At 38.7% G+C, this 57,671-nt stretch carries 60 protein-coding genes, 2 pseudogenes and 1 riboswitch (1 of these 63 running past the window's edge); of the genes and pseudogenes, 12 read left to right on the forward strand and 50 right to left on the reverse strand.

Annotated elements, in window-relative coordinates; all coding sequences use genetic code 11:
* Nucleotides 1–568: 568 nt before the first annotated feature.
* The gene (locus ABES03_RS22060; RefSeq protein WP_430120733.1) at nt 569–1,399 is read right to left on the reverse strand and encodes a hypothetical protein; all 831 of its coding nucleotides are present in this window, start codon (nt 1,397–1,399) and stop codon (nt 569–571) included.
* 308 nt (nt 1,400–1,707) lie between these two features.
* Entirely contained in the window at nt 1,708–1,908 is a 201-nt protein-coding gene (locus ABES03_RS22065) for a cold-shock protein (protein ID WP_430120735.1), read from the reverse strand.
* A 333-nt stretch (nt 1,909–2,241) separates the two neighbouring features.
* Here ABES03_RS22065 and ABES03_RS22070 point away from each other — a divergent pair, with 333 nt between their 5' ends.
* Nucleotides 2,242–3,459, forward strand: a complete 1,218-nt coding sequence (locus ABES03_RS22070) for an MFS transporter (protein WP_430120737.1) — start codon at nt 2,242–2,244, stop codon at nt 3,457–3,459.
* Between the two features lie 128 nt (nt 3,460–3,587).
* Entirely contained in the window at nt 3,588–4,316 is a 729-nt protein-coding gene (locus ABES03_RS22075) for a protein-glutamine gamma-glutamyltransferase (RefSeq protein ID WP_430120739.1), read from the forward strand.
* A 121-nt stretch (nt 4,317–4,437) separates the two neighbouring features.
* Here the strand turns inward: ABES03_RS22075 and ABES03_RS22080 are convergent, their stop codons facing one another.
* From ABES03_RS22080 to ABES03_RS22130, 11 genes are all read right to left on the reverse strand, one after another.
* The gene (locus ABES03_RS22080) at nt 4,438–5,454 is read right to left on the reverse strand and encodes a DUF3231 family protein (RefSeq protein WP_430120741.1); all 1,017 of its coding nucleotides are present in this window, start codon (nt 5,452–5,454) and stop codon (nt 4,438–4,440) included.
* 151 nt (nt 5,455–5,605) lie between these two features.
* Entirely contained in the window at nt 5,606–6,613 is a 1,008-nt protein-coding gene (locus ABES03_RS22085; protein ID WP_430120743.1) for an ABC transporter substrate-binding protein, read from the reverse strand.
* Nucleotides 6,614–6,627: 14 nt separating this feature from the next.
* A complete protein-coding gene (locus ABES03_RS22090) occupies nt 6,628–7,398 on the reverse strand; it encodes an ABC transporter permease (RefSeq protein ID WP_430120745.1) in 771 nt (256 codons plus the stop codon).
* The gene (locus ABES03_RS22095; RefSeq protein ID WP_430120747.1) at nt 7,388–8,125 is read right to left on the reverse strand and encodes an ABC transporter ATP-binding protein; all 738 of its coding nucleotides are present in this window, start codon (nt 8,123–8,125) and stop codon (nt 7,388–7,390) included. The genes ABES03_RS22090 and ABES03_RS22095 overlap by 11 nt, the downstream gene beginning before the upstream one ends.
* A 7-nt stretch (nt 8,126–8,132) precedes the next feature.
* Nucleotides 8,133–8,804 (reverse strand): thiaminase II, encoded by a 672-nt coding sequence (gene tenA / locus ABES03_RS22100; RefSeq protein ID WP_430120749.1) that lies wholly within the window; start codon nt 8,802–8,804, stop codon nt 8,133–8,135.
* Nucleotides 8,791–10,089, reverse strand: a complete 1,299-nt coding sequence (locus ABES03_RS22105; RefSeq protein WP_430120751.1) for an acetylornithine deacetylase — start codon at nt 10,087–10,089, stop codon at nt 8,791–8,793. Before ABES03_RS22105 ends, tenA begins: the two co-directional genes overlap by 14 nt.
* A 13-nt stretch (nt 10,090–10,102) precedes the next feature.
* Entirely contained in the window at nt 10,103–10,609 is a 507-nt protein-coding gene (gene thiW, locus ABES03_RS22110; RefSeq protein WP_430120753.1) for an energy coupling factor transporter S component ThiW, read from the reverse strand.
* Between the two features lie 7 nt (nt 10,610–10,616).
* On the reverse strand, nt 10,617–11,270 hold the full coding sequence (gene thiE / locus ABES03_RS22115) for a thiamine phosphate synthase (protein ID WP_430120755.1): 654 nt from the start codon (nt 11,268–11,270) through the stop codon (nt 10,617–10,619).
* Nucleotides 11,267–12,085: a bifunctional hydroxymethylpyrimidine kinase/phosphomethylpyrimidine kinase gene (thiD, locus tag ABES03_RS22120; RefSeq protein ID WP_430120757.1), complete on the reverse strand. Its 819-nt coding sequence runs from the start codon at nt 12,083–12,085 to the stop codon at nt 11,267–11,269. Before thiD ends, thiE begins: the two co-directional genes overlap by 4 nt.
* Nucleotides 12,086–12,100: 15 nt before the next feature.
* On the reverse strand, nt 12,101–12,913 hold the full coding sequence (thiM, locus tag ABES03_RS22125) for a hydroxyethylthiazole kinase (protein ID WP_430120759.1): 813 nt from the start codon (nt 12,911–12,913) through the stop codon (nt 12,101–12,103).
* Between the two features lie 78 nt (nt 12,914–12,991).
* Nucleotides 12,992–13,101, reverse strand: a riboswitch (TPP riboswitch).
* Nucleotides 13,102–13,151: 50 nt separating this feature from the next.
* Nucleotides 13,152–13,400 carry a glutaredoxin family protein gene (locus ABES03_RS22130; protein ID WP_430120761.1) on the reverse strand — a complete coding sequence of 83 codons (249 nt, stop codon included), beginning with the start codon at nt 13,398–13,400 and terminating at the stop codon, nt 13,152–13,154.
* Nucleotides 13,401–13,770: 370 nt separating this feature from the next.
* Between ABES03_RS22130 and ABES03_RS22135 the strand changes: the two genes are divergently transcribed.
* Nucleotides 13,771–14,220, forward strand: coding sequence for a hypothetical protein (locus ABES03_RS22135; protein ID WP_430120763.1), 450 nt, complete (start codon nt 13,771–13,773; stop codon nt 14,218–14,220).
* 453 nt (nt 14,221–14,673) lie between these two features.
* Here the strand turns inward: ABES03_RS22135 and ABES03_RS22140 are convergent.
* From ABES03_RS22140 to ABES03_RS22215, 16 genes and pseudogenes are all read right to left on the reverse strand, one after another.
* A pseudogene (locus ABES03_RS22140) lies at nt 14,674–14,961 on the reverse strand (gas vesicle protein); the annotation flags it as partial.
* Nucleotides 14,962–14,983: 22 nt separating this feature from the next.
* Nucleotides 14,984–15,247, reverse strand: a complete 264-nt coding sequence (locus ABES03_RS22145) for a gas vesicle protein K (protein WP_430120765.1) — start codon at nt 15,245–15,247, stop codon at nt 14,984–14,986.
* Nucleotides 15,219–15,455 carry a gas vesicle protein gene (locus ABES03_RS22150; protein ID WP_430120767.1) on the reverse strand — a complete coding sequence of 79 codons (237 nt, stop codon included), beginning with the start codon at nt 15,453–15,455 and terminating at the stop codon, nt 15,219–15,221. The genes ABES03_RS22145 and ABES03_RS22150 overlap by 29 nt, the downstream gene beginning before the upstream one ends.
* On the reverse strand, nt 15,455–16,285 hold the full coding sequence (locus ABES03_RS22155) for a GvpL/GvpF family gas vesicle protein (protein WP_430120769.1): 831 nt from the start codon (nt 16,283–16,285) through the stop codon (nt 15,455–15,457). Before ABES03_RS22155 ends, ABES03_RS22150 begins: the two co-directional genes overlap by 1 nt.
* Nucleotides 16,286–16,321: 36 nt before the next feature.
* Complete coding sequence (locus tag ABES03_RS22160) at nt 16,322–16,555, reverse strand: gas vesicle protein GvpG (protein WP_430120771.1); 234 nt, start codon at nt 16,553–16,555, stop codon at nt 16,322–16,324.
* Nucleotides 16,552–17,310: a GvpL/GvpF family gas vesicle protein gene (locus ABES03_RS22165; RefSeq protein WP_430120773.1), complete on the reverse strand. Its 759-nt coding sequence runs from the start codon at nt 17,308–17,310 to the stop codon at nt 16,552–16,554. The genes ABES03_RS22160 and ABES03_RS22165 overlap by 4 nt, the downstream gene beginning before the upstream one ends.
* Entirely contained in the window at nt 17,307–18,206 is a 900-nt protein-coding gene (gene gvpN / locus ABES03_RS22170; RefSeq protein ID WP_430120775.1) for a gas vesicle protein GvpN, read from the reverse strand. The genes ABES03_RS22165 and gvpN overlap by 4 nt, the downstream gene beginning before the upstream one ends.
* A gap of 82 nt (nt 18,207–18,288) precedes the next feature.
* A complete protein-coding gene (gene gvpA / locus ABES03_RS22175; RefSeq protein ID WP_430120777.1) occupies nt 18,289–18,555 on the reverse strand; it encodes a gas vesicle structural protein GvpA in 267 nt (88 codons plus the stop codon).
* A 184-nt stretch (nt 18,556–18,739) separates the two neighbouring features.
* Nucleotides 18,740–19,513 (reverse strand): HipA family kinase, encoded by a 774-nt coding sequence (locus ABES03_RS22180; protein WP_430120779.1) that lies wholly within the window; start codon nt 19,511–19,513, stop codon nt 18,740–18,742.
* Nucleotides 19,510–20,625, reverse strand: coding sequence for a glycosyltransferase family 4 protein (locus tag ABES03_RS22185; protein WP_430120781.1), 1,116 nt, complete (start codon nt 20,623–20,625; stop codon nt 19,510–19,512). Before ABES03_RS22185 ends, ABES03_RS22180 begins: the two co-directional genes overlap by 4 nt.
* Before the next feature lie 94 nt (nt 20,626–20,719).
* Nucleotides 20,720–21,727, reverse strand: coding sequence for a hypothetical protein (locus tag ABES03_RS22190; protein ID WP_430120783.1), 1,008 nt, complete (start codon nt 21,725–21,727; stop codon nt 20,720–20,722).
* A 413-nt stretch (nt 21,728–22,140) separates the two neighbouring features.
* On the reverse strand, nt 22,141–23,478 hold the full coding sequence (locus ABES03_RS22195) for a YjiH family protein (RefSeq protein WP_430120785.1): 1,338 nt from the start codon (nt 23,476–23,478) through the stop codon (nt 22,141–22,143).
* A gap of 79 nt (nt 23,479–23,557) precedes the next feature.
* Nucleotides 23,558–24,553 (reverse strand): agmatinase family protein, encoded by a 996-nt coding sequence (locus ABES03_RS22200; protein WP_430120787.1) that lies wholly within the window; start codon nt 24,551–24,553, stop codon nt 23,558–23,560.
* Complete coding sequence (hutI, locus tag ABES03_RS22205) at nt 24,531–25,823, reverse strand: imidazolonepropionase (protein WP_430120789.1); 1,293 nt, start codon at nt 25,821–25,823, stop codon at nt 24,531–24,533. The genes ABES03_RS22200 and hutI overlap by 23 nt, the downstream gene beginning before the upstream one ends.
* Nucleotides 25,824–25,848: 25 nt before the next feature.
* Nucleotides 25,849–27,522, reverse strand: a complete 1,674-nt coding sequence (gene hutU, locus ABES03_RS22210) for a urocanate hydratase (protein ID WP_430120791.1) — start codon at nt 27,520–27,522, stop codon at nt 25,849–25,851.
* 1,025 nt (nt 27,523–28,547) lie between these two features.
* A complete protein-coding gene (locus tag ABES03_RS22215; protein ID WP_430120793.1) occupies nt 28,548–30,032 on the reverse strand; it encodes a helix-turn-helix domain-containing protein in 1,485 nt (494 codons plus the stop codon).
* A gap of 140 nt (nt 30,033–30,172) precedes the next feature.
* Here ABES03_RS22215 and ABES03_RS22220 point away from each other — a divergent pair, with 140 nt between their 5' ends.
* Nucleotides 30,173–31,240, forward strand: a complete 1,068-nt coding sequence (locus tag ABES03_RS22220; RefSeq protein WP_430120795.1) for a putative glycoside hydrolase — start codon at nt 30,173–30,175, stop codon at nt 31,238–31,240.
* A gap of 44 nt (nt 31,241–31,284) precedes the next feature.
* Here the strand turns inward: ABES03_RS22220 and ABES03_RS22225 are convergent, their stop codons facing one another.
* The gene (locus ABES03_RS22225; RefSeq protein ID WP_430120797.1) at nt 31,285–31,680 is read right to left on the reverse strand and encodes a hypothetical protein; all 396 of its coding nucleotides are present in this window, start codon (nt 31,678–31,680) and stop codon (nt 31,285–31,287) included.
* A gap of 162 nt (nt 31,681–31,842) precedes the next feature.
* On the opposite strand from ABES03_RS22225, the gene ABES03_RS22230 reads away from it, so the two are divergent.
* Nucleotides 31,843–32,217 (forward strand): nucleotide excision repair endonuclease, encoded by a 375-nt coding sequence (locus ABES03_RS22230; RefSeq protein ID WP_413300215.1) that lies wholly within the window; start codon nt 31,843–31,845, stop codon nt 32,215–32,217.
* A 183-nt stretch (nt 32,218–32,400) separates the two neighbouring features.
* Here the strand turns inward: ABES03_RS22230 and lepB are convergent, their stop codons facing one another.
* The 4 genes from lepB to ABES03_RS22250 form a co-directional block, all read right to left on the reverse strand.
* On the reverse strand, nt 32,401–32,946 hold the full coding sequence (gene lepB / locus ABES03_RS22235; protein WP_430120799.1) for a signal peptidase I: 546 nt from the start codon (nt 32,944–32,946) through the stop codon (nt 32,401–32,403).
* Between the two features lie 196 nt (nt 32,947–33,142).
* Nucleotides 33,143–33,265: a hypothetical protein gene (locus tag ABES03_RS22240; RefSeq protein WP_430120801.1), complete on the reverse strand. Its 123-nt coding sequence runs from the start codon at nt 33,263–33,265 to the stop codon at nt 33,143–33,145.
* Nucleotides 33,266–33,642: 377 nt separating this feature from the next.
* Nucleotides 33,643–34,680, reverse strand: coding sequence for an ATP-grasp domain-containing protein (locus ABES03_RS22245; RefSeq protein WP_430120803.1), 1,038 nt, complete (start codon nt 34,678–34,680; stop codon nt 33,643–33,645).
* A 94-nt stretch (nt 34,681–34,774) separates the two neighbouring features.
* Nucleotides 34,775–35,272, reverse strand: a complete 498-nt coding sequence (locus tag ABES03_RS22250; RefSeq protein ID WP_430120805.1) for a flavodoxin domain-containing protein — start codon at nt 35,270–35,272, stop codon at nt 34,775–34,777.
* Between the two features lie 221 nt (nt 35,273–35,493).
* Between ABES03_RS22250 and ABES03_RS22255 the strand changes: the two genes are divergently transcribed.
* The gene (locus ABES03_RS22255; protein WP_430120807.1) at nt 35,494–37,578 is read left to right on the forward strand and encodes a hypothetical protein; all 2,085 of its coding nucleotides are present in this window, start codon (nt 35,494–35,496) and stop codon (nt 37,576–37,578) included.
* Nucleotides 37,579–37,607: 29 nt separating this feature from the next.
* Here ABES03_RS22255 and ABES03_RS22260 read toward each other — a convergent pair whose 3' ends face one another.
* The gene (locus tag ABES03_RS22260; RefSeq protein WP_430120809.1) at nt 37,608–37,895 is read right to left on the reverse strand and encodes an HNH endonuclease; all 288 of its coding nucleotides are present in this window, start codon (nt 37,893–37,895) and stop codon (nt 37,608–37,610) included.
* A 55-nt stretch (nt 37,896–37,950) separates the two neighbouring features.
* On the reverse strand, nt 37,951–38,871 hold the full coding sequence (locus ABES03_RS22265; RefSeq protein ID WP_430120811.1) for an alpha/beta hydrolase: 921 nt from the start codon (nt 38,869–38,871) through the stop codon (nt 37,951–37,953).
* 188 nt (nt 38,872–39,059) lie between these two features.
* Here ABES03_RS22265 and ABES03_RS22270 point away from each other — a divergent pair, with 188 nt between their 5' ends.
* Together ABES03_RS22270 and ABES03_RS22275 are read left to right on the forward strand one after the other, a co-directional pair.
* Entirely contained in the window at nt 39,060–40,370 is a 1,311-nt protein-coding gene (locus tag ABES03_RS22270) for an alkaline phosphatase family protein (RefSeq protein ID WP_430120845.1), read from the forward strand.
* Nucleotides 40,371–40,383: 13 nt separating this feature from the next.
* Nucleotides 40,384–41,658 carry an MFS transporter gene (locus ABES03_RS22275; protein WP_430120813.1) on the forward strand — a complete coding sequence of 425 codons (1,275 nt, stop codon included), beginning with the start codon at nt 40,384–40,386 and terminating at the stop codon, nt 41,656–41,658.
* A 141-nt stretch (nt 41,659–41,799) separates the two neighbouring features.
* Here the strand turns inward: ABES03_RS22275 and ABES03_RS22280 are convergent, their stop codons facing one another.
* The 8 genes from ABES03_RS22280 to ABES03_RS22315 all read right to left on the reverse strand — a co-directional run bounded on the left by ABES03_RS22280 (nt 41,800) and on the right by ABES03_RS22315 (nt 49,976).
* Nucleotides 41,800–42,570 (reverse strand): TatD family hydrolase, encoded by a 771-nt coding sequence (locus ABES03_RS22280; RefSeq protein WP_430120815.1) that lies wholly within the window; start codon nt 42,568–42,570, stop codon nt 41,800–41,802.
* Between the two features lie 87 nt (nt 42,571–42,657).
* Entirely contained in the window at nt 42,658–42,864 is a 207-nt protein-coding gene (gene copZ / locus ABES03_RS22285) for a copper chaperone CopZ (protein WP_430120817.1), read from the reverse strand.
* A gap of 11 nt (nt 42,865–42,875) precedes the next feature.
* Nucleotides 42,876–43,220 carry a metal-sensitive transcriptional regulator gene (locus ABES03_RS22290; RefSeq protein ID WP_430120819.1) on the reverse strand — a complete coding sequence of 115 codons (345 nt, stop codon included), beginning with the start codon at nt 43,218–43,220 and terminating at the stop codon, nt 42,876–42,878.
* Nucleotides 43,221–43,328: 108 nt separating this feature from the next.
* Nucleotides 43,329–44,138 carry a hypothetical protein gene (locus tag ABES03_RS22295; protein WP_430120821.1) on the reverse strand — a complete coding sequence of 270 codons (810 nt, stop codon included), beginning with the start codon at nt 44,136–44,138 and terminating at the stop codon, nt 43,329–43,331.
* Nucleotides 44,139–44,153: 15 nt separating this feature from the next.
* Nucleotides 44,154–46,541 (reverse strand): heavy metal translocating P-type ATPase, encoded by a 2,388-nt coding sequence (locus ABES03_RS22300; protein ID WP_430120847.1) that lies wholly within the window; start codon nt 46,539–46,541, stop codon nt 44,154–44,156.
* Between the two features lie 220 nt (nt 46,542–46,761).
* Nucleotides 46,762–48,027, reverse strand: a complete 1,266-nt coding sequence (locus ABES03_RS22305) for an SH3 domain-containing protein (protein ID WP_430120823.1) — start codon at nt 48,025–48,027, stop codon at nt 46,762–46,764.
* 175 nt (nt 48,028–48,202) lie between these two features.
* Entirely contained in the window at nt 48,203–49,075 is an 873-nt protein-coding gene (locus ABES03_RS22310) for a LysR family transcriptional regulator (protein ID WP_430120825.1), read from the reverse strand.
* A 136-nt stretch (nt 49,076–49,211) separates the two neighbouring features.
* A complete protein-coding gene (locus ABES03_RS22315) occupies nt 49,212–49,976 on the reverse strand; it encodes an MBL fold metallo-hydrolase (RefSeq protein ID WP_430120827.1) in 765 nt (254 codons plus the stop codon).
* A gap of 214 nt (nt 49,977–50,190) precedes the next feature.
* On the opposite strand from ABES03_RS22315, the gene ABES03_RS22320 reads away from it, so the two are divergent.
* Complete coding sequence (locus ABES03_RS22320) at nt 50,191–50,661, forward strand: DinB family protein (RefSeq protein WP_430120829.1); 471 nt, start codon at nt 50,191–50,193, stop codon at nt 50,659–50,661.
* A 127-nt stretch (nt 50,662–50,788) separates the two neighbouring features.
* Nucleotides 50,789–51,292: a DinB family protein gene (locus tag ABES03_RS22325; protein WP_430120831.1), complete on the forward strand. Its 504-nt coding sequence runs from the start codon at nt 50,789–50,791 to the stop codon at nt 51,290–51,292.
* A gap of 40 nt (nt 51,293–51,332) precedes the next feature.
* Here ABES03_RS22325 and ABES03_RS22330 read toward each other — a convergent pair whose 3' ends face one another.
* On the reverse strand, nt 51,333–52,094 hold the full coding sequence (locus tag ABES03_RS22330; RefSeq protein WP_430120833.1) for an MBL fold metallo-hydrolase: 762 nt from the start codon (nt 52,092–52,094) through the stop codon (nt 51,333–51,335).
* A gap of 200 nt (nt 52,095–52,294) precedes the next feature.
* On the opposite strand from ABES03_RS22330, the gene ABES03_RS22335 reads away from it, so the two are divergent.
* The gene (locus ABES03_RS22335; RefSeq protein ID WP_430120835.1) at nt 52,295–53,434 is read left to right on the forward strand and encodes a metallophosphoesterase; all 1,140 of its coding nucleotides are present in this window, start codon (nt 52,295–52,297) and stop codon (nt 53,432–53,434) included.
* 55 nt (nt 53,435–53,489) lie between these two features.
* Here the strand turns inward: ABES03_RS22335 and ABES03_RS22340 are convergent, their stop codons facing one another.
* From ABES03_RS22340 to ABES03_RS22350, 3 genes and pseudogenes are all read right to left on the reverse strand, one after another.
* Nucleotides 53,490–53,957 carry a CBS domain-containing protein gene (locus ABES03_RS22340; RefSeq protein WP_430120837.1) on the reverse strand — a complete coding sequence of 156 codons (468 nt, stop codon included), beginning with the start codon at nt 53,955–53,957 and terminating at the stop codon, nt 53,490–53,492.
* Between the two features lie 175 nt (nt 53,958–54,132).
* A pseudogene (locus ABES03_RS22345) lies at nt 54,133–54,447 on the reverse strand (GTP pyrophosphokinase); the annotation flags it as partial.
* 102 nt (nt 54,448–54,549) lie between these two features.
* On the reverse strand, nt 54,550–55,200 hold the full coding sequence (locus ABES03_RS22350) for a TetR/AcrR family transcriptional regulator (protein WP_430120839.1): 651 nt from the start codon (nt 55,198–55,200) through the stop codon (nt 54,550–54,552).
* Between the two features lie 303 nt (nt 55,201–55,503).
* On the opposite strand from ABES03_RS22350, the gene ABES03_RS22355 reads away from it, so the two are divergent.
* Nucleotides 55,504–55,665: a hypothetical protein gene (locus ABES03_RS22355; RefSeq protein ID WP_307288219.1), complete on the forward strand. Its 162-nt coding sequence runs from the start codon at nt 55,504–55,506 to the stop codon at nt 55,663–55,665.
* A gap of 74 nt (nt 55,666–55,739) precedes the next feature.
* On the opposite strand, the gene ABES03_RS22360 is transcribed toward ABES03_RS22355, so the two are convergent.
* Together ABES03_RS22360 and ABES03_RS22365 are read right to left on the reverse strand one after the other, a co-directional pair.
* Nucleotides 55,740–56,315, reverse strand: a complete 576-nt coding sequence (locus tag ABES03_RS22360; protein WP_430120849.1) for a DNA-3-methyladenine glycosylase I — start codon at nt 56,313–56,315, stop codon at nt 55,740–55,742.
* Between the two features lie 117 nt (nt 56,316–56,432).
* Nucleotides 56,433–57,671, reverse strand: the 3' portion of a protein-coding gene (locus ABES03_RS22365) for an alkaline phosphatase PhoX (protein WP_430120841.1). The gene runs 1,125 nt beyond the window's last position; only the last 1,239 of its 2,364 coding nucleotides appear in the window; its start codon lies beyond the right edge, outside the window — the gene reads right to left on this strand; it ends in the stop codon at nt 56,433–56,435.

The following is a 57,671-nucleotide window of genomic DNA, read 5'->3' on the forward strand; positions in this document are numbered from 1 at the left end:
CAGAATTCTGAGCAATAAGACCCGTTTGTGTACTGAATGCGTCTTTTTTACGGGCACGTAGACACCTTCTACGTTACCCATGCCCCTTTCCGCCAACCATTTCGGGCACGTAGACACCTTCTACGTTACCCTTTCCCCTTTCCGCCAACCACTTCGGGCACGTAGATAGCTTCTACGTTACACATTCCTCTTTCATTCAGCCATTTCGGTAACGTAGAACACTTCTACGTTACCCTTTCCCCTTTACAGCAACCACTTCGGGCACGTAGACACCTTCTACGTTACCCATTTCCCTTTCCAGAAGCCACTTCGGGAACGTAGACACCTTCTACGTTACCCATTCCTCTTTCCTTCAGCCACTTCGGGCACGTAGACTTGATACTTCGCTTTTGCCATAGGACTTTGAATATCATGAGCGCCCACGAAGGAAAGGCGATACCATGTTGGAGGAGCTCGCAACTTCCGCTCAAATCAACATAGAGGAAAATTCTGCAAACAGCTTTAAAAAGCCTAAAAAAATAGACGTGCATCCATTTGCACGTCTATTTCTTGTAAACTAGTGTCCCACCTAGTTCTTAACAATTTTTGAAGGATTATTCACTTTGTAAAGCACCGGCACATCAACTAAAAATTCTTCCTCTACATCTTTTCCCTTCGCTAACTTCTTAGCCGCTACTTTGCCGTCGAATTCAAGTTGATCTCCAACGGCCAGTTCAAACTTTTTAAGGGTTTTGCTGTGACTGCACCATGCATAACCAATTTCCAGTGGATTGTCCTGAATGACTTTTACATTCTCTAAGACAACCACTTCATCGTTTTCTTCATTGAACGGATTGTAAGTCAAGGCAAACTGTTTAACAGTTGCAGTAAAGTGTACTTTATCAGCCGGCAACTCGAGCTTGGGAGCCTTCTCTTTCTTCGGCTTTGTTTCTTTCACTTTTGCTTGCTTCGGCTTTGGCTCGTCCTCTTTTTTCGGAAGTTCTTTGCTAGTAGGCGAACGATCTTCTGCCTTGTTACTTTCTACTTTGCCTCCACTATCTACTGTCGGTATGTCATTATCCTCAAGATTCAATAAGCTTTCTTTACCAAAGCTTGATTGCTGCATTTCCTTCAAATAGGCTGGGTGGATACAGCTCAACTGGCCATCGTTAAATTCAATGACAACCGTATTTAGTTCAGCAGCACTCCCGTAGGTTTCATAACCTTTAATGGATACCAGACGCTGGTAGTTCCGGTCTTTGTACCAAAATTCCCTTTTTGCTTCCTTGGCTGAGGAAAGCCCCCATTCCTTAAGCTTTTCCTTATAATGGTCCTCATCCCGAAAAGTATCGAACTCACCCTTTGGCGGAATATATTGTGTTAGATCAGATAATTCTATTAGCGGCTGCTCGATCACCACTCCACACTTCCTTCCATTATGTATATGTGTAGATTATATCATTTCATATGAAAAACATTAATCGCGATGCCAAATATGGGCATCATTTAAGATGCTTTGGACGAATTTTTAATTTTTTACAGAAAAAGTAGGTCTTTTCTATTTTCTATGTTATACTGATTTTACCATTTGCTTTATTGATTCATGACCTCTGTTCTTTCGATGAGAACGGGGGTTTTTGTTTGTCTTCCTTTATTTCTAATACTTTCATATGTATACAAAAAAAAGACTCTACAAGAGAGTCTTTTTTCATTTATATAAAGCTTTTATTATGCTTTACGTACGTTAACCGCTTGTGGTCCACGTTGACCATTTTCAATTTCAAACGTAACCTCTTGACCTTCATCCAATGATTTGTATCCTTCGCCTTGAATTGCAGAGAAGTGTACGAATACATCGTCTCCACCTTCGCGCTCGATGAATCCAAAACCTTTTTCTGCATTAAACCATTTTACTTTACCTTGTTCCATTTGTGTATCCTCCTGCTGTGTGCTGTGCACACATTTTGGTACTATCCTTGCTCAAATCTTCAAGACAGAAAGCATATTCACTTAACACTCTTGCCGATCCACAAAAATAATTCTTCTTAACTATAACAGAAACAATTGGATAAAGCAAACGAATAAAAACTTTTTAAATATAGTGCCTTGAGAGTAGATAAAAAAAGCTTACAAACATTGTCTTTTGCGGTTTCCAACGTTCTTAAATAAAATTATTTTAAAATATTAAATTATTTTTCATCAAAATAACCCTGATCGATTGTATAATAACAAAGATAATTAAATATGAAACGGTGAAGACACATGCGCACATATAATGAAAAAATTAGTATTTATCATGGAATGGTGTCAACCATAGCTGTGAATCTTGCAGGTAATTTTTTTCCTATTTTTGCAATTTCTATTCTTGGTGCTACTAATTATCAGGTTGGGCTTATTAGTTCACTCCCCCCGCTAGTTGCCCTATTAACCACGATTCCTGCTGCGATTGTATTAAATCGACTAGAGCAGCAAAAAAGAACGGTAGCGATGTCCGTTTTTTGGGCTAGAATCATGTTTTTATTATTGATTGGAGTGGCTTTCGTTACTTCTGACTATCAAGCCTGGGCATTTTTAATTATTGTTGCTTTAATGAATGTTCCAGGAACCATTTCTAACATTGGTTGGCAAACACTAATAAGTGGAATGATCAGCGAAGAACGAAGAGGTTCATTTTTTAGTGACAGAAATCGGCTTTTAACCATTGTAGGGATGGTTACCACCCTGATTATCGGTATCGTCATGAAAAAACAAACAGACAATGCACTCGCTTATCAATTTTTATTCTTTATTGCTTTTGTTTTTGGACTGTTAGAAGTGTTCTTCTTATTGAAGCATAAAGAAAAGGCGGAGCCGAAGAGAAACAAGGAACAAAATTCATTGATGGATTGGTCTATTTTTAAGGATAACGGGTACAAATGGTTTCTAATATCTGCACTTTGCTTTAATTTTACTTGGCAGTTGGTATGGGGATTATTTAATATTTATAACGTAAAATATGCACACGCTACGATTCTTTGGATCAGTATCTTTTCTGTCGCTAACCAGTTAGTGCAAATCTTTTCGTTTCCCTTATGGAAAAAATGGGCCGAACAAAAATCAAATACACTTATGCTCGTCTGGGTAGCAGTTGGTATGGCAACTGCTCCGATTTTAAATGTACTGTCAACGAACCTTTACTATTTAACATTTGTTGCCATGACATCTGGATTTTTTGTTTCGGGCACGATGCTCCTGTTGTTCAATCTTTTGTTGGAGCAGTCACCAAAGGAAAAAAGGACATATTGTATTACTACCTATAATGTTCTCCTATCATTCGTTGCCTTTATCGCCCCTCAAATTGGCATATGGCTATTAGAAACAACAGGCATGCAGAAATCAATGGAAATCAGTACCGTGCTTCGGCTAATCAGTGCATTCGTATTTTTACTCATGTACATCAAATTCATGAAAAACCAAAAGCATGCACTACTAAAAAGCTAATTAAAGGATATGGGTTGGATAAAATCCAACCCTTTTTTGTTGTGCCATTTAATGCTGTCATTTGTTGTGGCAAAGTTTCATATTTTTAAAAGGAAGTGATTTGGCGGAAACAGAAACAGGAGGTAAATATGATTATTATTAATCACCAGCGTGTGAAACCAGCGGATTTATTTCCACACATTTCCAACAAAGAACAAAGAACGATTATTGAATATATGGAGAAATATAGTGGAAATTATGAGTATGCCACACTAGATCAACTAAAATTTGAATTGACGTTCCGTACGAACACAATGACTGCTGCCCGTCAACAAGATAAAAGCGGTGCCAAGTTTACTACTTTTCAATATGCCTTTTGCAATAAACAGTATTGGAATCGTCTAAATAATGGAGGCTTTCTCATAAAACCCAACATCAGACCCTCAGTAGCTATTTTAGATATCATAAAAAATGGGTCTCTTTATGCCTTCGAATGTTCCACGGCAGTTGCCATTGTTTTATATATTGCCACACTTTACTCTATAGGTAGCTCAAGGTTTGACATTCTCTTTAGCAATCTTTATTTAATGGATTGGCAATTTGATGAGGATATGAAAATGTATCAAAAAGTTGGGGACGACTATTTACCCGGTGACATTCTCCATTTCAACAATCCAGATTTTAACCCTCAAGAACCACATTGGCGTGCCGAAAATGTCATTTATTTTGGAGATGACCTTTACCAAGGACATGGAATCGGAATCAGAAACGCAAGCACCATCATAAACTTCCTTAACAAAAAAAGAAAGCCGAATTCCCAACATTCGGCTTACCTAATGACACTTATCACTCGGCTCTATTATCAATCATTTCGTTAAGATGCTGTCAGGACCCATTTTTAATCATGTCCTCCGTCATCAATATTCTTGAAGCCTACCCTTCACTCACATGTAAAGCCCTTTCTGCTAAATGCATAAGGACTGTACATGTGAGTTACAATTAATTCTTTTTTCTTACTAATTCATCTCTATCGGATGCCATTGGAGGCTGTTCCAACCATCGATTTTTAATCATGATATTAGCTCCATCTTCAGCATACATCTGTACTTCTAACGAAAGCCTGTTATACATTGTACTAAGATCTCCTCTAGGACTTTGACTGACAGCTGTACCGTAATAGCCAACGCTCAAAGCAATTAAACCACTTGTGTAGAACATCATCAGTTTATCTGAGAAAGTATGGGCTGTACTATTTGTTATTTCTGAATCCCAACCCATCGGTGAAGGAAGTTTACTTTCCTCAAGCTTACCTCTAAATAAATTAATATGTTTATTACCTACTTCTAAACCCTTTAAAAAAAATTGTTTTACATCCTTATCCTTGGCAACCTGACTAAATCCAGTAAGAGCAGCGACTCCCAAGGCATTTCTTTTCAGATTCGCAAATAAATTTTCAACTTCCGCAGCAACTAATGGTCTTTTTTCTCCAAACACATCTAACATAAACCATTGCTTTTTTACATATTCAACCTTCTCTATATTAGGCAGGCTCGGAGACCTGAAAAACAATCCTTTCGACAATAATAATTCAGTTGACCTATTATATAATTGCATGGTTTCTGTTAGGCAATCCATGTAATAGGATCTAATATCACTTCTTACAGAGGTTCCAACACTACCAGCATATGTTGTAAGTCCAACCATTGACATCTGGTTAATAAAATTTAGGACAAAACTGTCTGAATACAGTCTAGGCGCAGTTAAATCAACATCCTCTTCAATATTAAAACCATATGGAACAACATTTTTTTCCTCTGTTAGTATGGCTGTAATCTTTTGAATATGTGACTTTGATAATTCTAAAGCAAATTCAATTATAGGCTTAATTTCAAAATCCTCAGCCTTTTCTAAAAAATAAGTAAGAACACAGATGCTAGAGCTGTCATTTAAATATTGAAGCCATAGTTGACTAATCTCACCCGATGTGAGCCTAATCTGTTTTCCTTTTTCCTCCATAATAACCTCCAAAAATGACATACTAAACAATACCTTCCCCATAAATTACCTATAATATGTATTTATTACCTTTTGTACATAATTTTTAAAAAAATGCTGTGGATATCGAATCCAACAGCATTTTTTCTTCTACATTTTTCTACCTATTACCTTATAAATTTTTAAACGCTTCCTCGGCGTTTACCTCGTTTTTAATCACTTTATTATCCTTTAGCCATTCCGCAACCTTGTTCCAAGTTTCAGAATCTTGGTAACCGAATGGGTGGTCTTTTGCATCCATTAGTGGTAATAACATTTCCAAGCTCTTTGTTTCAATATCCTTCTCAAGTGGGGAAGACTTATCTTCATGCTTTAATAAAATCGCCAATCCCTCTTCTGGATGTTCTGCTACAAACTTTTGTCCTTTGCCAATTGCTGTCAGAAACTTCTTGAACACTTCTGGTTTTGCTTTTAATCCCTTCTCACTAGCCACCAATACTAATTCATAATAATCAGGTACACCAAAATCAGCTGGATTTAAGGTGCGCATCGGATGTCCCTCTTTTTCTAGCAATAACTTTTCATGGTTGATATAACCGCCAATAAGCGCATCTGTTTTCTTTGTTGCCATCGCAGGAATTAAGTCCCAGCCTACATCGACCATTTTCACCTTTTTCTCATCTCCACCATCAGACTTAACCATCGATTGTACAATCGCTTCATCGAGTGGGATCGAAGGATAGCCGATTGTTTTTCCGGCTAAATCCTTTGGTGATTGAACAGAACCATCTGCAGGAACCATTAATTGATTAAGTGGATGTCGAACAATCGCACCGAACGATTGAACAGGGATCTCTTCGCCACGTGCAACTAGAACCTGTGGTTGATAGCTTATTGCCATATCGATTTGATCTGCAGCAACCAATTTAAGCGGATCATTCGTATCTGCAGGCATCTGAATATCTACATCAAGGCCTTGCTCTTTAAAATATCCCTTTTCCTCTGCTGCATATAGAAACGAGTGTACAGCGTTTGGATACCAATCCAGCATTAAGCTAACTTTCTCAAGTTTATTATTCCCGCTTGATCCCTTCGAATCAGAAGCATTCTCATTGTTTTTTCCACAAGCACTTACCATCAACATCAATAAACTGATTACGATCAAAAAACTTTTCTTCATTATATATACCTCTCTTAGTTGCGAAATTTATTTTTCAATACTTGCTTTTCTACTAAACCAATTAATAAAAACAGGACAATTCCTAGCAAGGATAAAAGAAATATGGCAGCAAACACGGCATCTGCCTTTAGACTTCCTGACATCCGTCTGCTGAAGTACCCAAGCCCTTCACTGGCACCAAGCCACTCACCAATCGTAGCTCCGACTACACTGTAAACAACTGTCAATTTCAAGCCTGATAAAAACACAGGCAAAGCCATCGGAACCTGTACTTTTTGAAAAATAGTCCAGCGGTTTGCTCCCATCGTTGAAAGTAATTCACGGTATTCATTTCCACCAGATTTCAATCCATCATATGTACTAACGACGATGGGGAAAAAGGCTGTTAGGATCGTTACCGCAACCTTGCTCCAAATCGAATAGCCAAACCACATAATGAAGATGGGAGAAATCGCAATTAACGGCACTGTTTGCGAGACAACTAGGAAAGGATAAAGAATTTTTTCTAATGGACGTGAAAAATGCATCCCAATTCCTAGTAGCACACCTCCAAAAACAGAAATCACAAAACCGATTAAGACTTCCTTCAGGGTTGCCGGTAGGTGTTCCCCCAACAAAAGCTCCCTATTTTCGACCAAAGATGCCCAAATGGCTGAAGGAGATGGCAAAATAAAGGCTGGTATGAATTCCTGTCTTACAACCCACTCCCAAAGACTAACAAGGAGGATCACAACCAGTAAAAACAACCCATAATCCCCAGACCACTTTTTTACTCTAGTTTTCATCTTGAATCAGCCACTCCAATTCTTTTCTCATCCGCATAAACTCTGATTCGTAAATCAGTTCTGCGTTTCTTGGTCTAGGAAGCTTCACTTTAACCTCTTGAACTCCTCGATCACCTTTCAGTACATAAATCCTATCACTTAATAAAATCGCTTCCTCCAGATCGTGAGTGATGAACAACACCGTTTTTTGTAACTCTCCCCACAGCCCTAATAACCAGCTATGCATTTTCCTTTTGGTCAGTGAATCAAGCGCTCCAAACGGTTCATCTAATAATAAAAGATCCTTCCCGGTCATAAGCGTTCGAAGGAAAGCTACTCGCTGCCTCATTCCGCCAGATAGTTCCCCCGGATAGGCTTTTTCATAAGCTGCTAAACCAAAACGGTCGAGCCACTCCCGGACTTCTGGTAGTTTACTTTGTTTACTTTCCTTTGCAATTTCTATTGGGAGCAAAACATTTTCTACTACCGTTCTCCATGGTAAAAGCAAATCCTTTTGCGGCATGTAACCTACACTTCCTGCTCTTTTCCCAGATTGCTGACCCTTGATTAGGATCTCACCCTGTTTCGGTGTCAATAATCCAGTAATCAACTTAAAAAGTGTGCTTTTTCCAGAACCACTTGCACCAATGACGGAAACAAATTCTCCAGAGTTAACATCTAGTGAAATCTGATCAAAAACCCCTCGTTCCCCATTGAATGAGTAGGAGAGTTTGTTAATTGATAACATTGACAGATTAGACAGGCCACTCGCCCCCCTGGTAAACCATATCCCAGAACATATATTCAAAGCGGGAAGTTGTCAAAAAATGCTGCTCCAAGATGGCTAACTCCCATTCTGGTTTTCCCTCTACCAATGAATCTAGTAAGTTAATAAGCCACTTAGCTAACTCACCAAATTCATTAGAAGAGTACATTTTTACCCATTCACCATATAGATAGTGTCCGCTAGCACCTTGATATTCTTCAGCTAGCATCTTGCCAATTTCCCAATAGCTCCACATACAAGGTAATAACGCCGAAATTAATTCTTCAAGCGAGCCATTTTGTGCTACATGTAGCATGTATCTTGTATAAGCAAGGTTGGTTGGACTTGGCGACGTCTCTTCTAACTGCTGAAGTGTAATCCCGAATCGTGCGGCATATTCCCGGTGCAAATCCATCTCCCCATGTAAGGTCTCATGCAACAGCTTGGCAAAAGCGGCCATTGTTTCAATATCTCTTGATTTCACAGTAGCTAAAGCAAACAGCTTTGAATAATCAATTAAGAACACATAATCCTGTTTCATGTAACGAATAAATGATTCAACTGGAAGGTCCCCTTTTCCCATCCCGACAACAAATGGATGCTCATGGGTCTTTCCCCAAATATCTTGTACTTTTTGAAAAAGTCTCTCAGAAAATTTCATGATGCCCCTCTTTCTTGGTGTTACACCATTCCGCGATAAACTTAGCTATTACTTTTGCAAAGTCTAATAATTGACGAATTTCGACCTTCTCATTTACAGCGTGCGCATCTTCCAATTTACCTGGTCCAAAAATGGCGGTTGGAATACCTGCCCGTCCGAGCCATCCAGCATCAGTAACGGTCGTAGACATCCCAATCGTCGGCGTGCAGTTTATCATTTTTTCATAGGCTTCCGTTAATATCTTGGTTCCTAATTGATCCGGATCCAATTCTAATGATGGAAAAATTTCACCACGGTCCTCTATCATAGATTTTCCACCCCAAACGAAAGTTGGAGGATTCTCTCTAAGCCAAGGATCGGCAGCGGCGACGGCACCGATGTGTTGTTCAATTTCCTTGATCACTTCTTCATAGTCTTCATTCGGAAAAAAATGAACCGTGACCCATAATGCACAGTGGTCAGCCACGAAAGCTGCATGCCTGCCTCCTTCAATAACTGCCGGATTAATTGTATTGGTGCCAGGTGGAAAGCCTTCATAGCTTTTCGTCACAGCCCAATGTCTCTCCAGTTCCTGAAGTCCCGCAATAATCTTCATCATTTTCTCAATGGCACTGGCCCCTTTTAGGCCACCTCCTGCATGAATCATTTTTCTCCGCAATCCATCATGATAGGTTTCTTTGCTTTGAACTGTGATCCAACCAGTAATGACGCCGCCCTGTCCTTGAATATGTAAATCACTCGTATCTACCACAACTGCATAATCAGCGGTATACCCCCGCTCTATACATGCCTGTGTTCCTGCCTCTCCAACTTCTTCACCGATGACGGATTGAAATTGCAAATCACCACCCAAAGGAACTCCCATTTCCTTTAAAAGCTTAATCGCAATGAGTGAAGCCGAAATCCCACCTTTCATATCAGCGACACCCCGACCATATATAAACGAATCTTTTATTCTAGCGTTAAATGGAGAAGATTCCCACTCCTTGTCATCTCCCACCTCAGCAACGTCCACATGACCATTTATAATCAAGCTATTATATTGATTAGAAGCCTCCCCACGCAAAATGCCCACTACATTAGGATCTCCAGGATATACATCCCATTTATCTGTCTTGAAGCCCAAATCCTCTAAGTAAACTTTAATAAATTCCTGGACTTTATTTGTATTTCGGGCTGGAGGGCTTACTGTAGGGTAAGCGACTAGTTTGGCTAGCAATTCAAGAAGTTCATCTTTTCTCGCTTCAACCTCAACTTCAATTTTCTCCGCTATTTCATTCCTCATAGTGCGTACCACCTTACATTTTGGCTTGGGTTGCCTCAATCTTCACCACTTTTTTCCGTAAAAATACGGTTAAAATCACAAATCCAATCAATGCACCTGCAAATGAGCTAAAAATAAACAAAGGGATAAACCCAAATAATGTTGCTTTTTGTCCAAGTAATAGTGTAGCGATTGGATAGCAAAGTATGGCACCTATGATTCCTGTCCCGATTACTTCACCGAAAAACGCTAGATAGATTTTTCTAGTTTTCAAGAATAATAGAGATGCGAGCAACGCTCCGACCATACTGCCTGGAAAGGCAAACGGGGAACCTGTTCCCCTAACGTTTCTTAATAATGAAACACAAAAGGCCTGTGCAACAGCATAATAAGGTCCTAAAAGAACCGCTGACAGCACATTCAGAAAATGTTGAATAGGAAATACCTTGGTAAATCCTATGGGAATATAAAAGAGATTACTGGACATGGTTCCAATGGCAATCATCATGGCAGTTAAAGTAAGCTTTTGTGTTTTCTTCATTCACTCATCACTCCTGACCCTCTAAGGCAACTAGATTTTTTCTTAATGCTTTTGCAGCTTCTAACGGCGAATCTGCATGACTGATAGCGGTAATCACGGAAACGCCATCTGCCCCTGCTTCAACAACAGAACAAGCATTTTCAATCGTAATTCCACCAATTCCCACAATCGGGATGGTGAATCCTTCACTGCGTAATGCTTCAATAAGTGTCGTTCCTCGTGATGGTTTGGCGTCTGCCTTTGTGGTGGTTGGAAAAACAGGTCCAATACCAAAATAATCCGCTCCATCCCGTAAGGCTGCAGTAGCTTCTTCATTTGTATGAACAGAAACACCCAAGATCTTGTCACCAATTTTACTCCTTACTGTTCTTACAGATTCGTCCTCCTGTCCAATATGTACACCGTCCGCATTTAATTCAAGTGCAAGTTCAAGATCATCATTCACAATGAATGGAATGTGATTCTCCCGACATATGCTTTGGAGTTTTTTGGCGAGTGAATATTTTTCAACGCCAGTTAAAGCCCCTTCGCCCTTTTCACGAAACTGAAAAAAGGTTATGCCCCCAGCAATGGCTTCCTTTAATACCTCAACAGGGTCCTTTAAGCAGTTATTGCTACCCATAATAAAATAAACACTTAGCGCTTTTCGTAAATTTGTCATAAAGGGGTACCCTCTTTTCCGATCTTTCTTTTCCGATATGCCCAATGGTTAGTTGGTCCATGTCCTTGCCCTATTTCTAAATCTTCTTCAATTGCTGCCTGAATAAAGTTCTTTGCTGTCAAAACGGCTTCATATACACTAGCCCCTTTTGCCAGTTCTGCAGTTAGTGCAGCTGAGAAGGTGCAGCCTGTTCCATGCGTGTTTTTCGTATTGATTCGCTGGCTCGTAAAAGTGTAGAATTCCTTCCCATCGAATAATAAATCTACTGCATCGTCTTCATTCCCGTCATGTCCACCTTTGATGACGACATTTTTTACTCCTAGTGCATGTAATTTTCTCGCAGCTTCCCTTTTTTCCTCAGCCGTTTGAATCGTCATTCCCGTTAACACTTCCGCTTCTGGAATATTCGGCGTGATGACCTTGGCTAAAGGCAGAAGATAGGCTTTCATCGCTGAAATCGCTTCGTTTAAAAGTAAAGATGCTCCTCCCTTAGCAATCATGACCGGGTCTACCACGACATTTTCCCATTGAAAAATCTTTAGTTGTTCCGATACAGCCTCTATGATTTCTGCATTAAACAGCATCCCTGTTTTCAGGGCATCTGCCCCAATATCTTCCCCAATAGCTTGAATCTGTTTGGCAACAGCCTCCACTGACATGGGAAAAACACCGTGCACACCCAATGTGTTTTGAGCAGTTACTGCTGTTAATGCCGACATACCATATACTTCTAATTCCTGAAACGTCTTTAAATCAGCCTGAATCCCTGCTCCACCACCGCTATCAGATCCTGCAATCGTTAGCGCTTTTTTCATAAAAAAACCCCCCATTTACTCATTCATTTTTTTAATGGACGCAAGTTGCTTCATATCTTTAGAAGTTGTTTTTGATAATTGGTTTAAAAATTCGATTTGAAAGCTTCCCGGTCCTTGTTCAGCTGTTTTTTCAGCCGCTTTCTCTGCCGCAATTCCATAGAAAGACAACGCAGTCACTGAAGCTTTTAACAAATCCTTTTCCACACCAGCAAAAGCACCAATTACAGAGGTTAATAGACAACCAGTGCCTGTCACCTTCGTCAATATCGGATGTCCATTTTCAATAACAAAGGTTGTTTCTCCATCTGTCACGACATCTTCTTTTCCGGTTATGACCACAACGGTGTTCAGTTTCTGTGCAGAAGATATGGCAAGTTCAACAATGTTTCCATTTGCGTCGCCGGCATCTACACCTTTAATTTCCCAGTTCTCCCCGACAACATTAGCTATTTCAGCAGCATTACCTCTGATTACCGAAACATGAACCTCTTTCATGATTTTTTGTGCAGTCTCCGTACGGTAAGGTGTGGCCCCCGCACCGACCGGGTCAAATATAACGGGAACATTATTTTCATTGGCTGCTTTTCCTGCAATAATCATAGACTCCACTGTCTGCGAGTTTAACGTTCCAATATTCAAAACTACGGAACTTGCAATCTTCGCCATATCGGCAACTTCTTCTGCTGCATATGCCATCACAGGTGATGCTCCTAGTGCAAGTAATCCATTTGCTGTAAAGTTCGTGACGACGACGTTTGTTATGTTATGTACTAGCGGTCCACCCTCTCTTACTTTTTCCAATGTCTCAAACCATCTGTTTGTTTCCACAACAATCTCCCCTTATTTAAAAATAAAAAAACCAGATCCAAAAATTGGACCTGGTTAGTTAGAAAGAGTAATTAATCAACATTCACTCGACTACTTTCCTACGCTGGTATTACCCAGATCAGGTCCGAAGGGTTAAAAACGTTGCCGTTTTCTCTCAGCCCGCAATCTGGGCACCCCTAGTAGATTCACTTATGAAATTACATAAATCATAATCCTATTTTAAAAAATAGTAAAGGATTTATGCCTTTTTATTTTTAACTAAATCGATAAGTTCTTTCAATTCGTTTGTAAACCCTTTGACTGCACGACCCTCAAACACTGTTACCGGAACGCCCAGATAGCCGTATTTCTCCACTTCCTTTTGATATTCGGCATTAGTCGAAATGTTTCTTGCTTCAAAAGCAATCCCTTCTTGTGTTAGTACCTGCTTCACCATCGTGCATTCAATACAATCGTTTGTTGTATAGACAATTACGTGCTTGCGCATATAAATATTTTCCCCCTAACTAAATTTACGACAAATTTCCTTTAAATTCTTTAATTACTTTAAAATTCGCAAATTATTCCCCACATTCCCATCCATTATATAACAATTTCCAGCAGTAGTTGAAAACATAACATTCGTAAATATTCCTCGGGAAAGCGCACAAACAGACAATTCTCGCGTTTTTATGTCGGAAAGTGCAAACTTAAAATGCGTTAGACAGCCCTTTTTTCTATTTTCATGATATTCGTTTATGCTCGTCCGTCTCTTTTACATAATATATATCTAGTAGGACCCCTTATTGCCGTCACTTGTGAGAATCAGGGGATTAATCATTATATATTTTGAAAAAAATAAAAAGGTGGGTAGAAAAATGGGTAAAAAAAATAAAAACATTCAAGAGAATACATTTGATATAGACTCTTTTTTACAATCGATGAACATCTTACTGAAGGAAGAGCTTTTGAAGGCACTAAACCAAACTGAATCATTACCTTCAACAACAGCAGCTGAGGAACTAGTGGAACAAACTGAAGTAACAGCTGAAGTAATAAATGAACAACAAGAAGTCCTTACTGAAGTGACAGAGGTACAAACTGAACAAGAGAATCATGAGCCTGATCTTCGGGCTAAAATTGTTAATCATTTATTCGCCATTGAAGCAGACCTATCAAATTATATCGAAAGCTTTGAAGCTGAGGTTCGAGCAGAACTGGCTGATTTAAAAGAACAAAATGAGAAACTAATAAATCAACTCTCAGAGTCTGAAAAAAAGAAAAAAGAGAAGGACAAAGACAAAAAGAAGAAAAAAGTGAAGGAGTAGTGAACTCCTTAACTATCTATTAAACTTTCAATACTGAAATTACACAAAGCCTTGAGAAATCAAGGTTTTTTTCTATTAAGGAAAAACAAAAGTGGCCCCATAGCCACTCCCTAAAATACTATACACTTAATTGTAAAAAACGTTCTAATGTTTCTCAGGGGGCTTTCTCTTTCCATGTTTTTTTTCGTATTTGTTTTTATCCTGTGATTTATCTTGCTTTTGAGATTGTTTTGGTACTGAATGCTTCTCTGATAACTTTTCAGCAACCGTTCCACTTGAATGATTTTCACTTGCTTTTTTTACATACCGCTCCTCTAATACCTCCTGTAAAAACTCTTTTTCCTCACTCTTCTTCATAGATGTGAGTGGCTCTTTTTCAACTGGTAGGAGCAATTTTTTTTCTTCAACTGGCTCTATTATGGACATTTGCCCTTCCACTTCCTGAGGTAATGCTTTTGCCTCAATAAGATGTTCTAAACGATCGATTCTTTCAAGTAACTGTGCATTCTCTTCTTCTGCTATTCTACCTCTAGAAGAATAGTAAGGATCGTGTTCCCACCAGTTCATGCCTATTTCTCTTGCCTTATCAACTGATGCAACAAGGAGCCTTATTTTAATTGTTAGTAAATCTACATCTGCTAACGAGATTTTTATATCACCTGCAATAACCACTCCTTTATCAAGGATTTTCTCCAACACTTCTAACAAATTGGATGATTGGGTCGGATGTTGAATGGGCATAAACTCACTCCTATCATCAGATTTATAAAAGTTTCCCCAGTGGACCTAATTCAATATTGAGGTCTTCTTTTTCTAAACCAAAAATAATCTTTAATTCTTCCATTTTTTCCTCAAGTCTCATTAATGTTAATCCTAATTCCTCTAATTGTTCATCTGTCAATGAATCACTTTCAACTCTCCTTATTGCTTGCCTTTCCATTAACTGACGAAGCAATTCAATAATGGTAAGGACTAATTTAGCCAGCCCTTGCTCTACTTTACTTGAGTCTAGCGGTAAGCGTTCCATTCCCTTTTGCCTCCTCTATTCGCTCATAGCTCCCAAAAGCACTTTCAATGGACGAAATCAAAAGCTTGAGGTCGACCACAATTAAATCAATATTTGCAATAGAGATGAGTATTTCCCCTCTAACCACTACACCTGTATCAATAATTCCATCCAAAAGATCCAATAGCGTCATTTCTTTCTTCTCTAGGAGTTGGTACCTCTGTTCCATTACTTAGTCTCCTTCTCCATTTTAGAAAAATGATACGGTGGCCAAGGCCCAGTCACCTGAAAGGCACAGCCTAACGCTTCAAATGATTCTTCAAGCTCTTGAATTTTGTTTAAGAAATAGGCTGAGGTGCCCTTTTCAATTAGAAAATCACAATTGACAATCATTTCATCTGTCCGTTCTGTCACTTCCTTCCCCCAATTTTGCCTTAGATTTAAATCATTGACAAAGGGAGAAAGTTCATCATTGATTTCCTGCCACCAATTTGACTGCTCTAATTCAATCTGTGAAGCAATCAGATGTTCAAGCTTTTTTTTCATTAAAAATTGTTTTCCTTTGGGCATTGTTGCTAATTTTCCTCTTAATTCAACGACGGCTGTATTATTCTCTATAACATAGGACAGGGTCCTATCAATCTGGCAAAAAAGCTTCACATTCCACTCTTGTTTCCCTTTTAGGCTAAATAACTTTTTAAGGATCACATCATATTGTTCTATTAGTAAATTCTCTAAGTTGTTTTCATCCTGAAAAATGGTGCAAAAGGACATTGGGAGGACTGAATAATGCTGGTGGATAATAGAAATGACTTCATGATGGTGAAAGGCTCTTTGTTTAAGCCATTCTGCATCTTTTAACAGAAGATCAATTTGTTGTTGAGAATAATTTTGAGCACTGACAGGGGTTATAACAGCTGCTAAATTATTAAATGTTTTAAATGTCACTTCCTTATGATCTATTCCCAGTATAGAAGGAACCTCTGAATATTGAAGTTCCTCTGCTAAAATGACACCATATATATATATAAAATCAGTCATGACTCTTGTATAAGACATAATGCCTCCTCCTTTCAAACCAATCCTCTATGCATTTCATCGCTCATTTTTTTCTCTTTCTTTAGCTACCTTATATCGTCTAAGTAATTCTTGCTCCTGCACTAAATAGGACTCTTCATCAATTTCCTCCAGCTCGAACATCATATGCAATTCAACTAGCTGCTGTTGCAAAAACGGTAAATCGTACAGTTCTTGATCTACCTCTTCTTGAATCTTTTCTCCAAGTTTGATTAATGAACGGATAGGTAAAGTAAACAATTTATGAATCATAATTTCCCTTCTATCCTTAAACGAATATTAACAAAATTATAGGCAGGCCATGGCCCTGAATATTTAAAGTCCACCTGATTCTTCCAAGATTCATATAAATCATTAACCCGTTGGTCAAAGGCTCCTTCGTTATTCCGGTCGATTAAAAAGGCTGCATTCAATAGAATCTTACCTGGAATGGTTTGATTTAGCTTTCCAGCTTCTGCTAACTCTATTAAGGGACCATATATTTCTTCCTCTACCCTGTTCTGAAGATGTAATACCAGATTTTGTGCACGCTCACCTAAGTCAATTTGGTCATAAAAAGTCGCTGGATTTGAAATATCCTTTTTACCAGCTTTCCACTCACTTAATACGGTGTCATTTTTCATTTCTTGGTCAATCCACTCCTGTTTTGCTATGACCCTTAATCCTACCTCAATCTTATTCTTTAGCTGTAAAAACAGTTTTTCAAATTCAGGATTTAAATGCTTTGCAATAAGGAGCACATCCTCCTCAGAATGAAACACATTCCCAAAGCTCATGGGTATTAAAGTATATTGCTTCATAATGTTCGTAATAGTTTGTTGATGCGCAAAGAGGTTAAGTCGATCTGGTAAAACTTCACCTGTTACCTTTGTCACCACCATAGCAGCATTTTGGTGATGAACCGTATATATCTCTCCTACTTCTCCGTTTAAACAAACCGTACCAAACTGCTTTAGCTCCTTTTCAGGTATTACACAAAAAACATACACCCCATTTTTTGAACTCATTGGTGCTCTTCCTTTCTATGCACTTCCTGTAAAATTAGCTCCTGAATCTCCACCCGATTCTTTTCCGGAAAAATTTGCCTCAGTGGCCTTGTCAATACATCAAGGCAAAGTGCCTGATAGTTTTTATCCTTTGGAATAATTGGGATATTTGCTTTGGTAGCAACGGTGGCAATCATTAATGAAGCTCGTAAACTAGGAGAAAAACTATTCCCATATGACCTTAAGCTAGAAACAAGTCCCACAATCTTCTCTGCTTGAGGATAGTCAATCCCTGTTTTTTGATGGATAATTTCCATTTCTGTTTCTTTATCGCAGGAATCTACATTTATATTTATGAGTCGATCCAAAAGAGCATCCTGTGCGTGAAAGGTACCTGCATATTCATCGGGGTTACTTGTAAAAATGATGGAAAAGTTGGGATGACATTTTATAAAAGAAGCTTTCCCTTTCCCGTAAATTGGAAGAACTTTTTCCTCTAAAAGTGATAAAAATATATTATTCGTTTCAGGGCGGGAACGTGAAAACTCATCATAAATAACAACATGGCCATTTATAACTGCCTCAATTAGTTGCCCTTGAACCCAAGTTGGGCTTATTTCTTGTTCTCTTCTATAAACTGAGTGGATATAATTATCGATTACTTCTTTCTTTTTCAATCCAACAAAATGTCCTATCAAATCCCTATTTGACAATTCATGATGACCACGAATAACTGTGACTGGCCTGTTTAAAAGATGGGAAGTATATTTTGCTAAGCTTGTTTTTCCAACCCCAGATGGACCAACAAAATGGACTGGGAACCCAGCCTCTAAGTAGTGAAGAGTTCTCTCAATAATGTCCTCAAAAAAAGCAGTTTTCACAAATCCCGTCTTCCTTTCATTGCTTGACTGATCCAAGATCCTTCCTCCTTTGTACAAAATATTTTTTAATAAAGGAGCCAAGGCAATATTAAGCCTTGGCTCCTCCCTATAAAACTATTTATAGCGCAGCTTCTAACCCGGATTCTTCTCCGTGAGGGTAAGGGGGTGGGTGATGGTGATGATGATCTTTAAGAAGCCCCACTGCTTTAGCATATTTTAACCAAGTGTCAACACTGGCAATAACAATACGAGCATCTATAGTAAGTAGTTCGATGCCCACCAGGGAAACACGAGCCCAAAGGTCAATAACCACACCTTTATCCAATATACGGTCAATTACCTCAGCTAAGCTTGAAGAATCTACACTTTTTTGTATAGCTGCCATTAAACTCCCTCCTTCCATTGACGGCAATCAAAGGGTTCTCGATAGATTATTCCCAATTTGAATTTGAGTGAAGAACCCATTCTAGATCACCAGTCAGATATTTTCGTTATAACGAATTACTTTAGTATATGAATAATCAGTTACTTGGAATAGACAATTGTTCTTATATGTGCCTTAAGCACGACTAATTATTTACATGTAACGGCCGATAAATTTTCTTCAAAAATCTCTGCATGAGGTGTGGAAGGATGCTCTTACGTCTTGTTACTAAGGCGCTAACCATTGCCTTTTTTTCCTCCTTAGAAACCATCCAATCATCTGGTATCATTGATATAATTTCCTCGATTAAAAAAATGGGAATGGTTTGAATCAGTTCCATATAGTTTGTAAAACTATCTTCGGATTCAATAAATTTCGCCATGATTTGGTGTGTGGCACTTTTCAGAATTTGCTCAGACAGATTATCTAAATCATTCTCGTTCCAATTGTAAGATTCGAATATCTCCGCATGATCAATGATCCATAAGTGGTATGTTTCATCTACTTCTTCACACAAGATAATGTTTTTGCGAGTCCGGTCCCGGTTACATAACCAGTAATCTAATAAAATGACACCTGCTAATGACTGGTGATTATGGATTCCGGAAATATTTGGAGTTTGATGTCCATCCAAACAATCGGGGACATATAATGAGGCAAATTGAAATTGAGTTTGCTGCATGACGTTCAGTTCAGGGACTTGCGTAATAAATTCCTGTGGTATTTCTACTATGCGGGCAAAGGGAATTGGAAGGTCGAGGTAGCGCGCCAAACAATACGAGACCCATTCATTAGGTAAGGTTCTTTCAAAACCCGGCTGAAAGAACTTTACCACATAGTCCTTTCCATCACTAAAGGTCATTAAATGTGCATTGGATTTCCCCTCTAATGTTTTTTGATAGGAAATGGGGGTAATCATGGACTATCCACCGCCCCTTCTACCTCTGAATCCTTTTGGACAATGCTTTTCAATAAATTAACATAGGCATCGGCTACTGTTTGAATAGAAAAATTCTGTTGCACTCGATTAATTGCTGCCTGAGACATTTGTTGATAACGATCTGGTTGATCGATGATTCCGTATATTTGATTAACGGCATCATCGACATTTTGTCCACGATAAAGTAAGCCTGTCTCCCCATCCACTACTAATTCAGTTACAGGCATCATTCTAGAGGCCACCACTGGAACACCGCAGGTCATCGATTCAATAAAGGTATTTCCGAAAGATTCTGATTTTGTGGTCGCAAGCGTACAACCGCCAGATTGACGAATTTTCGCATAAACATGCGGCATTTGCTGATATGGTATAACAGGAAACCATTTTATGATATCGGTGAGATTCTCTTCCTGCCATGCGGCAGCAAATTCTTCGCGCTGCACACTTTGCGCGCCACCGATTACCCAAATTTCAATATCCTGACGTTCACTTTTTATCTTTTTTGCCACTTCAAGCAGCATCGGCCAGTTTTTACGTTTGTCCAATCTGCCAATCCAGCCGATAATCTTTTTATCTTTTGGAAGTACGGGTGTACTCTGAAAATCAATTTCATTGGACGATAGTGCTCGGAAAAAGGTCGTATCTACGCCATTGTATATTACTTCAATAGGGACATCATTTGTTAAAATGGAGACTAACCGCTTTTGATATTGGGAGGGTACAATGATTAATTCTGGCTGAATTCCTTTAAACGATTTTACGTGAGGGGTAAGCTTGATTAGCTCTGGTGTTCGTGCTTCTACAATAACTGGGCCTTGAAAGTTGGCTTTCCGAAGCCATTTGTAGGCAGCACCTGTATCAACAATAATGACGGCGTCATAATCGTGTTCTTGGATAATTTTTATAATTTTTTTTTCATCTTTGGTTAAATACACAGGAGCTATGTCCTGCATAATGTGGAGCCCGCCATGATCTGTTGTATAAAGAAATTCAGTATCAATACCATGTTTCTTGAAATAGATTGAGCGATTTCGCCATCCAGCATTTACTCCGCCAACAGTGAGTAGCCGCCAGATTACTAGTACTTTCATTTAGCTTTCTCCTTGTTAGTATTTAGGGCTCTCCTCAGAAATACGCCTTACTTTGGACAGTGTCTTTATACTTCAATAATAATGTTATAGAATTCTATTTTTTCCTGCCTTTTTTGCTCTTTTTACCGCGCGAATCCCTAAAATACCTTTCGCCTTCAAATCGTCGGTGCTGATCGCGTTTTTTATCTTTATCACTGTGTTTACCATCACTTCGGCTTATTTCTCCCTCAAATCGTTTCATTCCTCTATACTGTTCCTGCACTCGAGATTGTTCAAGTTCATCCCAATACTTATCTATTTTTTCCATTACTGCTTCAGGGTCCTTGCCACGAGCAAGCATCGTTTTGACCCATTCCTCTTTAAACACCTTTTGAACCAATCCCTGTAGCTGAAGAACATATTTTTCTTCGTCTTCTGTTGTTAACAGCTTTTTGCTCAGATTCTTTACTGTTTCTTTGTCTAGTTTTTGAGGTAGAAGTATTTGATAAATTTGATGGGATAACTCTTCCATGCGAATGTAGTGGAGCCATTCCTGATATAATTCAGGAGCCATTTCTTGAACGTGTGACAAGAAAATTGCCTTATTTTCGTCTCCTAAGGAATTTAATAATTTCCGTGGATATGGATACACCCTGTCACGCCACACAGTCCTTGCCACATCAATTACTTTCAAATTACCATCTGGCTGGATATATATTTGCCTTTTGTGATGATCAATCCGTTCATACCCAATCGTTTTAAAGGTGATTAACATGTCAATTAGCTTCGCTGATAGTTCCTCGGTTAATGGTTGAGATTGAAGATATTCACGTACATCCACCCCTCTAATAATATCCATAGCGATATAAAGTGGACCTTTCGCATGAATCTTCGGGAATAGGTTCGTATGCTGTCCAAGAGATAAGGCATAATGTTCACGGTCACAATCTTCTGCATTTCCAAACACTTTTACACAAATATCTTCTGTAACCTGAAAGACCGCCCCCTGACGTCCTTTTCCTAGCATAACTAATGGTGAGTTATTTACTACTTCTACGTCAGCATTTATCATATTTTTCACTTCAATTTGTTTCATCCATTCTTTCAATAGATCAATATCCATCTTTTCCCCTCCTTGTATAAAAATTAAGCTCTGTTAAATTTGTCTGTTGATTTCCGCTCCAGGCACTTCGCTTTCCGCGGGCGTTCCGGGAGCCTCCTCGTCGCTCACTCCTGCGGGGTCTCCCGAGACCGCTACTCCCGCAGGAGTCTTCGCGCCTTCCTCTCCAATCAACAGATTGGTCAAATCAACATAATGCTTTAACATAGCCAAAATTAAAAAAGTAATAAAGCTACTTATGCAGTATCGCCTAATATAGTTAATTCAAGGAGGACTTAAAATGTACAGGCTACCGTCTAAATGAACAAAAAAATCCGCCAACATAAGCTGGCGGAACTAACCGTCCACTGGAGACGGTCAAAATGACCAAAGTGTCTTTTTATGGTGTCAGGCACCATCATTTTCGATTTTGAATTTTAAAGAAGTAAATATGCAAGTGGTGCTGTGATTAATATAGTTAGTACTACTCTTTCAAACCAGATGACTACCAGTTTTCCAACCGTGAGTGGAATCTCTGTTGATAAAATACATGGAACCACTGCTGAAAAGAAGATGATTGATGAGACAGATACAACAGCAATAACAAATTTTGTTACGACTGCTGCCTTGGTCACTAACAAGGCAGGTAAAAACATTTCTGCAATGCCCACTGCACTAGCCTTGGCTGCTAGCATAGGTTCAGGTAGCTGAACAAGTGCTGTGAATGGATAGAAAATATATCCTAGCCAATCAAATACAGGCGTAAACTCCGCCAAGATCAAACCGAGTAACCCAACCGACATGATGGATGGTAAAATTCCCATTGTCATGACAAAGCCATCTTTTAGATTTTCCCATATATTTTTGCCAAAGCTCGGTGAATCATTTGCTGTAATCATGGCTTCTTTCCAGGCAGTTTTAACGCGGTCTTTTTTTATGATGACCTCTTGATCGCCTTCCATCTCCTGATAGTAGGAATCACTCATTTTTGATAATGGCCAGATTCGAACAGTAATGGCTGTGACGATAAATGTTACGACGAGCGTAATCCAAAAATAAGCATTCCACATGTCCATCAAATTTAGTGTTTTTGCAACAACAATCATAAACGTAGCTGAAACTGTGGAAAACCCTGTAGCAATAATAGCAGCTTCTTTGATGGAGTATTTTCCTTCTTTGAATACACGATTCGTAATCAATAGACCAATTGAATAGCTGCCAACAAATGAAGCAACCGCATCAATAGCTGATCTTCCGGGCGTTTTCCATATCGGCCGCATGACCGGTTGCATGAATATTCCGATAAATTCAAGCAAACCATAACCGACTAACAGGGCAAGAAATACTGAGCCGATCGGAACTAACAAACCTACCGAAATTACTAGTTTGTTATAAAGGAATGGTGCCATATCCGGACTAAAAAACCATTTTGGACCTACATTAAAAACGAACATCGCCCCGGCAACAAAACCTAGAATCTTCAAGATTGAAAATATTAACGTTACCGTATCCTTTTTCCAAGTTTTCTTATAAAAAGGATAAACTGCCCCTAATAAAATAACTAAAAGTGCATAATATGGCAAAACACTCGGAACCGCCAATTGAATAGCCGAAACAAAATGGTCGAGCATAATCGAGGATTTCCCATTTAAAGTAATCGGTACAAAGAATACAAAAATACCAATAGCACTGAAAACAAAAAACTTTACCATATTCATCATATTACTATTCTGTAACTCTGGTTGCTTCGCATTCACTACAGTCTGATTTTCCATTATCCATCCCCCTTATTATTTTTACCCTTTAATTCATTTGTGGTGTCAGGCACCAAAAAGGATTTTTGGTGCCTGACACCTACCGCAACATTACCCCTGTTAAAAAGGTTAAAAATACGTGTGTGCCGAGTTTGACTGTTGGTTGAACTTGGGTGTCTTTAAGCGGGTCAAGGCAGACAATGTCCATGGCTTTCACTTTTGGATGTTTGGCAGCCGCTAGTACCCCATCTAGCAGTTCTGCTGTTGTCATGCCCCCTGGCGTTGATGCCGGTACTCCTGGTGCATAGGCAATATCGAGAACATCCATATCGACGGTTAAGTAAATCCTATCAACCTTAGTTTCTAATTCCGCTAAACAATGGCGGACCGTTTCTTCTATTCCCTTTTTTCTTGCTTGTCTAAGGGTAAAATAGTTAACCCCTTTTTCATCGGCAAATTCCTTCAAATCTTTCGTGTTAAAAAAACCATGAAGACCGATATTGTACATATTACTAGGTTCTACCGTCCCACTTTCAATCAGGTTCCTCATCGGTGTCCCATTAGACGGCCCATTATCGGTTAGATCCCTTAAATCAAAATGAGTATCAAACTGAAGGATTCCAATTTTCTCCTGCGGTTTAGCCTGATGCAGACCTTTTACCATCATTGCTGTAATCGAATGATCGCCACCAATTGCACAGATCGTGGATGTGCCGAAATGCTGATTTAATGCAGTAGAAGCCGCTATGATGTTGTCATGGCATTTGCGGATATCGGTAACATGCATAGGAACATCCCCCACATCCACCGCAGTCATTTCAGACAAATCAATATCTTCGTCAAGATTATAGGTAGTAAAGCCTTTCCATACACGTCTGAAAGCATCTGGAAATTCAGATGCTCCTGACGCACTAATGGATGAACGGGAAAGCGGTACTCCGACTACTACAACATTGGCGTCCTTACATTTTTCAGGATCCGAGTCTGCAGTCAGCGGTTGAATCCACTCATGAACCTTCTCCACTCTTTCTCCGTTGTCTGGTCTTACCCATGTAAAGCTTGGTGGATTCAGCTTAGGATAAAGAAAACTTTTCAACTATTTGCCCTCCCTTAACAACCACCTGACCATTTTTCAAGACAGTATCAGTGTGGTTTACACCATAGGAGTATTGGAGTTTCATATAGTTATCCACGTTAAATATGGTTACGTCACCTTTTTTTCCTACTTCCAAACTACCAATCTCACTTCCACGATTAATGGCATGTGCCGCATTAATCGTAGCTGCTGTGATTACCTCTGCAGGTGTCATCCCCATTTTCAAGCATCCAAGATTCATAATAAAAGGCAATGAAACCGTTGGTGATGAACCCGGATTGCAATCTGTTGATAGTGCCACTGGTACACCGAGATCAATCATTTTTCGTCCGTTTGCAGATTCAGCCATTAAGAAATAAGCGGTTCCTGGTAGTAACACTCCGACGACCCCTTTTTCAGCCATCGCCTTCATCCCTTTTTCAGAGGCTCTTAATAAATGGTCTGCGGAAATCGCACCAACTTCTGCTGCAAGCTCTGCCCCTTCATATGGCTCAATTTCATCCGCATGAATTTTAGGAATCAATCCGTGGCGCTTACCTGCTTCAAGGATTATACGTGATTGCTCAGGCGTAAACACCCCGTGTTCACAAAACACGTCATTAAATTCAGCAAGTCCCAGCTCTGCCACCGTCGGGATCATTTCTTCGACTAGCAATCGAATAAACTCATCTGGATCATGTTTATATTCCTTTGGAACCGCATGTGCTCCCATAAACGTTGCTACTACATCAACCACGTGCTGTTGATTTAATTGTTTCGCGACTTCGAGCTGTTTCAACTCGGTATCCCATTCCATCCCATAGCCGCTTTTAGCTTCGACTGTTGTAACCCCGTGGCGCAAAAATTGATTTAAACGCTCATAGCTCTCCTGAAAAAGCGCTTCATGTGTGGCAGCTTGGGTCCGTCTTGTAGTCGCATGAATCCCACCACCTGCGTTCATGATTTCCATATATGTTGCGCCTTGAAGGCGCATATTAAATTCATTTTCTCTGCTTCCGGCAAAAACAAGATGGGTGTGCGGATCGACGAGTCCTGGTGTTACCAGTTTTCCACTCGCATCCACTACTTCGGCTTCCTGCATCCGACTAGCAAACTTTTTGACTAGTTCTTCATCTTTCCCAACAGTCTGAATCACTCCGTCTTCAATCCAAATGCTACCTTTCTCGATGATGCCAAGCTCAGACATCGCTTCTCTTACAAGGGGAGCAGAAGAACTCCCCTGTAAGGTTACGAGCTGAGAAGCATTTCTGATAAAAACTGCCTTACTCATATCTATCATCCTCTCAGTCTCTGGATTAGTCCTGCTGCAGCATTGGCATTTTAATGCCTTTTTCCTTTGCCGTTTTAATGGCAAGATCATAGCCAGCATCTGCGTGGCGAACCACACCCATACCAGGATCTGTCGTAAGTACCCTTTGAAGACGGATTTCTGCATCCTTTGTTCCATCTGCTACGATTACCATACCGGAATGCTGAGAATACCCCATTCCAACACCGCCGCCGTGATGAAGTGAAACCCAGCTAGCCCCTCCTACTGCATTGATCATGGCATTTAAAATCGGCCAGTCGGAAACCGCATCACTACCGTCTCTCATTGCTTCTGTTTCACGATTTGGTGATGCAACCGAACCAGCATCCAAGTGGTCGCGGCCAATAACGATTGGTGCTGATACTTCACCTGAAGCGACCATATCATTTATAACTTTTCCAAAGCGGGCTCTGTCTCCATACCCAAGCCAGCAGATACGAGCAGGTAGACCTTGGAAGCTGATTTTTTCCTGTGCCATCCTCACCCATTTACAGAGGTGTTCATCATCCTTGAACTCGCGAAGAAGTGCTTCATCAATTTTACGGATATCTTCTGGATCTCCTGATAACGCCGCCCAGCGGAAAGGACCTTTCCCTTCACAGAAAAGTGGTCGAATATACGCAGGTACGAAACCTGGGAAATCAAACGCATTTTCTACCCCTTCATCCTTTGCTACCTGACGGATGTTGTTACCATAGTCAAAGGTTACTGCACCATTTTCCTGCATCTTCAACATTGCGTTCACATGGATAGCCATGCTTTGTTTTGCCAGCTTTACATATTTCGCTGGGTCTTCCTTACGAAGGGTTGCCGCTTCCTCTAATGTAAACCCAACTGGTACGTATCCATTTAACGGATCATGTGCAGAGGTTTGATCTGTTAACACATCAGGATTAAAGCCTTTTTCAATCATGATTGGTAAAATTTCTGCTGCATTCCCCAATAAACCAATGGATAATGCTTTTCCAGCCGCTTTTGCTTCACGTGCCATGTTTATGGCTTCATCAAGGTCCTTTGTTTTAACATCAAGATACGCTGTTTCAATACGGCGGTCGATTCTTGTTTCATCCACATCAATAGCCAAGCACACGCCATCATTCATTGTGACAGCTAGAGGCTGAGCTCCACCCATGCCGCCTAGACCTGCTGTTAGTGTGATCGTGTGTTTTAAGGTTCCAGTGAAAGATTGACGGGCCAGTTCAGCAAATGTTTCATATGTCCCTTGAACGATTCCCTGACTGCCAATATAAATCCAGCTTCCTGCAGTCATTTGTCCGTACATCATCAAACCTTTTTTATCGAGTTCATGGAAATGCTCCCAATTTGCCCATGCTGGAACAAGGTTAGAGTTAGCGAGTAGCACGCGTGGAGCATCCTTGTGAGATTTAAACACAGCCACTGGTTTTCCAGATTGAATTAATAAGGTTTCATCATTCTCTAATTCCAGCAATGTTTTCACAATTGCATCATAAGACTCCCAATTTCGTGCTGCTTTTCCTATGCCACCATAAACTACTAAATCCTCTGGTCTTTCAGCTACATCCTGGTCAAGGTTATTCATTAACATGCGAAGTGCAGCCTCTTGAATCCAGCCCTTAGCGTGTAATTCCGTCCCTTTATAATTTTTTATTACTCTTGATTTTGCTGTATTGGTTTCCATTCATCCCACTCCCTTATCTAATATTCTCCTTTTATTATAAAAATAAAATCTTCTGAAAAATACGAATACGATATTAGATAAGGGATAATTATTCTATATTATAGATATAATTTTTTTGAACAAGCTTAAATAAATCTATAATATTTTTAGTTAAATGCATTTTATCTATTTTTTATCAAATGGAGTCTATTTTGTTGGGAAGCTATAATCTTGGTAGAACCACAGCAATAGTATCAAAACCTGTATCTACTTCCGACAATATTGATGGATCAAAGCCCATGTCTGTCCAAAGATGTTCCAACTTCTGACAGTGTTGCTGGTTTCAAGACCGAGTCTGTCCAAAGATGATTCTACTTCTGACAGTGTTGCGGGTTTCGAGCTCGAGTCTGTCCAAAGATGACTCTACTTCTGACAGTGTTGCTGGTTTCGAGCACGAGTCTGTCCAAAGATGATTCTACTTCTGACAGTGTTGCTGGTTTCAAGCACGAGTCTGTCCAAAGATGAATATACTTCTGACAGTGTTGCGGGTTTCAAGCACGAGTCTGTCCAAAGATGATTCTACTTCTGACAGTGTTGCGGTTTTCGAGCTCGAGTCTGTCCAAAGATGAATATACTTCTGACAGTGTTGCTGGTTTCAAGACCGAGTCTGTCCAAAGATGATTCTACTTCTGACAGAGTTGCGGGTTTCGAGCTCGAGTCTGTCCAAAGATGACTCTACTTCTGACAGTGTTTCTGGTTCTAAGCATAGGTCTGTCCAAAGATGACTCTACTTCTGACAGTGTTGCTGGTTTCAAGCACGAGTCTGTCCAAAGATGACTCTACTTCTGACAGTGTTGCGGTTTTCGAGCTCGTGTCTGTCCAAAGATGACTCCACTTTTGACAGTGTTGCTGGATCTAAGCCAATGTCTGTTCAAAGATGTTCCAACTTCTGACAGTGTTGCTGGTTTCAAGCACGAGTCTGTCCAAACTTTAACCAACTAGCCTAAAAACAAAAAAAGACCCAGTATGAAAACCAAGTCTCCTATTTAACCCCTATTCATTTTTTGCATACGAAACTCTCGAGGTGAAATACCAAAGGCTTCACGGAACATTCGGCTAAAATAATTTGCATTCTGATAACCAACCAGAAGTGCAATTTCTTTAACTGGTTTTCGAGTTTCGATTAATAGCCTCCTCGCTTCCTTTAACCTAATCCCTGTTAACACCTCTGTAAAGCTGGATCCCATTTTCGTAATCAGTAGATGACTGAAATACGAAGGATTTCGATCCACATAGTGGGCGACATCCTCCAGCCTCAAGCTACTTTTCGAAAAATTACTCTCCATAAAGGACATTCCACGTTCAATCGGATCTTGTTTGAGGCTTTGGGTCATCAATTCTGCCCCATGAAATATCTTTTGAATAAACAAGATCAAATTCTGTACGGTCCGATAAAGCACGGAATCATAAAGGATCGAATTGAAGATCGTCCGGTATTCCTTCTCATAACTGGGATCTTCATTTAGCTGGTACGTCTTCATAAACCGTCTGATTTGAGCTAGGATACTTGTTAGTCTTATTCGGACTAATCCCGGTTCAGGATAAGGTTCTTTTAATAGGAGGAATTCATCATAAAGCCATTTCTTAATATTTTCTATATCGAGAGCATTGAGCATGTCAATCCAGTCTCTTTGCTCAGGAGGGGCTAAAAATGGATCCATATGTTCCCAATCTAGGGAATACTTGAACTCTACAACCTGCCGATAGCCTTTATAATAAGTAAATTCGAGCATTTTCCGTGCTCCCACATACTTTTCGTTCAATGATTTAGTTGATTTTTGATCACTAAAGACAACAATACCAAGTGGATCCGAGAATTCCTCTTCCCATTTCCTCATGGCCTTCTGACATTGCTCGGTAGTATTTTGACACTTCTCATTAAATAGGAGGATTACCATATCGGTCAACGCAAAACTTCCGTGCAAATCATTAAATGGATAGTCCGTTAAAAAGGAATGCAGTGTGCTAATCATATCAATACTCTCAGATTGAAAAGCAGCGAGATGATAGTTTTCTGTGTCAGATGCTCGTGGTATAAATAAAGACTCATATGAGACATCTTTGAAATTGCTTGTTCCATTTACAGATGGAGTGTTTCTACCAAGTTTTCGTGAGGTTTTTTGAAAAGCTGTTTTTACTTTTGTTGTTGAAAATGGTTTGATCATTAAGTCAAGAGCCTGCATATCAATAGCCATTCGTGCCCTTTCAAAAGTCGCTTCCGCACTGGTTAAAAGTAAAATCGGATCATAGATTTGCATTAACTCACGGAAGGTTGACCATTCCTCTTTACTAATCATATCAAGCTCTATCAAAACAATATCAGGGCATTCTTTTTCAAATATTAGAATAAACTCCTGAAAATCGGATGCTAATGTAATGTCAGTTACGGGGATTGAAGAGGTTTTCAAAAGCCATTTGAGCCCTTCTCTCTCATTTAAATCCCGATCCGCAATCAGCCACTTTCCTTCCACTCCACGATCGTCCCTTCTAAACTGCTATGTCCCTTTCAGTGTACACTATTTTATATGAATGGGTAGAATCATTTTTCATGTATCAGAATGATTTCCTTTTCCTATGTAAACCATAATAAAAAATTATAAGGGGTGAATATATGAAAAAGGTTATTACTTTGTTCGTCCTATTGTTGGCTATTCTCAGTAATCATTTGGTTTTTGCTAATAGTAAACAACAAAAAGAGCCGATTCGTGGCATTTATGTAAAAGCATCGAACACGAATGGTCCTCAATTTAATAAGTTATTGAACCTCGTCGACCAAACCGATTTAAATGCGATGGTCATTGATATAAAGGATGACCATGGCAACTTGACTTTCATTCCCGAAAAAAGTTCACCCTATTTCGATGCTAGTCAACCATATATAAAAAACCCAAAAGCACTTATTCAGACGTTAAAAGAGCATCATATTTATCCAATCGCTAGAATTGTTGTTTTTAAAGATAATGTTTTAGCCCCGTCTCGCCCAGACTGGAGTTTTCAGACTTCTAATGGAATCTGGAAGAACTCACGAGGAGATTCTTTTACCAATCCATTTCGAACAGAAGTGTGGGATTATAATATTGGGATGGCCATTGAAGCAGTCAACCTTGGCTTTAAGGAAATCCAATTTGATTACGTAAGATTTCCCGAAAAGTTTGAAACGCTTGAAAAGCCCCTTATCTATACTGGAAAAAAAGAAGGAAGTAACCGAGTAGCTGCCGTAACAGGGTTTGTTGAATATGCAATGGAGAAACTATATCCTTACAAGGTGAAAATGTCTGTTGATACTTTTGGAAATGCAACAGTTATTCCAGAAGCAAGTGGCATTGGGCAGAACTTCTCGAAAATAGCTGAACACGTAGATGTCATTTCAGCTATGATTTATCCTAGCCATTGGAATGGAAATTTCGGAATTGCTAAGCCTGATTTAGAGCCCTATCGGTTGGTTGAAGAGTATGCTAAGGTGGAAAACGCCCGATTGAAATTGCTAGCCTCACCACCGACATCTAGGCCGTGGCTTCAGGATTTTACCGCAACTTGGCTTGGGAAAGGGAATTATAAAGTTTACGGTAAGCAGGAAATTGAAGATCAAATACGTGCTTTGCATGCACAAGGAATCCAGGAATTTTTAATTTGGAACGCTGCTAATAACTATACAGCCAATGTTGACTATACCCCATAAAAGGCAAAAGAGGTTTGCCTGAAGTCAAACCTCTTTTTATCGTTTTATTTCTTGAACGCGGGTCTAGAAAACATAACGCCAATCGCTAATCCGACGATCAAAGCCAAGAGATGGACAGTTCCAGTAGACAGAGAGATAAAATTAACTACAGCCCCATTTCCATCAGTCATAAATCTTAATGAAATCTGTAGGACTGCTGGCTGATAAATCAGCAAAAACGGAATCACTACTAATAGAAGAGCAAACCAATTTCGACCGATAAAATATTTGGCCAATAGGAAATAGATCATTCCCACAAGAAACGCCAATCCATATACAAAATAGTTAATATATTGGAGTGCACGTTCTGGTTGATCAAAAAAAGCAACTATATTTACATAGAAAAGCCATAAAATAGAAACAATTATAGCAATTACTTGAGTTTTAACAATCAATCGCATTCAACAATTCCACCTATTTACAAGATTTTTTTCTTTCATTATAACAAAAACTCTATAAAAGAAAATTAACGCCTTTTTGTTTGTGGTATACAGTTTATGCTATAATAAACTGTTAACAAAATGAAATGACTGTTTATAATAAGTTGGGAGCGAAATTTTTATATGATTAAAATTGATATACCAAATCCAGATATAGTGATTACGAAGTCAAATCAAGTTGGAGAAAAAGTAGAAGCACCTCTAAGCAGTGAGTATGGATTTACAAATTACAATAAGATTCCAAGGGATAAAGGCGGGATTATCTTATTTTTTAATGCCAATGATGAACTTTTGTTTGTTGGTAAGGCAAGAAAATTAAGACCACGCGTAAAACGTCACTTTGAGGATCAAGTATCTCCAATCAAACTTCACCGCCATGAGGTATATAAGATTGCGGTCTGTGTAATTGAAGATCCGATGGAAAGAGAAATTTATGAAACCTATATTATAAATACGCTTCACGCTAAATACAATACCGATAAAGTTTTCTATAAATAAGGTTGAAACAAAAAAAGAGCGGGTAAAAACCTAATGGGTTCCGTTTCCTATCGCAAAAAAACGAAAATGCAATCGAAAATGTAGTAGAATTTGTACTGCCATTTTTATTTGTTTTTGCAATTAAATATAAAATGGCTCAGTTTCATACTGAGCCATTTTTAATATCTATTTTTTGTAGCTTTATTAGTTATTTACGATTTTAATTTCTTTTAGCGGATAATAAACAACATTTGTTATCCCTATTACCTTTTTCATTGGTATCGCTCCAATAACACGACTGTCTTTGCTTTTCCTTCTGTTATCTCCCATTACAAACAAACAATCTTTAGGGACAGTATTGCTACCTACTGCGGTTTCATTTAAATTGAAAGAGCCTGTTAATGTTCCTCCATTTAGTGTTTTCTTATATTTTTCTAAATAAGGTTCGTTATATGCCTTACCATTTATATATAAAATATCATTCTTATACTCAATACTTTCACCTGGGAGTCCTATTACACGTTTAATGTAATCCGTACCGTCTGGGGCGTGAAACACAACAATATCAAATCTTTTCGGTTCACCAACTTTGGTTACAATCATACGATCCTTATCCTGTAGAGTGGGGTTCATTGACTCACCGTCAACAACAATGGGGGTAAAGAAAAGAGTGCGAACAATAACGACTAAAACAATTGCAAACATAATGGATTTTACCCATTCAAACGTTTCACTTTTCTTCTTTGTCATAACTCATACTCCCTTATTTCCGACTATGTTTTAACCTCATTTTACCATAAATGTTTGGAAGTTTATTACTTTCATTCAACAATCCTGTGCTTGAGCTGCGCTGAGAAGATTTATATCCTATTTACTTATTCTACCAATTTCATTTATATTACTTCTTTAACAAACCTGCCCCGTTCGTATCAGAAACTGTTCAAACTCATTGTGAATAATCAACGTCAATATTAATAATTGGATTGTATTTCTTCTCGGTCACCGCCATAATCCTTGCAATCTTCGGATCTGTTCCCATCGTATAGCGTTCAACCTCAATGAATTCCATCCACTGACATTATAGGCATGTTTGATTTTTGATTGCATTTCTGTCTGACCCTTAAACTCAAATTTATCAGCTTTAATTCCCATTCCAGCGAGACATTGGCTTAACCCTTTAAAGTAATCACAATAAACAGCAGGAAACAGAGTCATAATTTTGGCATTACCTTCAATAAAAATAATTTCCACCCGACTGTTACATAAGAATAAGACACCGCAGGAACCTTGAGATCACGTTCAAAAGTAAGAAATAATTCACTTGATTTTTCTGGTACTCCAGACAAAAAATCTCTACATTATTAAGCGCATAAACATTCAAAAAAGTTACACTTTTTCGAAAAAATTTTTTGTAAGTAAAAAAGAAGGCAGAGTCTACCTTCTTTTTTACTGGGCTTTTTCATTGCCCACATATTTAAGTATCATTTCTTTTTCGATATGGCTTGCACGAATGCCGAAACGTGGCTTCAATGGGTCTACTTTTTCTCCTAATAGAATCTTTATTGCCAGGAATGGAAAGTTGATGCCAGATAAACAACTGATATGCATCCCACCGCTCATTCGTGGATTGATTTCAAGCAGCTTAGGGATACCTTTGTTATATTTCACCTGAATGTTAAACACATATGGCAGTTTATATACATCATGGAATTTATGTGCGATCTGTATAAGATCTAAACTTTCAACTAACTCCCTTACACGTCCCTCCCCTTTCATACGTGGTATGGCAGCATACAGCCTCTCATCGGAAGCAAGACAATCGATACTGTATTCTCTGCCTTCTAAATACTCCAATACCATTAACTCAGGGAAAGTCTCCTGCTGACTTAATATTTCACACGCATACTCATATGGAATCCTGTGGCCTACGCCTTGATATAGTAGCTGCTGGATGGACTCTATCTGATCCTTAACCACCCGGAATCCATTTGCCCCCTCACCGATTACCGGTTTAAAGCACACTTGATGACCCTTCTCTCTTAATGATGCATATGCCAGCTTAAACTCATCAACCGTATGAACTATTTCATAATCAGGTATGGATACGATAGGGTTATCTCGCGCTAATTCCCGATAGGCTGCTGCTTTATTATCCATTGTTTCCATAAGCTTTGCATCAGAACAAACTAACACCTTCACCCCTATAGCTTCAAAATTAGCCAACCGTTTTGATATAAGGACATTCTCTTTTCTAGGAATGAAAATATCAATGGCATGTGTTTGACAAAAATCAAGACAAAAAGCTATATATTCATCACCAGATATATCAGGCTCGACAAAGGAATAATCACAATTTTGTAAATATAGCGCATCCTTATTGGGATGTGTTCCATATATGATAAACTTTCGATTTTCCTCGTTTGCCCGGATCATATCAATATAATGTGAAACTGTTGTAAACCATCTATTAAACCAAATCTTCATCTGAATCCTCTTTCATGTTGTAGTTAAGACTTTTTCCATTATGTGCTAATAGAGGTCATTTTATAAGTTTTATTATCTTGAAATATCGATTGGTTTAATAAACTAAGCTTTTTGATCGATTTAACCTGGTTGCAAATTCGTAAACGGCTCCAAGATCTAAATGAGATTGGTCGGCAGTAATTCCATCTACTTTTTTTACAACCTGTCTTTCAAAAAAGTTCATTTTGGATACAAGAAGTTCTCCACCAAACAATCCCATGGCTACGGAATTTTTTCGTAAATCCTGTGGGTAGGCATCATTGAATTGTTGAATGGCCGTTTCCCCTTCACGGAAACAGCATAGGAAAAGGCCTACATTTTTTTCTAAAAGTACATCATGATGTTTTTGAATAAACTGTTTGATCTTTCTTTGAATAGTACCTGCATGAATGGAACCGCCGATGATGATGGTATCAAAGTTGTTTGGATCGAAAATAGTTTTCTCTCTTTTCAAATCAACGGATAAAATCTCTCCTTCAAGGTTTTCACTTAATAGACCTACTGCTTTTTCTGTAGTCCCATGGGATGAGCAATAAACAATTAATGTCTTCATGTCAATTCTCCTCCTTCATTCATTACAAAAAAACCAGCCATGATTAGTGAAGACAGGCTGGATATATAATCACTTCTATTATAAATCCATTTCAATTGCTGCCTTCGTTTAAATATTGGCAATATTATTACAACTGGCGATTTTTCATGGTGTCAGCCACCGATGAACGTCTTATTCCATCACCGAATAAAATAGGATCAATACTATGTGAGGTGGAGCATATGCAGTTTCCATTGATTTTATCTGGGCCGATAGTTCGAAGAGTTGAACCAACCCGTGCATATATATGGATTGCAACAAGCAAAAGAGTTCAAATAGAATCAGATCTTTTTAAAATAGAAAAAGGCAGTGATCCCCATTCCTTTCTTTATCATAAACTTGATACCATAAATGAACCGATGAAAGTAAAAGTTGGAAAACAACTATTTGTCTACTTAATTAAGATTACTCACCAAACTGAATCTTTTCCCACAGATACCTTAATTGGATATAATTTGCGATTTAACGATGATTCTAGACTTGATGATTTGGAGAGTCTTGAATTACTTAATCCTAATTATCCAGGGTCCATTGTCTATGGGAAGCTCAAATACCCAACTTTTCAGATTAAGAGTGGTCAGAGTTCGAGCCATATTATTTATGGTTCATGTAGAAAATTGCATGGCGATGGTGAAGATACACTTGCTTATGCCGATTCCCTTATTGATAACCATCATGCTAATGTCCAGAACCGTCCTGACTCGTTATTTCTCATGGGAGACCAAATCTATTCTGATGATGTTGCCGACCCGCTCTTAGGTGTGATTTCCAAGATTAGCAATGAGTTAATAGGTCAAAGAGAGCCTCTCAATCACCTAGAAAAAAGCTTGCAGCAAGAACCCTTTCGTACTGCCATTAATCAAGTAAATGGCAGACAATTTATCATGGAAACCTTCTGTCAATTTTCCTCCTCACATGCTCAAAACCATTTAATTGAATTAGGGGAGTATGCAGCAATGTACCTATTATCCTGGAGTCCAGAAATTTGGGATTTCGCACAGGAGAATCATTTATTTGACAGCTTTAATGAATTGGAGAAAAAGAATTTTATTTATTTCATTTCTACTAATGAAGGAAGCGATTCTAAAGATTTTCTATTTGAACGTAACAAACTATTAAATCGCTTCAATGAACAGCAGGAAGCACTAGTGTCTTTTCGAGCATCTCTTAACCGTGTAAGGAGACTGCTTGCAAACATCCCTACTTACATGATCTTCGATGACCATGACCTAACTGATGATTGGAACATTTCAGCAGAATGGAAAAAGAACGTCTCGGAATCACCACTCGGCAGACATGTAATAGCAAACGGACTTACAGCTTATTGGGCTTTCCAGGGCTGGGGAAATGACCCTGATCCCTTTGATCAAAATTTTATCGAGTTGATGGGATCGTATTTTAAAACAATCAGTAAAGGAAGCCTACATTCGCTTACTCATGAAAAATGGGTAAACAGTCTTTGGCAGTTTAATTCGTGGCATTTTGTTGCACCTACCCATCCAAAAGCTATATTTTTAGATACTCGTACACAACGGGAGTATACTACAACTCCAAAACTAGTAAAATGGGGGCATATCATAAAGGAGTCAACAGCATGCCCCCAGCTCCTAAGCGACCACGGATGGTCAATTGTATCAAACAAACTGTTGTCTAGTAGTTGGAGGCCGAAAACTCCTTTATTGATCGTTTCCGCTACTCCTGTTTACGGGATGGGACTAATTGAATCTTTTTTACATGATTATGTCTATCCTTTCCAGGTAATTGGAGTAGAGGTGAGAACGTCGTTTGATTTTGAGGCGTGGAAATATAACGGAGAAGGCTTTACCAAGCTTCTATACCAAGTGGCAAAATGGGAACCTTCTGAGTGTATCTTTTTATCTGGCGATGTCCACCATGCTTCCGCGGTAAAAGCAATGGTTACTTTTCCAGATGGAAAGACCCTGCCCATCCATCAATATACCAGCAGTCCGTTAAAAAATATGAGCTTTTCTGGTGTATGGGGCGTGCTTATGAAAGGAGTGATAAGCTTCAATTCTATTAAACGGAAAAATAAAGATATCTATCGGATTTGTGACACGTCTTATACCATTAGCCATGTTGACAAGGATGATGATAACAAGCCCTTTTTATGGAAGGATCAATTACGTTATCAGTTTTTAGAAAAGGGGTCGATCATTGAAACGAACAACAATCTTGGGCTCGTTACTATTTCCTCTCATTCCATTACCAATGCCTTAATTAAAGAGAACCCTGATGAAAACAAATAAAGTGAAGGTTCTTGATACACCTTCACTTTTTATCTTCTAGGATTATCATTTGATCGTTTTGTTTTAATTAAGGTGGACGCTGGCTGTTTTCTAATCCACTTAACGAATTTACTAATTTTATTATCCCTTTTTAATTCAAGAATTGTATTTAATCGTACAGCCAGTTCTTTATTGGTGTATATGGCGTGAATCTGTTTATGGCATGGAATGCAAAGGTTAGCTTTTGCTAATTTCCCACCGCCTTCTTCTCGTGGGATTAAATGGTGCTCGGTAATCTCAACACCTTCTCGCTCGCATAATTCACACTGTGCTAACAACTTTCCACCTACTTTTTGTCTTTCTAAGTTGACACTATTTCGGACACGTTTTCGCTCAAGCCCTTTGTCGGAAGGTCCTTTTCACAAACTCCCCTATTTCATAGATAGCACTTTTGGCTTCAGGTAATACATTTCCGCTTATTTGCCAAACATGCCACATCCCATCCCAAACCTTAAACGATACATTCACACCTGCAGCCCGAGCCTGCGCAGTCAGTTTTTCTGCATCACTTTGGAGGATTTCATGATTACCTGCTTGAATAAACAGGGGTGGAAATCCTGTGAAATCAGCAAACACTGGAGAAATGAGCGGATGATCTAGTGCTGCGGCTCCAGCATACATATTAGCGGCCTTCCTTACACCGCCGAGATTTAAGTAAGGATCTTTCTCTTTATTTTTCCTATAGCTTTCCCCACTACTTGTTAAATCTACCCACGGGGAGAGACAAACAATCGCAGCTGGCAGTGGTTCATTTTGATCTCTTAAGACCAATGTTGCAGCAACACTTAAGCCACCGCCAGCAGAATCCCCTGCTAAAATAATATTCTTAGAATCATAGCCTTGACGTATGAGCCACCGGTACACATTGATTGCATCTTCGATGGCTGCTGGAAATGGATGCTCTGGCGCAAGTCGATATTCAGGAAACAAAACCTTTACACCTGCCGCTTTCCCAATTCTTGCCGCTAGTGGCCGATGGGTATTCGCTGAACAGAAGGCATAACCTCCTCCGTGTAAATAAAGAATAACCTTCCCCTTCATTGCCTGGCTTGTAGAAATCCATTCTGCATATAAACCTTCAATTTCAAGCTTTTCGACTAGGCAGTCTTGGGGGAGTTTTCCTAACCTCCTGGCAGCTGAATCCAGCATCTGCCGCTTCTCGTCCATCCCCTTATCCATTACTTCTTTGCGAAAGGCTCTTTTCACCGACCATTTAATACCTTTTTCGATAAAATAACTTCGGAAACTCGGCATGGCGTTTACTCCTTTTTTTCATAAAAAGTGGCTAGTTTCATTATACTAGAAAAATCTTCCTCCTTAATAACAACAATGAATCCATTTCTCAATTTTGCTCATATATTATAAATTTTGTAAAAATTCTGTAACAATTCGCCCAGTTGCTGTAGTACAATTTGAATAAGAGGTACTATTTTTGGAGGTATATCATGAAACGTCTTACCGATCATTTAATAATCATTTCATTTGATTGTCTATCCGCATTAGATTATCCAATCCTAAAAGACATGCCTCATTTTCAGACCATATTAAATAATGGCGCTTACGTAGAAAATGTTAAGACAATCTATCCTTCTGTTACCTATCCTTGTCATGCGACAATCGTAACTGGAAATTATCCGCATCGGCATGGCGTCATCAATAATACCCTCTTGCAGCCAGGCATGGTATCACCTGATTGGAATTGGTTCCGAAATTGTATTCGAGGGACTACTTTATATGATGAAGTGAAAAAGGCCAATATGAGTACAGCGGCATTATTATGGCCCGTAACGGGCAAAGCAAATATTGACTATAATATGCCCGAAATCTTTGCAAACCGTCCATGGCATAATCAAATTGTTGTGTCTCTCATGAACGGTACTCCACGGTATCAATTGGAACTCAATCAGCGGTATGGTCATATTCGTAGAGGGCTAAATCAGCCAGAATTAGATGACTTTGTATTAGAATCAACGGTTCACACGATTAAAACAAAGAAACCCAATTTGTTAATGGTTCACTTTACAGACTTAGATACACAGCGCCATTTTCATGGTTTTTCTTCAGAGGAAGCCATGGCGGCCATTCATCGACATAACCATCGTCTAGGGAAAATTATTGAGGCATTAAAGGAAAGCGGGATCTATGAGAATTCAACAGTGGTGGCATTAGGTGACCATAGTGCCCTTGATGAAAATAAAGCCGTCAATTTAAATGTATTATTCCGAAAGCAAAATCTACTCTCGACCAATTCAAAAGGGAAAATAATAAATTGGAAGGCTTATTGTAAAAGTTGTGATGGGTCTGCATATATTTACATAAAAGATGCACATGATTCAGCTACTTTAAATGAGGTTAAGGAATTATTAGAAACATTAATTAATGATCCTCACTCTGGAATTGAAGGTTTTTTAACAGGAGAACAAGCAGCAGAAAAAGGCGCAGATGGAACATGTGCCTTTATGATTGAAGCTGCTCGAGGTTATTATTTTTTAGAAGATTTTGAGGGAGAGTACATCAAACCTGTCACTAAAGAGGATGCTGCTGCAGATAAGAAGTATACATTAGCCTGTCACGGTTATTCTCCGGAAAAAGAAAATTACGGAACCATATTAATGGCATCAGGAAAAGGAATTAGGCCCATCACCCTGCCTTCCATACGTCTCATTGATGAAGGCCCAACATTTGCGAGACTTCTAGGTGTCAGCTTAGGAAATACAGATGGGAGGGTTATCGAAGAACTATTAGCTTTCTAAAGGGGGAAAATGAATGAGTCGAATGTCAAAGCAAGAAAAGAGCTGGGTGTTTTATGACTGGGCAAACTCTGCCTACTCCATTCTGATTACCACAGCTATATTTCCCTTGTATTTTAAGGCAGCGGCTAAAGAGGCAGGACTTGCTGCTTCCACGTCTACAGCCTATTGGGGTTATGCCAATTCGTTTGCTACTCTCCTTATATCGCTTTGTGCCCCTATTTTAGGAAGCATTGCTGATTTTAAGGGATTCAAGAAACGGTTCTTTACCTTTTTCTTTGCGCTAGGAATCGTGTTTACTTTATTGTTAGCCGTTGTCCCCAGTAACCAATGGCTCATTTTATTAATATGTTATATGTTCACCGTTATTGGATTTGGTGGTACAAATATTTTCTATGATGCATTTCTTGTGGACGTCACGACAGAGGAACGAATGAATAAGATTTCATCACGGGGATATGCGATGGGCTATATTGGTAGTACGATTCCATTTATTATTGGAATTGCACTTATTCTTTTATCAGATAAAAGCGTCATTCCTCTACCGGTTACTGTTGCTAGTCAAGCGGCTTTTGCCATTACCGCTTTATGGTGGGGTTTGTTCACGATTCCCATGCTGAAACATGTAAAACAGGTTTATTATAAGGAAAGGGTCGCAAACCCTATTTCACACGGTTTTAAGCAGCTTTTTGAAACCTTTAAGAAGATAAAGCTTTACCGGCCATTATTTTTATTTTTAATCGCTTATTTCTTTTACATTGATGGGGTAAATACCATTATCACCATGTCTACCGCCTACGGTTCTGATTTGGGAATTGATTCAACGAACCTATTAATTATTTTGTTTGCCACACAAGTAGTGGCTGCACCGTTTGCAGTTTTATATGGCAGACTTGCAGATAAATTTAAAAGTAAAACGATGTTGCTCGTAGGTATCTTTGTTTATATTGTTATTTGCACATATGCATATTTCTTAAAAACAACATTAGATTTCTGGATTTTAGCGATGCTAGTTGCTTCTTCACAGGGTGGAATTCAAGCACTTAGCCGTTCTTACTTTGCCAAGCTGGTTCCTAAGGAAAGCTCAAATGAATTCTTTGGTTTTTATAGCATTTTTTATAAGTTTGCTGCTATACTAGGACCGTTTTTAGTCGGATTTACGGCCCAAATGACGGGTAATACGAATAGTGGCGTGTTCAGTTTAATTGTTTTGTTTATCCTAGGCGGCATTATCCTTTTACGGGTACCGGAAGTAGAAAATATTTCGAAATCAAATACTATATCTCAATAAGTGCAGAACCAGTTTCCTTTAGGGAACTGGTTTTTTATTCGAATTTAATGGTGAATTTAGGTAAAATAGCCAATACTTTTAAAAAATGAGCCAATCTTTCTCAAAATTGAGCCAATCCAACCGAAAAATGAGCCATTCACCTTAAATCGAATAAAAATCTCTTGTGTTTTGCAGTAGGATGTCGCCAACTTCAGTTGGTTTACCTTTTTTTATAGAAGCGATTTTACTGATCGAATAGTGCATCATGTTGGGATGAGTACTTTGTCCAAGAAATGGTCCTTTAAAGCGCCAAGGGCCATCTGTTTCGACCATCAGTCTCTCTATAGGAACCTTAGCAACTATATCTTGAATCTCTTCTTTGTACACAACATCCGGTGTAACCGAAATATAATATCCATTTTCTATCATTCTTGTTATTGTATTGGTATCCCCTTTAAACCAATGAAAATGAGCTTTTAAGGATGAATGCTTTTCCAATATATCACACACAACAGATGCATCCTCATAAACCGCATGGAGAACAACAGGTTTGTCATATTTCTTAGCAAGTTGTATGAAAACCTCTACTAGTTCCACATATTGGTCAAACTGACTAGCAGTTATTTTATTCTCAAGACGTAGGTAATAAGGAAGTCCTACCTCTCCAATCGCAATCATTTTGTCCTTATTGGCATCGATCCACGAAAGGAGGTCGCTTTTCTCCTTATCTGTTGGAAGGGGCTGTTCTGGATGAAAACCAAATGCCGGTTTTACCTTAGGGAAGGTTTGTGATAGTTGGAGATTCCTTTTACACGATGTAAGATGTTTCGAAACGGTAACCATTGCATGAATCGATTGAGAGTCGTCCAGTAAACTAGTTAATTCCTGATCACTATATTGATCTAAATGAATGTGTGCATCTATCATCCTCATTATGTCGATCCCCTCTTTTGAAACGTTCTTTATTAAAATCATACAAAAAAGCACCTGGGTTATCGAACCCAAGTGCTCCAACCTATATTATTTTACATCATAGCCTTGATCATCGATTGTTTCTTTAATTGTGCTAAGTGTAACCACGCTTGGATCAAACTCAATATCCACCTGACCCTTATCAAGTTGTACGGAAACTTTCTTAACACCCTGAAGGCCGCCAACGCTTCCTTCTACTGCTTTCACACAATGACCACAAGACATACCACTTACATTTAAAGTTACTTGTTCCATTTTAAATCCTCCTATTTTTTCATTAATTTTTGAATCGTTACTAGGACTTCATCAAGGACTTCAAAATCGCCCTCTTGGATTCGCTCCACAACGCAGCTTTTCATGTGGCCTTCCAACAAGATTTTAGCCACACTATTTAAGGCAGATTGAGTCGCAGAGATCTGGTTAATAACATCATCACAATACGTATCTTTTTCAATTAAGCCTTTAATCCCGCGGATTTGACCCTCAATTCGATTTAATCTAGTTACCAAATTATTTTTTACCTTATTCGAATGGTGGCTCTTTCGATGACTTCCTTCATGATCACAGCATGACTCATCAACCAGCGCTTCCACCTCATGTTCATTAGTCATTTATACGCCTCCCTTTTTTGATTTATTATATCATACCCCCGTATGGTAATGCGACGTGCGTAAGTTGTCATTTTTTCAAACTTATTGGGTTATTCCCTCTATTTCTCCTTACTTCACTTCAATTACATATGAAAACACTCTTACCTTTCCATCTTGTTTAAATTCAGCCCAAATTTTGTACATTCCTGGTTGATCAAACTGTGTTTCAAAGAATGGCTTGTTTTCATTCAAAGGGTGAACGTGCAGGTATTGGTCCGCAGTTTCATTTAAGATAACAACATGCCCCGCTGCACCTAGATAAGGTTCCAATGATGATTCATCCACTTTAAATGTTAGTGTAACAGGTTGTTGTGCCTCAAACGAACTAACTTCCATTTCCGCTGTTTTTCCATCAATCGTTTTTACGAAAGATTGATCAGCATTAAGTTGGTTATGGCTATGTGAGTCTTGCTGTTTTCCTACTGTAAAAGCAACTGGGGTCACATGATAGTTTATTTTTTCAGGCTTAATATCGATAAACGCCTTATAGGCTCCATCCTTTAATTCCTGTGTTAATTCAAACTTACCTGGCCCTACCTTTTTGGGATGTAAGTGCAAATATTGCTCTAAATGTTCATCCACTACGATTAAGTGGAGTAATTTCTCATGATTTACCACTAATTTATCAACGGGTTTGCCGTTTTCATCATTAAGTACGATGGTTATTTTCCCTTCGTTATATAAGAAAGTCGTTTTTACCTCACCCGTTTTCACTTCACTTTCCTCATGGCCGTGGCCATGCTCTTCGGCACTTGTAGTTGCTTCATGAGTGTTCGCTTCACCATGATCTGCTACTTTATTGAAATATACGTCATAAACCGTGTAACCGCCAATGACAACCAGCAAGTATACAAATGCAGATATTGCCCACTTTTTCATTTCGTTGCTCCTCTCCTATTCCTGATTATTTATTCGAACTCGTTGCAATCTTAGTGCATTTAATACAACGGACACGGAGCTAAAAGCCATCGCTGCACCAGCCAGCCATGGTGCTAAGAATCCAATAGCGGCTACTGGGATTCCCAGCGTGTTGTAACCAAACGCCCAAAATAGATTTTGTTTAATATTTCGTATTGTCTTCTTACTCATGTCGATTGCATCTGCAATACTATTTAAATCGCCTCTCATTAAGGTAATATCTGCTGCCTCCATGGCCACATCTGTCCCGGTTCCAATCGCCATGCCAATATCAGCAATTGCCAGTGCAGGTGCGTCATTGATTCCATCACCCACCATCGCCACACGTTTTCCTTGCATCTGGAGTTTTTTCACTTCAGCAGCTTTTCCTTCTGGTAATACTTCTGCTACCACTGCATCAACACCTACTTCATCCGCGATGGCTTTTGCAGTTCGGACATTATCACCAGTCATCATAATAACTTCGAGACCCATATCCTTTAATTTGCTTATCGCGGCTTTTGAGGATTCTTTTACCGTATCGGCAACAGCTACCATCCCAGCAAATTCCCCATTGATCGCCACAATCATGCTTGTTTTTCCGTTTTCTTCGAGAGTTTCCATCTTTTTCTCTGCTGATTGGAAGGCGATAGAGTATTTGTTCATCAACTTGCGGGTACCAATTAATAACTCCTTGCCATCGACTCTTGCTCTTATTCCGTATCCAGGAATTGCTTCGAATTCCTCGACTTCATTTAAATCAATTCCTTTATTTTTTATTCCATTTACAATTGCCTCCGCTAATGGATGCTCAGATTGTTTCTCAGCAGTACCTACTAATTGTAAAAATGTCTTTTCTTCGAAATTGGCTGTAATAATGACATCTGTTAGTTCTGGTTTTCCATTTGTTACTGTCCCTGTCTTATCTAAAACAACCGTTGTAATCCGATGGGTTCTTTCCAGATGCTCTCCACCCTTAAATAAAATTCCTGCTTCTGCAGCACGGCCAGAGCCTGCCATAATGGAGGTTGGTGTCGCGAGCCCTAATGCACACGGACAAGCAATAACGAGAACGGCTATCATTTTTTCTAAGGCTTCGGCAAAGTTTCCTGGGCTTACCCAGAAGAACCATACCAAAAAGGTTATTAAGGCAATACCAACAACAATTGGCACAAAGATTCCGGAAATTTGGTCGGCTAAACGTTGAATCGGAGCCTTCGAACCTTGGGCCTCCTCGACCACTTTAATAATTTGAGCCAGTGCGGTGTCTCTGCCAACCTTAGTAGCCTTTATTTGTAAGAAGCCATTTTTATTAAGTGTAGCACCAATAACTGAATCTCCAATGGTTTTATCCACTGGTACACTTTCGCCAGTGAGCATGGATTCGTCGAGTGCGGATCGCCCTTCGGTAATGACACCATCAACTGGCACTTTTTCACCCGGTTTCACAAGAATCAGGTCACCTACCACTACTTCCTCCAAAGCAACCTCTATTTCCAGTCCATCTCTTACGACGATTGCCTTCTTTGCTTGCAGCCCCATTAATTTCTTGATGGCTTCCGAGGAACGTCCCTTCGCACGTGCCTCAAACAATTTTCCTAAAAGAATGAGGGTTATTAATACTGCACTTGTTTCAAAGTACAATTCAAACATCATCTGGCCGGAACCAATAGCAGAAATAATGATATAGAGACTGTAAAAATAAGCAGCGGATGTACCAAGCGCAACCAGCACATCCATGTTTGCACTGCCATTTCGAAGAGCCTTGTATGCTCCAACATAAAACTGCCTACCAACAATGAACTGAACTGGTGTTGCGAGTGCCAATTGAACCCACGGATTCATCAACATATCAGGAAGATATATAAAGGATGTAAACTCAAAGTGATCGACCATCGCCCATAATAACGGAAAAGCAAGGATGAGTGAAAAAAGAAACTTCCCTTTTTGTTTTTCTATTTCTTTTTCACGATGGTTAACCGTATCAGCCGATTTTTCTTGCTTCACCTTTGCCTCGTAACCAATTTTCTCGACGCCTGTTATTATTTCTTGGATACTGATTTGGGATGGGTTAAACTCAACACTAGCTGTTTCAATAGCTAAATTAACAGTTGCTTTGTTGACTCCCTCAAGTTTATTTAACCCCTTCTCAATTCTTGTTGCACACGCTGCACAAGTCATTCCAATTAAATCGAATTCCACTTTTTCTGATAAAACACCATAACCGAGATCATTCACTTTCTTTATAAAGTCATTCACATTTGTTACAGCTGGATCATATTTTATGGATGCCTTTTCAAGGGCTAAGTTCACATTCGCTGTGTCTACCCCTTCAAGTTTATTTAAACCCTTTTCAATCCGAATGGCACATGCAGCACAGGTCATCCCGGTTATCGGTAGTTGTGCTTCTTTTATTAAATCGCTCACTTTCCTTCCTCCCATCTATTCAATCAACTTATGATTTTTAATTCCTTGTTTTGGTAATTTATCTTATAATATTATACTATACCCCCCTACCCTATATTGTCAACAAAAAAGAAAATTTTATTAGATTTTTATAAAAAAAAGCCTCCAATGTTTTGGAGGCTAAATTCATTGGTATGCTTTATTGAAGAGATAGTAACGTCAATATTTGTCCTCTATTTCCTTCAAGTGTTAATGTTATTGTTTTTCCTTGTTGATGAAATAATTCATTTATCATGTTGCCTGTTGCTTTGGCTACATACGTTTTTCCATCTGATGTGATAAAACGAAAAGTACCCTGGGGGTCTATCCCCCCTATATGAGCTGTTACTATTAATTGATTAGAATTAGAAGATGAAGTTGTGATAGGAATTTTGATTTCTTGTCCAATTTTCAACTTTGATGGATCTACTGTTGGATTTAGTTCCTGGATTGATGAAATAGAGACTCCTAACACCTTACTAATTTTTGTAAAAGTATCTCCGGCTTTAATCACATACACAGTTGTACTTGTTTTTGTATTTGATTGTTCCTTACCAGTTAAATAGGCTTCACTAACAAACGCCACTTTTCCATTGAAATTAATCTTTGCCCAACCACTAACAATAGATATTACAGATACACTGTCGTTTTGTTTTAATGAACCTAATACCGCACTATTTGTAGAAGCTGCTTGTCTGACTCTCAGTGATGAAGCAGTTACATACATGGTTGTATTTGTTTGAGGATTAGTGGTTGTACTATTTTGGTCTCCAGTTGGTGCGCTGATTGTAAGATACTCAGCACTCAAAAAACAAACTCTTCCTTCAATAAGAATAGCCGCCCATCCATTATCAATGAATGAAACTTTAACAACATCGCCTTTTTGATATTGACCAGTAATGCTACTTCCAGTGCTAGGTTGTGATCGAATATTTAGTTTGGTCGCGGTAACTGTTTGATTTTGAACTTTGGGTAATAAAATTTTTTTATCTTCAATTGAAGACAGCCCATTGGCCTCTAATATTTCTTGAGCTGTTACTCCATGTGCAGCAGCAATCTCCTCAATTTTTTCACCATTTTTAACCTGATAAGTATATTCCTGTATAAATGCTGCATTTGCAGTATTTGAAAAAATCCCGAGCATAATGGTAAAAATACCAGTTACTACAAGTTTTTTTACAGGACTGTTTTGAACCCATTCGCTCACTTTTGAAACATATGTATGTAAATTTGTATGAATATCATGAAGGAGTCCTTTTACATCTATTACATTTCGGATGTCAAAGTAATTTAAAGATTTATAGTAGTCCCTCTTTTCCATCCTTGAAGTAAAAATTGGTGCATCACTTTTTGTTTTCTTTCTTTTACCATGAGTTTCTGTTCTGATTAATGTCAGTTCACCATTAACAAATAATTCTTTAGTCATAATACCCTTCTCCTATTTCCCTCTTATGATGTAACTTTCTCCCCATAGTGTATTCGAGGATTGTTGTGATTTTGTGTCCTCATTTCTTCCATAAATCCACTCTAGAGGTAAAAAAAATTACTATAGGATAAAAATAGGAGAAAAAAGGCACACGTGATCGAATATCGTGTACCTTTTAACTTTCAGTTATATTTTCTTTTGAAAAAGCAATGATTTTTTTTGCGAGCTTTTTTAAAGATGGTTTATATAAAAGATCAATACTTCTTCCAATTTGCTCATCTGCAAATTTCTTAATTAAAGTGGCCTGGGTTTTTACATTCCGTGAAACCATTCTTGGCATGATGGAAGCTCCTAACCCGCTTGAAACAAAGGCAACGATGGATTCATTTGTTTCTAATTCGATCCCCAGTTCAAATTCAATCTTATTCTTTTTACAATAATTCTCAAAAAATGAGCGAATGTCGCATGGATGCTTATGAATAATAAGTTGGTTTCCAACAAATTCTGCAATAGAAAGTGCCGATTGATCATTTCCATTTACTGATGATGGGAGGATCGCATCATATGGCTCCCAACATATATTCTCCATTACAAAATTCCGATTACTGACCACATCTTGAGCAAAAACAAAATCAGCTTGATTGTTTTCGACTAACCGCACCAATTCTTCAGTTGTATCCTTAATTAAAACCTCGATTTTATATTCCTCTCTTAACCTGTTCACCACGGCAGGAAGAAAATGTGTGCCAATGCTTGGTAGTGCCCCAATCCTAATGGTTTGTTTTTTGGCAAATTGGTTCATTTCAGCTGAAAGCTCATCGGCTGCTTTTAATAAATCAATCGATCTTTCGTAAAAATGTTTACCTGCCTCCGTTAACTCGACACCCGTTGTTTTCCTTAAAAACAATTCACAATTTAACTCATTTTCTAACTGTGTTAACTGTTTTGATAATGCAGGTTGTGAGATAAATAGATTCCTTGCCGCTGTCGTCACACTGCCAGCTTCTACCGTGGAAACAAAATATTTTAACTGAATTAGTTTTAACATGGACATCAAATCCTCTTAATGATTTAGGTATTCATCCAAATTTTCCCTTACCTTCAGATTACATTAAAAAGGGACATATGTTAATAAAAATCACACTAAAAAAGACCCCTTTTAATGAGGTCAATTGAGACAATATCTACATAATAATCTGTTCATTTGTTTTAAGGAATGTTACTTCCACACCGCGCAGATTGGCCTGCTTTATTAATCTTTCTTCTATATTTTCAGTTTCACTGTAATATGGCGGATTGTTAAAGGTGGAGAAATGAATAGGAATTAGCTTTGCACCTAATATTTTTGTAGCTTCAACTGCCTCTTCCGGTGTTAAGCAGGCTGGTAATTGACTTTGTTCCTTTAAACCCACTACTTGTAAGATTGGACCATTGACTGGAAGACAGGCTGCATGAATGGGCCCATATTGATTCTCCATTCTCCACCAATATCCATGCCATTGGGTGTCACCGCAATGTAATACTGTATGCTGTTGATCCTTAATGATCCAAGAGACCTGAGGGGAACCAAAACCATCAACTGAATAGGAAGCAATCATCTTTACATCCTTATATTCGAATTCATCATTCGGATTGGCCCCCACCACATTACGAAAACCAAGCTTCTTTACAAAATCACTGGAATCCATTGGAACAAAGATTTTTACATTCTCACCAAACTGTTGAAGGACAGATTGATGATCAAAATGGTCTGGATGAACATGAGTTACCAAAATTACGTCTGGTTGCTCTATCGATTCCAATGAAACTAGTGGTTCCATAGGATCACCAATTTTAGCAGCTAATGGTTTATCCTGTCCCTTTATCGGCCCCCCTAATGGATCCACTAGGACAGATGTTTCATTGGTTTTTATTAATATAGTCGCCCATGATAATTTTTTTATTTCCATTTCCTTTACCCCCAATACAATATGATAGATGTCCACGTATTTTATTTAAACTTCTATCTTCATACTAACAAGATTTCGTTTAGCAAAGATAATACTTAAAAGTAATAAACCCATAACTAATCGTTATTACCGTATGATTTAAGAACATTACCTACTACACATAAAAACTGGTATTCTAGGATTAAAGTAAAAATAAATTTTGGGAGGTTTTACTATGAATGTTGTCTTACAATTCGGCACCATCATTCCATTTTTAGAGGAAATAAAGCAAGTGGATGGAGATCGCATTTTCTTCTCACCAATTAGTGAGGGAAAATGGTCATCAGCTGCCATCGTTGCCCATCTTTACCTTTGGGATCAATACATACAAAATTCTCGATTACCAATGATGTTAGCTGGTGATACCCTTCCATCTGGCCAAGTCGATGTCCAAGCAATTAACAATGATGCTCAAAACTTTGCTCATTCTGGTATTAGTAAAAACGACTTGATTGATCAATTTGTTAACAATCGGAAAATCCTTCTAGAGGAAATAGCAAAAGTGGATCTCCAAACCGCTTTTACAATTGGAGAGCATACCTATACCCTTGAAAAATATTTGACAGGTATGGTTGAACATGATGAACACCATATGCAGCAAATGAAAGATGTGTACAAACAAGCGAGAAAAAGTTGCATCGAGTGAAGATAAGAAGGCTGTTTCTTGAATAGTTCCAATCAAAATTCTTTTTTTTCTTTCATTTAGTACTAGGTCATAAAAACATGTAATAATATATAGTTGAGTATTTCATTTTTGCTGGGGGGAAAATTTCATGACCCAAGAACACCTTCTATTAGAAACAAGAACTACCCTGTTGAACGAAATTAGTTTACTCGGTTTCAAAGAATTGAACAACCGTTCTGAACCTAACAAATGGAGTATCGCCCAAGTTTGTCATCATCTTGCTATTACGGAGAAATTATTTGCGCGTGCCATTGAATATGCTCTAAAGCAACCACCTACTAATCACGTAAAACAAAAAAATATCCAGGTTCTATTAGACCGGAGCATTAAAGTAGATGCTCCAGAAATCGTAAAGCCAGCTTTAGAACCATTCGAATTAGTGCATGTCACTGAGCTATTAAATGATTCGAGAACCTACTTACTCGCTGTTCTCGACAGGGTAGAGGACAAGTCTATTTTGTATGAAAAATCTGCAAAGCATCCAATCTTTGGTGAATTACCCTTAAATCAATGGATTGACCTTATATATTTACATGACCAGCGACATATTGAGCAAATTAAGGAAATTAAAAACTTTTTCGGCATCGAATAGAAATAGCTTGGCATCAGCCAAGCTATTTTTAAAATCCAGATTAAAATACTAGAGACATTCCATCATTCGGAACAAATACATTTGAAAGCTGATGGGTTGTAATCGATTCTTTTAGTTCTCTTCGCGTTAACAAACAATGATTCCATGATTCCATGTGGACCACTACTATTTTTGAAGAAGGGCTTACCCTATGAACCTTTTCGATATCCTTTACCCCCATTGTTATAGGGTCCCCCGTTAAGTATTGTGCTTCCCCTCCATTTAGTACAATAACTCCAGGCGAATAATTTGAAATTGCTTCCTCTACTTCCGAACACCAGATGGTATCCCCTGCCACGTAGATCACAGGCTCATCTACCGCCTGTAAAACAAACCCTGACACTGGGCCCATAAGTTTCCCTAGTTCACCCGTCCCATGTTGTCCACCGGTTCTTTTGAATTGAATTCCTCTCCATACTGTTTCGTGCTTTACGCTCCTCACATCTTTAAATCCTAGACTAATCAATTTTTCTTCGTCCTCTGGCTGGCAAAAAACGGGGAGGTCTTTCGGCAGTAATTCGATTGCTCGATCATCTAAATGGTCCCGGTGTGAATGGGTAATGATTATTGCGTTTATTTCACTTAACAATTCTTCTACCGGAATCGGCAAGTCAACTAAAGGATTTTTAAATTCATTGGCTGCATTTGCAACCGGTGCAAGTGTACTCTTTAAACTAAATATTGGATCAACTAGTATCGTCTGCCCGTTAACTTGAAGTTTTATTGTTGCATGTCTGATTAATTGAATGTTCAAGGTATTCATTCCCTCCTGTTTTGGTTTCTATAAGAATAGAATATAGGGTAGAATCAAAAATAGGAAATACATAAAACTTATACATTCATAACTAAAAGTTATAGAATGAATGCCACAGTGTTGTTTTGTTGACAGTGTTTTCTTTCCATGCAATACTTGAACTACTATTCATGTTTTTGGGGTTTTTCAACTATTGAAGGAGTTGTTATATGAAACCACGCTATTTTATAAATTTCCTGCTTATGATTATTGTTTATTCTGCTTTAACCTTCTACATTGGCTGGAACGGCTGGTTGTGGCTTCATACGTCCTTTGGACTTGAGACAAAATGGACCTATGGGATCCTGATTGCACTAATTTCTTTTTCCTACATTATTGGTCATTTCCTAAAAAGCTTGCCGGTATTTAAAGTGATTGGATCGTATTGGTTTGGAGTTCTCCAGTATGCTATTTTCTTCCTCCCCATTGCAAACCTGATTGCATTGGCATTAATATTTTTCGGACTGCCTAAGACAACGGTGGTCATTTGGTTAGGCGGGATTGTACTTACTGCCTTTATTGTTCTATTCATTGTTGGTACGTTTAATGCCTATAGCCCTGTTGTACGGAAATTCTCCATTGAAATCCCAAAAAATGGCCAATCTCGGTCTCAACTAAAAATTGCCATGGCTTCTGATATGCACTTTGGCAGACTTTCGGGGCCAGCCCATGCACGCCGGCTCGTTCGGGAAGTGAATGCCCTTAAGCCTGATATTATTTTGTTGCCAGGTGACATTATTGATGATGATCCTGAGCCATTTATCAAGAAGAACATGGGAAAAATCATGAGCGGGTTATCAGCACCACTAGGTATTTATGGCGTTCTAGGTAATCATGAATATTATGGAGGCGGGATACCAAAGTACCTGCAGGAAATGAAACAAAACGGGATTACTATCTTAATGGATGAGGTCGTCAAGATTTCCGATAGTTTTTATTTGGTAGGTAGGAAGGATAAAACAGATAGCCACAGAATGCCGATTGACAACTTACTTTCTGATATTGACCATTCCCTACCGATTATTATGATGGACCATCAACCTGCTGAGGTAAAGCAAGCGGCACAGAATCAGGTGGACCTACTTCTTTCAGGTCATACTCATAGAGGGCAAATGGCCCCGAACCACTTGATTACCCGTAGAATGTTTGAAGTGGACTGGGGTTATCTCCAAAGAGAACAACTTCATACCATCGTCTCATCAGGCTATGGCTTTTGGGGTCCGCCCCTACGGATTGGTAGCCGTTCTGAAGTCATAGAAATAGATGTGACGTTTAGCGAATTCGAAAAAAACGAACCTCTTAGGTCATAACCAATAAAAGCCCATCACATTGTTAAATTGTAATGGGCTTTTATTATGAAAAAATCTATTCCATGCTCTTGACAATAGTTTGCTGGATGTTCCTAATTACATCGCCTCGGCTGATTACCCCGACCACATGGTTCGTTTCATCGATGACAGGAAGTTTCTTAAAATGGTGCTTTGATAAAAGTGTAACAACGGTTTTCATATCATCATTTGGATGTACGGACACTATTCCATTAGTCTTTGCAATTCGAATGATATCCACTTTAGCCATCTCATCCAAGCGCTCATCCAAATCTTCTTCTGCAATATAAGTGATAAAACTAAAGTAATCCTGGATTCTACGGTCAATAGGCTTAATCGCGCGCAAAATATCCCCATCGGTTACAATACCCAAGAGCTTGCCATTTTCGTCCACAATCGGAACTCCACCAATTTTCTTCTCAACAAACGTTGTCATTACGTCCTTAATGGAACTATTCGGTCTAACTGAAATAACATCTCTCACCATAAAATATTTGACCTTCATGTTCGTCACCGCTTTCAATAGGATAAATGTTTAGCATTTGCTTTTTTGCAAAATTGTTTCTAAAAATGGAATATTTAATTTACCTTTGTCGAGCAGAAGGAGGTTCTCTTCTTCCTCATCAGCCTGCTTTATTATAGAAATTTCTTTATGGAAGTATAAGATGAAGACTTTGTTAACCATTCGACTTTGGATTTTTGATATTATCCTTTGTTTCAACTATCCGTATATCTTTTTGATTAGCAATCAATGCATATAACTCATAAATATCGGAAATAAACGAACAGGTAATACGAATTCCTGCGATATCTTTGATTGATTGGAGCGTAAATTCATGACCTTTTCGATACACTTTTTTTAATATACTTTCAGGTGACTTTAATAGTGATTTCACATGTTCTATTGGATTATAATCATGAATATAATTAAACTCATCTTTTAAGATATTAATTTTTGTGTTCATTTCGTATAAGACAAACTTATATGCCATCATGAACCGAGTTAATTCAACCTTTATTGCCTTCAATTCTCTTAAATCAATACCTTGTCCAATTGGTAAAGGATAACTTCCTCTCTGCAAATTAATTAGTCCTTTTTAATCCATCGTATGATTATTTCGCAACTGTTCCAAAATATCAGGTGGAAAAATCATCCTACAAATGACTTTAGCTATATTTTGATAATTTCCCTTTTTCCCTGTTTGACGCTCTTTTTCGTATCCATTCTCCACTAGTACCATGATGGCCCAAGAGACTGTTTCCAGGTCTAAGTCCTTCCATGTTAATCCTTTTTCTTGAGCTTGACTTAATCCTAAATGAATTCTGTTAAGGACCTTTCTCCTTGCGGTTCCTATCACCTCAGAAAGCTCAATGTCTTTAAGTAGCAGTTCAGGCAGAACCCGGTTGAGCCCTAATTCACTTAACCGCTTATAATGCGCCTCCAAAGTTGTGGCTAATAACTCTTCTGGATGGCAGGAAGCCAAGCTCGGTTCAGGAGGAAGAATCCTATCTAATTTATCTTCTAACAATGACAACAGCAGCTGTCGTTTATCTGAAAAATAACGATAAAAAGTCCCAGTGGCTACCCCTGCATGGGCGGCAATTTCTTTTGCCGTTGTTTGCTCATACCCTTTTGAAATGAACAATGCATGTCCACTTTCAAGCAACGCATTTCTCTTTTGCTGGGCACGTTCCTGTTTTGGAATAAATGGGAACTCACCAACTTGAATGTCTTCATGCTCAGACATTTTATCACCTCATGATTATCATACCACTTTTTATAAAATTGAACCATAGTTCATGTTTTTGTTGACAGGTTTTCACTGACGTGCAATACTTGAACTAAGGTTCATGTTATAACTTTTTCATTGTTTCACACCCCTTTTATAATGAAAAGGATTGTAACATAACCTACTCCTTTGCAATTTTTTCAAAAAATATTTTCTAAGGCAGGAGTTCTTCATTTTTTTTCGAATTATTTATAGTATCTTTATCACGATTTATCGTTTTTTTTCATATATTTTACCAACTATCGGAAGGTGTTGATTAATTTGGCCAATCAATCTGAATCAAAAAAAATCTCTGTTAATTCAACAATCTCTTTAAAGGGGATTGTAAAAGCCATTTTCAACGATACCGTTCATGTCCAAATTGGCGGGAAGATTATTCCGATTCCTGCTTCCGATTTCCTTGTGGAGAAACCCTCCAAGTAATTGTTAGATTTTTCAATATTTCATTTTACACACAGAAAAGCGATGCCTCTTTCTTAAGAGAGCATCGCTTTTTTTTAGGATTTTGTAACCGGAACGGCTTTTTTGTAGCAATCACATGTAACGATATGATCATTTACCATTCCTGTTGCTTGCATGAACGCATAACAAATTGTCGACCCCACAAATTTAAATCCGCGTTTTTTTAAGTCCTTACTTAACTTATCGCTGATTTCGGTTGTTGCTGGGACCTCTGATAATTCTTTGAAATGGTTTTTAATGGGCTGCCCATCGACAAAGGACCAAATGTATGTCTGGAAGGAGCCGAATTCCTCGATTACCTTCATATATGCTTGTGCATTGGTAATAACAGCTTTGATTTTTAGCCTGTTTCGAACAATTCCTTCATTATGTAAAAGCACTTCAATTTTTTTATCGTCGTAACGAATAATTTTTTCTGCATCAAATTGATCAAATGCTTTTCGATAATTCTCCCGCTTCTTTAAAATCGTATACCAACTAAGCCCTGCTTGAGCCCCTTCGAGATTTAAGTATTCAAACAATAATTGATCATCATAAACCGGAACACCCCATTCGTGGTCATGATAATCAATATATAATGGATCTTGATTTACCCAACCGCACCTATTCATCATTAGCCCTCCCCTTTTTATTTTAGTATATCAGAAACCACCACCAAGAACAAACGTTCTGTTGAGTGCATAAAAAAAAGTGGAATCCATATATTCGATTCCACCTTTTTATTGCACTTATCGTACCCATTCACCATGTTGGTTCACTTTATAACCGTGAATAGTAGTATTAACTGCCATACTGCCATCTGTGTTTAGATAGTACCATTTGTTTGCTGATTTAACCCAGCCTGTTTTCATTTCACCAGATTCTGAAAGATAGTACCACTTGTTTCCTGTCTTTACCCAGCCTGTTTTCATTTCACCGGATTCTGCAAGATAGTACCACTTGTTTCCTGTCTTTACCCAGCCTGTTTTCATTTCACCGTCTTCTGCAAGGAAGTACCACTTGTTTTCTGTCTTAACCCAACCTGTCTTCATTTCACCGGATTGAGCGAGGTAATACCATTTGTTCCCTGTCTTTACCCAACCTGTTTTCATTTCACCAGTTGCTTCGAGGTAGTACCATTTCGCATGGTCTTTCACCCAACCCGTTTGTACATCACCATTTTCATTGTGGAAATACCATTTTCCATCCTTTAAATTCCAGCCAACATGTTTCCCGTTTAACTGTGGTAGACCAGCAATATAGCCTACTCCACCTTTTTTGTCGATCCCAATTCCTGCTTCAATTGCCTTCTCTAGCTCTTCCTTATTCACAGCTGTACCTTGGAAGTTCTCGAGCTCGTCACCTGGGTGCTGATAGTTGCTCAATACATAGGAGAAGCCATTGAAGTTGTCAAGGACACGTAATCCTGTAGCTTCAGCTCCCACCGGAACAGATAACACACGAGAAAGTTCCTTTGTGTCCACATTATAAGCCCATACGAAATTGTTCGTGTGCTCCCCGCCATCTTCACCGATAAATAATGTTCTCATTTTTTCAGAATAGCTCAGGTTATCAGGCTTGGAAATTTTGTCAGGATTTGCTTTATTTCCATATGCATCAGCAGCAGCTAAATCTTCCCCTACTACCATTGCTTTCATGTCAGAAGCTGCGTATTCACTATTAATTTCGTTGCCATCCTTGTCCTTTAAACCACCAGTTAAATTAAGTTCATATGTTCCACCTGCGTTAATTTTATTCAAATGCACATCATCTACAGGGTCCACTTGAGTTGTATCTTCCAACATGGCTTTACCAATTTCCGAAATGGCCATATATACTTTTTTATCTTTAGCATTAACCGTGATACCTTCCATTTTACGGAACTCTGCAGTCGCACCCTTTAAAGCTGCATAACGACGAGATTCAAGGAAGGCTGCTGCTTTTTCCATACCAGGCTTTAATTTAATATATTCAGTTTTTCCACCGCT

This window comes from Neobacillus rhizosphaerae (assembly GCF_050477885.1).
In the GTDB taxonomy this organism is placed as follows: Bacteria; Bacillota; Bacilli; order Bacillales; family Cytobacillaceae; genus Neobacillus; species Neobacillus rhizosphaerae_A.

Bases quoted from the DNA above. Each gene is read 5' to 3' on its own strand.
- ABES03_RS22065 (WP_430120735.1), bottom strand. From the start codon at position 1,908: ATGGAACAAGGTAAAGTAAAATGGTTTAATGCAGAAAAAGGTTTTGGA.
- ABES03_RS22070 (WP_430120737.1), top strand. From the start codon at position 2,242: ATGCGCACATATAATGAAAAAATTAGTATTTATCATGGAATGGTGTCA.
- ABES03_RS22075 (WP_430120739.1), top strand. From the start codon at position 3,588: ATGATTATTATTAATCACCAGCGTGTGAAACCAGCGGATTTATTTCCA.
- ABES03_RS22080 (WP_430120741.1), bottom strand. From the start codon at position 5,454: ATGGAGGAAAAAGGAAAACAGATTAGGCTCACATCGGGTGAGATTAGT.
- ABES03_RS22085 (WP_430120743.1), bottom strand. From the start codon at position 6,613: ATGAAGAAAAGTTTTTTGATCGTAATCAGTTTATTGATGTTGATGGTA.
- ABES03_RS22090 (WP_430120745.1), bottom strand. From the start codon at position 7,398: ATGAAAACTAGAGTAAAAAAGTGGTCTGGGGATTATGGGTTGTTTTTA.
- ABES03_RS22095 (WP_430120747.1), bottom strand. From the start codon at position 8,125: ATGTTATCAATTAACAAACTCTCCTACTCATTCAATGGGGAACGAGGG.
- tenA (WP_430120749.1), bottom strand. From the start codon at position 8,804: ATGAAATTTTCTGAGAGACTTTTTCAAAAAGTACAAGATATTTGGGGA.
- ABES03_RS22105 (WP_430120751.1), bottom strand. From the start codon at position 10,089: ATGAGGAATGAAATAGCGGAGAAAATTGAAGTTGAGGTTGAAGCGAGA.
- thiW (WP_430120753.1), bottom strand. From the start codon at position 10,609: ATGAAGAAAACACAAAAGCTTACTTTAACTGCCATGATGATTGCCATT.
- thiE (WP_430120755.1), bottom strand. From the start codon at position 11,270: ATGACAAATTTACGAAAAGCGCTAAGTGTTTATTTTATTATGGGTAGC.
- thiD (WP_430120757.1), bottom strand. From the start codon at position 12,085: ATGAAAAAAGCGCTAACGATTGCAGGATCTGATAGCGGTGGTGGAGCA.
- ABES03_RS22130 (WP_430120761.1), bottom strand. From the start codon at position 13,400: ATGCGCAAGCACGTAATTGTCTATACAACAAACGATTGTATTGAATGC.
- ABES03_RS22135 (WP_430120763.1), top strand. From the start codon at position 13,771: ATGGGTAAAAAAAATAAAAACATTCAAGAGAATACATTTGATATAGAC.
- ABES03_RS22145 (WP_430120765.1), bottom strand. From the start codon at position 15,247: ATGGAACGCTTACCGCTAGACTCAAGTAAAGTAGAGCAAGGGCTGGCT.
- ABES03_RS22150 (WP_430120767.1), bottom strand. From the start codon at position 15,455: ATGGAACAGAGGTACCAACTCCTAGAGAAGAAAGAAATGACGCTATTG.
- ABES03_RS22155 (WP_430120769.1), bottom strand. From the start codon at position 16,285: ATGTCTTATACAAGAGTCATGACTGATTTTATATATATATATGGTGTC.
- ABES03_RS22160 (WP_430120771.1), bottom strand. From the start codon at position 16,555: ATGATTCATAAATTGTTTACTTTACCTATCCGTTCATTAATCAAACTT.
- ABES03_RS22165 (WP_430120773.1), bottom strand. From the start codon at position 17,310: ATGAGTTCAAAAAATGGGGTGTATGTTTTTTGTGTAATACCTGAAAAG.
- gvpA (WP_430120777.1), bottom strand. From the start codon at position 18,555: ATGGCAGCTATACAAAAAAGTGTAGATTCTTCAAGCTTAGCTGAGGTA.
- ABES03_RS22180 (WP_430120779.1), bottom strand. From the start codon at position 19,513: ATGATTACCCCCATTTCCTATCAAAAAACATTAGAGGGGAAATCCAAT.
- ABES03_RS22185 (WP_430120781.1), bottom strand. From the start codon at position 20,625: ATGAAAGTACTAGTAATCTGGCGGCTACTCACTGTTGGCGGAGTAAAT.
- ABES03_RS22190 (WP_430120783.1), bottom strand. From the start codon at position 21,727: ATGGATATTGATCTATTGAAAGAATGGATGAAACAAATTGAAGTGAAA.
- ABES03_RS22195 (WP_430120785.1), bottom strand. From the start codon at position 23,478: ATGGAAAATCAGACTGTAGTGAATGCGAAGCAACCAGAGTTACAGAAT.
- hutI (WP_430120789.1), bottom strand. From the start codon at position 25,823: ATGAGTAAGGCAGTTTTTATCAGAAATGCTTCTCAGCTCGTAACCTTA.
- hutU (WP_430120791.1), bottom strand. From the start codon at position 27,522: ATGGAAACCAATACAGCAAAATCAAGAGTAATAAAAAATTATAAAGGG.
- ABES03_RS22220 (WP_430120795.1), top strand. From the start codon at position 30,173: ATGAAAAAGGTTATTACTTTGTTCGTCCTATTGTTGGCTATTCTCAGT.
- ABES03_RS22225 (WP_430120797.1), bottom strand. From the start codon at position 31,680: ATGCGATTGATTGTTAAAACTCAAGTAATTGCTATAATTGTTTCTATT.
- ABES03_RS22230 (WP_413300215.1), top strand. From the start codon at position 31,843: ATGATTAAAATTGATATACCAAATCCAGATATAGTGATTACGAAGTCA.
- lepB (WP_430120799.1), bottom strand. From the start codon at position 32,946: ATGACAAAGAAGAAAAGTGAAACGTTTGAATGGGTAAAATCCATTATG.
- ABES03_RS22240 (WP_430120801.1), bottom strand. From the start codon at position 33,265: ATGGAATTCATTGAGGTTGAACGCTATACGATGGGAACAGATCCGAAG.
- ABES03_RS22245 (WP_430120803.1), bottom strand. From the start codon at position 34,680: ATGAAGATTTGGTTTAATAGATGGTTTACAACAGTTTCACATTATATT.
- ABES03_RS22250 (WP_430120805.1), bottom strand. From the start codon at position 35,272: ATGAAGACATTAATTGTTTATTGCTCATCCCATGGGACTACAGAAAAA.
- ABES03_RS22255 (WP_430120807.1), top strand. From the start codon at position 35,494: ATGCAGTTTCCATTGATTTTATCTGGGCCGATAGTTCGAAGAGTTGAA.
- ABES03_RS22265 (WP_430120811.1), bottom strand. From the start codon at position 38,871: ATGCCGAGTTTCCGAAGTTATTTTATCGAAAAAGGTATTAAATGGTCG.
- ABES03_RS22275 (WP_430120813.1), top strand. From the start codon at position 40,384: ATGAGTCGAATGTCAAAGCAAGAAAAGAGCTGGGTGTTTTATGACTGG.
- ABES03_RS22280 (WP_430120815.1), bottom strand. From the start codon at position 42,570: ATGAGGATGATAGATGCACACATTCATTTAGATCAATATAGTGATCAG.
- copZ (WP_430120817.1), bottom strand. From the start codon at position 42,864: ATGGAACAAGTAACTTTAAATGTAAGTGGTATGTCTTGTGGTCATTGT.
- ABES03_RS22290 (WP_430120819.1), bottom strand. From the start codon at position 43,220: ATGACTAATGAACATGAGGTGGAAGCGCTGGTTGATGAGTCATGCTGT.
- ABES03_RS22295 (WP_430120821.1), bottom strand. From the start codon at position 44,138: ATGAAAAAGTGGGCAATATCTGCATTTGTATACTTGCTGGTTGTCATT.
- ABES03_RS22300 (WP_430120847.1), bottom strand. From the start codon at position 46,541: ATGACCTGTGCTGCATGTGCCATTCGGATTGAAAAGGGTTTAAATAAA.
- ABES03_RS22305 (WP_430120823.1), bottom strand. From the start codon at position 48,027: ATGACTAAAGAATTATTTGTTAATGGTGAACTGACATTAATCAGAACA.
- ABES03_RS22310 (WP_430120825.1), bottom strand. From the start codon at position 49,075: ATGTTAAAACTAATTCAGTTAAAATATTTTGTTTCCACGGTAGAAGCT.
- ABES03_RS22315 (WP_430120827.1), bottom strand. From the start codon at position 49,976: ATGGAAATAAAAAAATTATCATGGGCGACTATATTAATAAAAACCAAT.
- ABES03_RS22320 (WP_430120829.1), top strand. From the start codon at position 50,191: ATGAATGTTGTCTTACAATTCGGCACCATCATTCCATTTTTAGAGGAA.
- ABES03_RS22325 (WP_430120831.1), top strand. From the start codon at position 50,789: ATGACCCAAGAACACCTTCTATTAGAAACAAGAACTACCCTGTTGAAC.
- ABES03_RS22330 (WP_430120833.1), bottom strand. From the start codon at position 52,094: ATGAATACCTTGAACATTCAATTAATCAGACATGCAACAATAAAACTT.
- ABES03_RS22335 (WP_430120835.1), top strand. From the start codon at position 52,295: ATGAAACCACGCTATTTTATAAATTTCCTGCTTATGATTATTGTTTAT.
- ABES03_RS22340 (WP_430120837.1), bottom strand. From the start codon at position 53,957: ATGAAGGTCAAATATTTTATGGTGAGAGATGTTATTTCAGTTAGACCG.
- ABES03_RS22350 (WP_430120839.1), bottom strand. From the start codon at position 55,200: ATGTCTGAGCATGAAGACATTCAAGTTGGTGAGTTCCCATTTATTCCA.
- ABES03_RS22360 (WP_430120849.1), bottom strand. From the start codon at position 56,315: ATGAATAGGTGCGGTTGGGTAAATCAAGATCCATTATATATTGATTAT.